Raw genomic sequence first — 54,531 nt, 5'->3', positions numbered from 1 at the left:
ACGAGGTCCCGGCTTTCCTGCAAGTCATCACGGATCGATGCTTTGTTGGCCAGCGCCACCGCCACTGGAAGTCCGATCGCAAGGCAGGAAAGCAGGAACGCCTCGAGCGCGATGACTTCTTCGCGCGCACCGCCCTTGACGAGCGCAATCGGCCCCATGCCGTTCAGGGTCGCCAGGGAAGCGACGAGGGAAAGAATGGCGACAACGACAGCGGTGCCCAGTCGCCCTGTCGTGAATGCGGCAAAAATGACCAGCGGCATGGCAAGGAAGAGGAACGGAAAGGTTGTCTGACCGAATATGAGCGCCGCTGTCGCAAGCGTTGCGGCGATCAGCGCTGCCCAATTTCTTGCAGGAACAGTTTCGTAGGAACTGCGGTCCTCGAGCGAGTTGCGAAGAATAAGCAGGACCGATGCGAAAATCGGGATTTGCAGACTATGGGCAGCGACCCACAGCCCATACGTGGTGAGCCAATCGCCGCCGCCCAGCATGGCCACCGCGCTCGCCGAAACGGCACCCGATACGAAAGGCACGAGGGCGCCGACAACCGCGAGCTTCACGAATTGGCTCAAATTGTCAAAGGTTCGAGAGCGGATTACGAGGCGGTCGAGCGCGAATAACGCGAGAAGGATTTCCAACATATTGGAACCCGACAGGATTACTGCGAGTGCAGTTGATATTCCGACTGCCAGATAGGCTGCAATGTTGGCGAGAAAGCAGAGGCTGACGGCAGCAACCCGGCAACGCATCCCGCGACCAAGCAACATACCCACGACCACCGCATTGCCCATCCAGAACGCGGCAACGCTGTTCGATCCGAGCGTGAGCTCAAGGCTTAGGTAGGCCAGCACACCGTAGATGAAACTGATTACCACCGCACCTGCCAAGCTGCCGCAGACCTCTATCGCCTCCGGTCCAAGCTTCGGAAATGTCGCGCCCTTATCCATCAAACCCCGGATATCCTTTTATGGTAAAGAAGCGGTTAGCATTTAACAGATGTCATTAGGTTACGCTCCATGCCTGCCGAGGCGGTGCACGCAAATTGGCGATTACCTAGCGGCCTCGGCACCTCTCCCTATGGTATTACCTACAGACCGTTCAGCTATCTCGGCCATAAAAGGGTTTCTTACCTATTTCTTGCCTGTCCGCTATCGGCCCCCTTTCGCTTGTAGATCAGTTTCTCGTTCAGTCCTGCCGCTAAGAAGCCGTTTAATAGCCTCGAATTTTATCCGTAGGTCGAGTGGGCTGAGCTTATGTCGGCTTGATCAGTCGGACCTCGTCTGGGTCCACGTCCTTAGCGGCACACACGGTGATCAAGTCCGGCTCGTCAGGGAGAGCACCGAAGGCGTGATCATGATATCGGGTCACAGAACAATAACCATTTTGCGCCGAGACGTGCTCGAAGCTCTCGCGACGTAATTTATCGGTTCATGCTTCCTATGGGCGAAAGACTGAAACCCCCGAAGCCTTTTTAGTGATAAAAGGTCACTTTGAATTGCGCATCGGCCGATAGTCGAACGAAGTGCGATAACGCCGGTTCGATAATCAAGCTTTCTCCGGCTCTGACGGCGGTTGTCGATGAGGCTGGTCCGGTAGTGTGAAACTCGACCAAGCCCTTGCCAACGCAAAGTCGGCCCCAGACGCCTGGCTTTAGTCTGTGTTCGGAGGTCAGTTTGTCCGGAACAGTTTCTGCTGAAAACATCGGACTTTCGGCGTATTTGACCACATTCGGTGGGAGCTCGACTGGCTGTGTCACGCGCCGGGTCCAACCGCTAGGACGATGATCAAAATGCCGATCCCGAACAGAGAGACTGTTGCCGGTACAACGAGAACCTGCGCAAACACCGCCTTGCGATCCATCGGGCCGGTCCAGGTTGGAAGCTTTTCACCGCAATCGAGGGGTGAAGTCTGTTCACGCCCCGCTTGACGCGCACCCAGGCGTGCGACCCCGAAATATATTGCCGTGTACAGGACGGAAATCACGATCGCGAAGCGCGCCGCCGTACTGCCGCCCGTCGCCAAGAATATCGCGAAGAAGAATATGCCGTAGCATGAGAGCATGATCTGCCAGACCCGGGCTGGGAGCTGAAAGCCCGCATTCGCGGGAGCTACTGGTGCAACCGAGAGCGGCTGCAGAATGCCGTCGAGAGCCTCGACTTCGTTTGCCGGATGGACCTCGCGCTCCGCGAGTAAGGTGTGCTGTTCAAACATGGGGGAGGTTCCTTCCTGCAGTTGACCCCGAGATTCCGGACTTTCCGATCGTAATGCCTGTCAGGAGACTGTCAGCAATTGCGCGGGCTCGGTCGGCAACCAGTCTGATCGGCTCTGGCTTGCTCGAGAGCGTGCGGAGCGTTGCGTAAAAGAGGTCCAGCCAGCGGGTGAAATGGTGCTCTTCCAGACCAGTAATCTCGATGTGCTTGCGCATGGGATTGCCTGCGAACTCACCGCTGTTGAACAACACGGAGCGCCAGAAGGACTTCATGCGCTCAAGATGCGTGGGCCACTCCGAAATACGGTCCGCGAAAATAGGGCCAAGCAGGTCGTCCTCGCGAATGTGTCCGTAGAATTCGTCCACCAGTTGCGACACGAACTGCTCGGTGACGCCGAGCGATTCAGCGTGAGCGCGCTTCGCTGCTCGTGCATCGAGCACATCTGCGCGAGAAACTTTGACGTTTGCGGTCATCTCGTAAACCTTAAAACAGGTATATAATATACCTCTTATATCCCGTTTTGCGGGAAAAGCAATATCTGATATACCGCTTTTATGCAGTTGAACCTTCGAACCGACTATGCGCTGCGGATGCTTATGGCGCTTGCCGCCAAAGACGATGTGGTCTCGATCGACTGGATCGCTGAGCACTATGGGATATCGCGCAACCACCTGGCCAAGGTGGCACAGGACCTTGCAGCCGCAGGATTCGTAGAAACCTTGCGGGGCAGGAGCGGTGGCCTGCGGCTCGCCCGGCAGGCTTCGCAAATCAATGTAGGCGAGGTTGTCCGGTCATTGGAAAATACGAACGGTTTTGTCGCCTGTATGGGAGGCAAGGAAGGCTGCGCCATCGATGGCGTATGCGGGCTCAAGCCCGCCTTGGCAGGGGCGCTGGAGGCCTTTCTTTCACACCTCGATCAGTTTCATCTGGGACAGATTACAGGATCAAAGTCGCAAATCATGCAGAGGCTCGCTCCAGTCTAGGTGAGATCGCAGACCATATAGCTACTGGCTCCACCATATCCGACCAGCGCTTTGCCGATGTCCTCGTCGGCTATGATCATAAACTCATGCTTTGCCCAAAAATCCTGAGAGCGATTGACCGCCACCAGTGCAACCCGGTCATAATCGTGCTTGCGGGCAAGCCGCTTCGCGTGATCAACCGCCTCACTTGCAAGCCCTTGACCGCGCATACCCAAGTCTATCGAGATATCATGAATGTAGAGCACATCCGCATTGTCAGGCAGTGCGCCTAGCAGTGTGTCCAGTGGCACCGGGTGGCCGAAAGTAGCGGGGTGACAAATGATGTATCCAACGGTCTCCCCGTCTTGCTCGAGAACACAGCATCCTCCTGCGAAAAGTTCGAGCCGCTCTCGAAACACCGCCTCGTCTTCAGGATGATCGGGATGGCACCTGTCCGCGATGGCAAGCACGCGCGGGAGATCGTCCGCAACCATCTCTCGCCATCTGTGGGCTGTGCTGGCTGTATGCATTTTGGCTTGTTCGCTCTCTATCTCTTGCGATCGCTCTTCGCCCATCGCTCTCATCCGTTTCGCCAGATCAGCATCTAGCCGCTTTGTCGCATCGAATAGGGAACAACGCCCCTTTCGAACAGATCGACTTCGATCTGCTGGTCGCTGGGAGGATATGCGCGTTGGTCGCAGCCTGTTCGAGGGCAGATCCTGCAGGATGCCCCAATCTCGGTGGCTACTCCAGCTGAGATCAGGTCGATATTGTCGGCGTATACGAACTCACTGGCATGCTCGACCTCGCAACCGAGCGCGACAGCATAACGGCGCGGATTCCGATCAAATCCTTCGGACGCCTTGATCAGCCACCGAGGACGCGCTGGCCGCGACTGAAAAATCATCGCCCAAGGTGCGATCGGCGTTGGCAACTACACGTGGCGCAGCCTTGAGAGCCGTCGATCGCCATGCTGAGGCCAAAGCGTTGGGCGAGGAGGCGCACGCACTTGCACCGAACGACTACCGCCCCTGCACACTCCTCGGGGCCGTTCACATGGAGCTGAACGAGATCATTGCAGGGCGTGATTGGTTTATGAAAGCCGAGGAGCGGGGGGCAGCTAGAGCGGCAGTCGACCACGACATCAAGGTGTTACTCGCTCGCATGCCTGATGCAGAGCGCGATCGCATACGGGCATTTCTGCTTGATCAGGACCCTGAGCGTTTTGCGTGGCTACGATCCAAGCGGGGTCCCGCCCATAGGATTGCTCTGGTGCTATAGTCACCGCGCCATAATGCCCACCGCAGCTGCCAATTCCTGTGTGCAGTTCTGCGCTCGACATAAGCGGTGAAGCGTATTTTGGGCCGCTAACTGTTCGTCTGCTTTCGCCCAAATTCCTCAAAGAGCTGCCATTCCGCTTCCGACCCGATTGCGGAACCTGGTCAATAAGACGATAGTCGGGCCATGAGCAACCGAACGAAAACCATCCTGCTAATCGTAGTGGCCGTTTCCATTGGAGCATATCTGGGTTGGTGGTTTAGAGAACAGCGAAGCATTGACGCGTGTCTTGATGCTGGTGGCCGTTGGGAAATGCAGGGAGGATACTGCATCTATGCCGTGTTCCGTTCGCCAGAGTAGTGACGTCAGCTTTCCACCCATAATCGGACATTGACGGTACTCGTTGCCGAAGCAAAGCTGCCGGTCCGCTCTCAGGTATTCTCAGGGAGAGCCTGAACGTCCGTAATGGGGCGCAAAGCTGCCAATGAAAGGCAGCGAGCCGAACCCTCAAGACCGACCTTGGCCACCCTTATGACGCTGCCAATACGCGGCCAAATGCTCGGGCATTTCGGTGTTTCCTTGATTTCGACCAGAGAGAAAAGACTTTGATTTTGGGATGCGCGTTGTCGGTTGGTTGGCTAAGTGCTGATCTTTGGAATGCTCCTTGTTCGGAACCGACAATCGCTTCTTCGGACCAGTTGCTGTGACTGTCTTCTTGACTGTTTGGACAGGCCGCATCGCTGCCAGAACCACGCCTGCTTTTTGACAACCAGCATCGGCACGAGCCGCTATAAACTGGTGCCATGTTGGCATTCGTCTGCGCCTTAGTGGCGATCTCTCGACTCTGTGGCGAGCTTCCAATTCTGCAAGCTCGCGCTTGCGGACTTGTTGCGAAAATCGCGAATAGAATGCTCGACGTTCCGACGGCTTCAACCGTATAGCTTCGTTTTTGCGTTGCTTCATGAGGGCGCGCCGTTTGGCGCGCAACTCACGGGTCTGGCGTATGCGCAAATCCGCTAGCTCGCGACGGCGTTTTTCCTGGTCGAGCTTGTGTTGAGCGACTTCCAGATCATAGTCTTGTTTGAGCTCTGACCGCGCATCTGGAGTTTGAAGAGGCTCAAAAGAGGACGACATCTTTCGTTCGGGCCACCATGTTTTGAAGTCTGGCGTGCCTTTGAGTATGCGTTTGTCCAGTGACCCCAAGCCGAACTTCTGAACGCCCGTGTCCAGTGCAGAGGCTTTCAGCTTGTTACCCGGATCCGAGATATCAGCGATAGTGAGACCGCGAAGCCTCTTCGTTTTTGTGCCAGTGTAGACAGGTTCAAGCTGCAAACCGATGGCTGCGAGTGCATCACTTCTCGATTGCCAAACTCGCTGGTCTAGAGCCTCTCGAATTTCTTCAGATCGTTCCATCAGCGGCACCGAACCCGTGCGCTCGGCACGCTTTCTCTGACCAGGTTCGGCTTCCCTTTCCAACGCTTTCAAACGCTGCGCTTTGGCCTCCTGCGGCGTATTCAGTCGGCGCAGGTCCAGCTCGCGCGCAACGCGGCGACAGACATCTTGTACCCTCGCCAAGGCGCGGAAGTCGAAGCTTCGCAGAGCGCGATAGGCCTCTGGAACGCGCGCAACCTGTTCAGTTGTCAGGGCTTGCGGGCCGATATTTTCAGTCGCGCAGCCCTTCTTAAGGAACCACATTTTGGGTGGTGTCTTCCCAGTTCGCGGTGAAATGGTGGACCAGAAGACATGCACGTGGTCATGCTCAGTGTCTTCATGACGCACAACGACAAATGCATGGCCGTCAAGGCCAAGGGCCTCTTGCTGCTGGCTTACAATATAAAGCCATTTGTCATCAGAAAGCTGGCCATCTTCATGGGCTGCAGAAAGCGAGAGATGGAGAAGCTTGTTCTTTGCGCGGCTGTTCAACGATGCGGCAGCCTCCATTTCCGCAGCGGCATTTTCGACGGACGATACCACTTCAAAATGGAGGACCTGGTGGTCGCGGTTCTCGGTCAAGTAGTCGACAAGGCCCGCAAAGTTCGCGCCCCAGGTGGGGTTGGCAATCATGATCGCGCGACGCTCACGGCTTTCAGAAGCTGCTGATATGCAGCCGTCAGTTCATCAGCAGAGACCGGCTGCTCACTGTTGAGCTTCTTGGCGATCTGATTGACGTTCGTGCCAAGCCTAGTCACTTGGTAAACTAAATCGCGCGAAATGATAATCTGGTGGTTGGCACGGCAGACCAGGCGGCGAAGTAGCTCCGGGACCGAGCATCCGGAGTAATGCGCGAGCTCAGTCAGGTAGGCAAGTTCCTGGTCGCTCCAACGGGTTGTGCGAACGTGGTTGCGATAGCGGGTCTCGGATCCGGGTTTTCCAGGCATTTTCATTCCTTCCTCTTGTTAAGCATTAGTGGTTCAGTGTGGGGGTCTGGGGGCAGGCGAAACTGCCACCAGCAAGGTCAGGCTACGCAGGGTGCGCGACAGAGTTGAACGACAGAGAGTAGCCTCCGCGACGTCGAAGGACGGGCGCGGTAGTCGATAGCCAGCCCTTGCTCATTTCCTCACTATTCCGTTTAAGGAACCCATTGAGGTGGCAGCCGACCGCGAATGCGGTCGCACTACTTCACTCTTCAGTCTTATTGCTGCAGCGCCACGCGCCTTTGATCGTATTCTGCGGCGCAATTGCGCGTAGAAGCGCGCAACGCTTTTGCGGCGTCTCCGGGCCCTTTCCCGGACCGGATCTGCGATGCATGTTGAGCTGCATAGACCACGCAGAAGGCGAATTCGGTCTCGGTCAGAGCCTGCAGACTTTCACTGGCCGTTTCGTATGTCTCTTCGCTCGAGTTCCAGCCCATGTTGTGAAAGACAGCCCCCAGCAACGCAGACCAAAATGTGATCGCGATGAGCGTCCAGAAGACTTTCGTAGAGGCGCTGGGAGGAAGCTGTGCTTCGACACGGCGCCAGACCCGATTGGCAGCATCCATGGCCCACTTCTCGCCGTCGATTTCGACCTTGCGGCGAACCACATTTGCTGCTTCGTTCATCACTTCTTCGAGCTGCCGAATGTGGGCAGCACGCAAGACAAGCTCGGCCTTCATCCCAATATCATTCTTGAGTTCGTCGGGAAGGGTAATCGCCAATTTGTCGATCAATTCGCAGTCACGTTTGTCGGGCGAACGGTCGACCATACGAATGAAGAGTTCTTTGATCGTAACCATCAGCACATCTCCTCGATCAGGCGGATCAGCGAGGCCTGTTCGCGTTCGACTGCTGCCCTGAACGAGAGGAAGGTGAACCAGTCACCACGCAACCAACTCGCGGGGCGTTCCGAGGGAAAGGGCAGCCGTTGGTTGGCAATCATGTCATGCGGGCGTTGCGGCAGCTTCGGCAGAGTCACCTCCAATCCGCCTTCTGCGAGAAATTCAGCGCGTGTCCGGGAGTTCATCCAGATGTCGAAGCGACCAAGACTTTCATCGTTATGCTTGTTCATAACGAACGCTGTTCGTGATGCAGGTGCGATGGCCATGAGGTCGCGGAAAAGGCGAACCGAATCCTCACCTGGGGTTGCCACCCAGACATGTATCGTAGGCATTCCGAGGTCTTCGTTGGCGATAAGCCGCGCCGCTTCTTGGTGCAGCATGCAGCCTGCGCCTGCCGGAAGATCGACCACCACCGCATGATCTGCAGGAACATTGTCTAGGTGGTTGAACATGCTCGTCCAGCCAGCTTCGCTGCGGGCATCGAAGCGGACCGTATTGAGTTGGCTACTGTAGTGGCGTTCGAGGTGAGCGTTGCGCTCGTCTCCATCGCAAAGCGCGAGCGGAACGGTTGGAAATTGGTCAGAAAGTCGATGTTTTACCGGAGTTTCTTCTACAGCAATGAGCACCAAAGAGAAGGGTTGGTGGGGTGCCCCATGCGCGGCTCGCCCTGGACATGGGTAGAAACGCCCATGCCCAAGAACAATCGCATCGACCGCCGAATGTCCGCCGAGCGTCTGGAAAACGATGAAGAGATACCACTATGCCCGCTCGACAGCGGCACCCAACTGCCTTCTGTCGGCAACTACGCGCGTTTGGATCGGTTCATGCGTGTCGAAGAGGTTCTCTATGTGACGGGTATGAGCTGCTCCACCCTATACCGAAAAATCGGGAGGGGCACTTTCCCCCGCCAAGTTAATCTCGGCGTAAACATGGTTGCTTGGCGTGAGTCCCAAATCGCCGATTGGATGCAAAATCCAACTTAGCGAGACTTGGATAGTGGTCGCCTTGGCCCTTCAAGCAACTCGGTGCTGCTCATCTGCTCGTCCATGATCCAGTCGGCCCAGAGCTGCGCGATTTCGCGCCGACGATCCATAAATCCTGCTCTATTATATCGGCGTTCGGTTTCTGACATTCCAGCAGGCGTATGCGCGAGCATCAAGTCGACAATCAGACGCTCAAGTACGAGGCGCTGACCGGCTCCCACGTGTTGGCGCGCAAAATGCTCGTTCATTTTGGTCGAGAATGACGACCTCCAACCATGGCTGACGTGGCGGCCTTTGTAACCAAGGCGATGATACATATAGTTGACCGCATTCTCGCTCAAAGGACTAAACGAGGAGCGATTGCCCGGAAAAACCAGAGGTCCGCGACCAGTCAGTCTAACCGTTTTAAGCACTTCGACGGACTGGCGAGCCAGCGGGACCTTGTGGTCGAAAGCGTCATCACCTTTCAATTCGAGTACCAGCTTCATGCGTCCTGCGGGAATGAGCCAATACGCATTCTCGTCAACTGCCCCAGCATCGGACCATGTTATGTCGTGGAATTCGGACCACGGCGCGGTTCGGATCATTCCCGGTCTCTGAGCCGTCAGGGCCATAAACCTTGACGCCAAGCGGGTGACTGGATTGGCGCCGGCACGGTCGACTGCAGCGATCAAGCCACGTATTTCGTCCAGATCGAGAAGTGCCGGCCACCGCTTGCCTCGGGGCACGGGCCTCAGGAGTTCGCCTATATCGGCAGGATTGTGTGTTACGACCTGCCTAAAGCGAGCAAACTTGAAAACACTCGCAATTCGTTGCCGGAGCCGGTGTGCGGTCTCGATCGCTCCCCTCGCTTCGACTGCCTGGAGAGTCGATAGAACTAGATGCTCATCGATGTCTGGCATGGCCAAGTCGCCCAAAACGGGAAAAAGATCCCGCTCCATACTGCTGATGAATCGTCGGCATGAACTTCCGTCCAGCGATCTTTCTGAACGCTGTGCCATTCGCGCGCCAACGCTTCAAACGTGTGCTCGTGACGCTGCGTATTAGTCAGTTTCGCGAGTTTGGCTTCGTAATTCGGATCCCGACCTTCTCGAAGAAGCCGTTTGGCGTCGTCGCGCATATTGCGCGCTTGGGCTAGTGACACTTCCGGGTATGGTCCGAAGACAAGTCGTCGTTCCTTGCCGCCGAATCTGTATTTGAAGCGCCACGATCGATGACCCGTTTTCGTAACGAAGAGATGCAGCCCACCGGAATCGGCCAGCTTATAATCTTTTTCGCGCGCCTTCGCTTTTCTGACTGCTGCGTCGGTCAGCATGCCCCCACCTCACTGATTTCGTGCCCCCAAACTGCCCCCACATCATCTGGCATTAGGTGACATTGGGTGACAACGCTTAGGACACCGAACACCGCCAAATGCAAGCAATTACAGTCGAATAGATAAGGGGTGGGAACCCTTGAGAAAGGGAAGTGGCGGAGCAGGAGGGATTCGAACCCTCGATACGGGGTTACCGTATACACACTTTCCAGGCGTGCGCCTTCGACCACTCGGCCACTGCTCCGTGTCCCTGTTCGCGCTACCGCTACGCTGCTTGAGCGCGGGTGGCTTGGTCGGACCGCGGGCCTCTAGCGGGAGTCACTCTCTCGCGCAACAGCCATGGCCCGCCCCTCCCGAACCAAAATGCGACGAACCGTTGGAACCGGCGCGCGCGCGTGCGCATTGTCCGGTTACACCCCCCAAGTTGCGGTGCTGCGCGGAATGGCATTCCCTGCGAACATCGCTTCAAAGCCCCTTTGCGCCCATACAACGCGCGCGAAGGGGCTTTTTGTTTGGCCCTAATGCTGCCAAGCTCCCGCACCATGACCAAGCACCTGATTTCGCTCGCTGCAGCGCTCGCACTTAGCTCACCTATCGCAGCGCAGGAGGAAGGCGAGACGCCGCGGCCCAGCCCGAATGAAATCGTTGCCAAGGCCGGTGCGGACGAATGGGCCGTCGTCGCGCCGGAGGACCTGCTCGTCATGACGCTCGCCCCCGATGCCGAAGGCAATCCGCGGGAGGTCTTCATCCAGCTCATGCCAGCCCCCTTCAGCGAGAAGTGGACCGCCAATATCCGCACTTTCGCGCGTTCCGGCTGGTTCGACGACATTACCGTCAACCGCGTGCAGGACAATTACGTGGTCCAGTGGGGCGATGCCAATTACGACAATCCCGAAAGCGACGGGCCGCCAAAGGCGCTTCCGGAGGGGCTCGTCGAAACCAGCGAGGAGGATTACGTCCTCGCCTATACGCCGGACATGTTCGACAAACTCTGGGCCTCAAGGGGACGCCGGGATGCTATCCAGCGACTGATGCCGACTACCAGGGCCGCCCCCGGGTGGACCGGTTTCGACGACCCTTACGCAAACGGCTTTGCTTTTGTCGGGGCCATGCCCGTGGCGATGGATTTCACTGACGGGGAAATAATCGTCGAGCAGGTCAACCAGACCACCGGGGCGATCGTGAAGTACAAGGACCACGCGACCGGGCCTTCCAGCGTCTGGCCCATCCACTGCTACGGCATGGTCGGCGTGGGCCGCAACCTTTCGCCCGATGCCGGCACGGGTGCGGAACTCTACACCGTCATCGGTCACGCACCGCGCCATCTCGACCGCAACATCGCGCTGGTGGGGAGGATTGTCGAAGGCATCGAACACCTCTCCAGCCTGCCGCGCGGCAAGGGCCAGTTGGGCTTTTACGAGGACGAGGGCATGCGGACGCCCATCCTCAGCGTGCGTGTCGCAAGCGACCTTCCCGAAAACGACCGGCCGGAATTCGAATATCTCGATGCAGGCGGCCCGACCTTTGCTGACTACGTCAAGGCCCGGGCGAACCGCCGCGACCCGTTCTTCAACGTGCCTGCAGGTGGGGCCGATGTCTGCAATGTCATGGTCCCCGTGCGCCGCGTGGCCGAGTGAGCGAAACGCTCTCCTGCACCCTGCCCTTGAAGCGCTGGCAGGGTGACCGCGGCACCTATCACCTGGTCACCATCAGCGGCGAAACCGCCGAGGCCATCGCCATGCACGAACGGCTGCACCGGCTCGAATTCGGCGCGCGGCGCGGGTTCGGCTCGGTCAAGGTGATGGCGCGGGTGGGCGGGACGCAGTGGAAGACTTCGGTTTTCCCGCAAAGCAAGAAAACCGAATGGGTCCTGCTCGTTTCGAAGAAAGTGATGCGCGCCGAGGATCTTGCCGAGGGCGACAGCGTGGCGCTCGAACTCAACCTTCTCTAGAGCTTTTCCATCAGTTCGATGCGGTTGCCGAAAGGGTCGGCGATGTCGCCGCGGCGATAGCCTTCCAGCTCCTTGCCTGGCTTGAACGGCACGCCCGAGGCCTCGAGCTTGGCGACCAGCGCGCCGAGGTTCTCGACCAGAAGTGCCGGATGCGCGCGGCGCGCGGGGAGGAAGGCATCTTCCACACCGCAATGGATGGCTATCCCCTCGCCCTCGAACCAGCACCCACCATTGACCGCAAGATGCGACGGCTTGGCGACTTCCTCCAGCCCCATCACGCCGGTCCAGAACTTGCGCGCATGCGGCTCGCCGCCGTGCGGCATGGCGAGCTGGATGTGGTCTATCCCGACAAGGAGGCTCACAGTGCGGACCTAGCGCTGCCGAGGTTTGAGTCAAAAAGGCTCAGGGCGAGAAGCAAGGGCGCAGGCAGATCGGCATCTTCCAAGCTCTTGCGACAAAGCACTGGGCCTTTTTGGCCAAATCTCTCCGGGATGGCGGAATGGCTTCGATCTCGCACAGAACCCCGCTTGACCGTGCGGCGTGCACGCGCTGCGCGAGCTTCCGCACGATATCTTCGCCATTCCGCCGCCTCGGCAGCGCTAGGTCCGCACTGTGAGCCTAAGCTCATGCGCGTTCCGCCTGCGCCACGGCATCGCTGGCGCGCAGGGCGCTCAGGATGCGGGTGAGATGCGCCAGGTCCTGCACTTCGAGGTCGACCTCGTAGGTCGTGAAGGGATGGTCGAGCTGGGTCTGCTCGAGGCTTTTCACATTTACCACGTTCTGCGCGAAAATGCCCGCCATCTCGGCCAGCGTGCCGGGGCGGTCGTAAAGCGTGACGCGCAAGCGGCCCACCGCCCCGCGCGAGCGCTTGCCCCACGACAAGTCTAGCCAGTCATTGTCGATGCCCGTCGCCAGCTGGTGGCAATCGATGGCGTGCACTTCCACGCCCTTGTCCTGCTTGCGCAAGCCCACGATGCGGTCGCCCGGCACGGGGTGGCAGCATTCGGCAAGGTCGTATCCCACGCCGGGAGTCAGCCCGCGGATGGAGAGCGACTTGCCGCTGCGCAGCCATTCGTCGTCCTCGTCGGCCATGCCCTCGGTGCTGCCGGGCATCAGCGCTTCCATCACTGCGCGGTCGGTAATCTTGGCCGCGCCGATGGCGTAGAAGAGGTCTTCCGGCTCTTCCATCTCAAGCCGTTTTAGCGCCTCGCGCAGCGCCTTCTTGCCGATTTTTGCAGGCACACGGGTAACGATTTCGTCGTAAAGCTTCTGGCCGATTTCGGCGACCTCGCCGCGTTCCTTCAGCCGCACCGCGCGGCGGATGGCGGCGCGCGCCTTGCCGGTGATGACGAAGCCAAGCCAGCTCATCTGCGGCTCGGCATTCTTGCCTTTGAGGATTTCGACCACATCGCCATTGTTGAGCTGGGTGCGCAGCGGCATGTGCCGCCCGTTGATTTTCGCGCCCACCGTCTGCGTGCCAAGCTCGGTGTGGACGGCAAAAGCAAAGTCGACCGCGGTCGAGCCCTTGGGCAGCTGGTGCAGCGCGCCCTTGGGAGTGAAGGCGAAGATACGATCCTGGTAGATCGCCATGCGCGTATGCTCGAGCAGTTCCTCGGCATCGTGGCTGGCATCGACGATTTCGATGAGGTCGCGCAGCCATCCTACTTGTCCATCGGGCCGCTCCGACTGCTTGTAGGCCCAATGCGCGGCGAGGCCGAATTCGTTCGTGCGGTGCATGTCGCGGGTGCGGATCTGCACCTCGACGCGCATCGACTTGCCGTAAATCAGCGAAGTGTGGAGGCTGCGATAGCCGTTGGTCTTGGGCGTCGAGATGTAGTCCTTGAACTTGCCCGGCAGGAATTGCCACGTGGTGTGCAGCACCCCCATCGCGCGGTAGCAATCGGCCACGTCGTCGCAGATGACGCGGAAGGCCATGATGTCGGTGACCTGCTCGAATGACACATGCCGCTCGGCCATCTTGCGCCAGATGGAATAAGGATGTTTCTCGCGCCCCGAGACCTCAACCGTCAGCCCCGATTCGGCCAGCGCATGCTTCATGTCGAGCGCGATGGCATCGACCTGCCCGCCATCCTGCTCGCGGATCTGCTGCAGGCGGTTGGTGATGGTGGCGTAGGCTTCGGGCTCGAGCTGCTCGAAGGCGAGGAGCTGCATCTCGCGCATGTATTCGTACATGCCAACGCGCTCGGCCAGCGGGGCGTAGATATCCATGGTCTCGCGCGCGATGCGCTGGCGCTTTTCAGGCTTCTTGATGAAGTTCAATGTGCGCATATTGTGGAGCCGGTCGCCAAGCTTCACCAGCAGCACGCGGATGTCCTCGCTCATCGCGAGCAGGAACTTGCGCAGGTTTTCCGCCGCGCGCTCGTTCTCGGGCATCTGCTCGATTTTCGAAAGCTTGGTCACCCCGTCGACCAGCCGCGCGACCTCGCCGCCGAAGTTCTTCTCGATATCGTCGATGGTCGCGAGCGTGTCCTCGACCGTATCGTGGAGCAGCGCGGTGGCGATAGTTTCCTGGTCGAGCTTCAAATCGGTCATCAGGCCCGCGACCTCGACCGGATGACTGAAATAGGGGTCCCCGCTCGCGCGCGTCTGCGTACCGTGCTTCTGCACCGTATAGACATAGGCGCGGTTGAGCATCGCCTCGTCGGCGTCTGGGTCGTATTCGAGGACCCGCTCTACGAGTTCGTACTGGCGCAGCATGTTGGCCCCACGATGTGGGCAAACGCTGTTGCAATGCAACGAAAAATGCGTGTGGGGCGCGCTAAATCCTGCTTTGCAGCGCTGCGACGAAGGGCGCAGGCTCATCGAGGCGAAACGCGACGCGTGTCACCATGCGCGTCTTGCCGAAGGCTGGCCGGTATTCGAGCGGGCGGGCCAGCTGCAGCACCACATTGGGATGCGAGAGGATGGCCGCGTTTAGGACATGGTCCTGCTTCAGTTCCTCGCCCGAAATGGCCGCCCCCATCGCTTCGATATCGGCTAGCGGCACTCTCAGGTCGATCATCAGGCCGGAACGCACGCGCAGGCTGTGCCTCTCGAGCAGGACGGGATAGAGACGGAAGCCCTGCATCATCGCGATGAAGAACAGCGCGCCCCAGATACCGAGCGCGAGGAGAACCCAAGCGGCCTCGCGGCTCCAGTGGCTGACGAGCAAGTCGACCACCACGATTTCGATCAGTTGAAGCACCAGGAATACGGCAATCATCGGATTGATGACGCAGTGGTAGGCGAAGGCGCGCGCACCTTGCGGCACGTCCGGCTGCAGGCGCCATCCGACCAGCGCGAGGCGAAGCATGTGGAGTTCTTTTGCGGCGAACTTCACGGTCGTGGACGGAAGTATGGCTTCGGCGGCATGGCTGAGCGAGCCGCTGCTGCGATATCGGCCCGCCGCCGCGCGCAGGTTCCAGACAACTGCCAGCGCGACGGTCAGCGCCATGGCGATGGCGACAGATTGCATATCGAACAGCGCCGCGCGCACCGGTGCGGCTGCTCCCACGGTCGCGACCACGCAGCCCGCTGCGATGGCGCCCAGCAAGGCGCGGATCTCGGGACGGTTACGCGGAGCCTTGGCGATGATCGCCAGCGCCAGCGAATCGGCACAGAGCCAGAGGAACAGGAGCGAGGCGGTACGCGGATGGCGCGCGGCAAGCTCGCTATGGGTGGCCAGCCGCCCCGCCGCGATTGCCAGCAGCGGGACCAGCACGAACAGCGCCGAGCGAAGCTTGGGGTTCAGGCGAAGAAGCATGCGGCACCTCCCTTGTGTGCGCATCGCTATCGCGAATGCCTGCTCTCCGCAAACGCAAGTCCTGCACCTTCCGGTGCAAGCCGCGCAATCACTCCGCCGACATCACCCGCTCCACGCCGCCGCGCGTGACCGAGTGGTAGCTGTCGCGTGTTTTGGCATAGATGCGGGTGGCGTGTGCGCGGCCCCACTCACCCTCGTTCCAAAGCACGGCGAAGAGCGGGCGCACGAACTTGGCGCGGCCCACGCGGGCGAGGAAGGCCTCGGCCTGCGGCACGGCGGGCTCGTAGCGGTTCTCCAGTGCCATCTCGAGCCAGAGGAACAGGATTTCATTGTTGCCCGTAGACGAGAGCCCGAGCGCGGCGTCCAATGCAGCCAGCTGCTCGTGGGTGAGTTCGGCGGGAAGGTTGTCGAGGAAGCGGATTTGCTCCGCTGCCGTCCAGCTGCTCCATGCCTCGGGCAGCATGCCGTGGTCGGCATAATGGGCGACTGCGCCGTCGACTGCGGCAAAGGCGGCCGGATCGGGCTTGGCGACATTGCCGGGCAGGCCGGGCTCGAAAATCCATTTGCGCAACATCAGGCGCTCGGCCTCGGCATCCGAGGCGACGAGGTTTTCCATCATGTCGTCGTAGAACAGTTCGCTCGTCGCGGGCTGGAAGGCGTGGTTGTCGAACCACTGCTGGAGCCAAGCATCGAAGCGGTCGCGGCCGACGATACGCTCGACCGTGCGCAGGAAGAACGCGCCCTTGTCATAGGCAATTGCGCTGCCGAGTTCGTAGCCGCCGTCGGTGCTCAGCGCCGTGCCGGGCGCGTCATCGCCCACCTCGCCCAGCGTTTCGAGGATATTGGCATACATGAGCGCGGCTTCCTGCTCGGCGCGCGCCTTGCCATAGACCGCTTCGACGATGCGGTTCTCGAAATAGGTGGTCACGCCTTCGTTGAGCCAGCTGTCGCCCCACACCGCATTGGTGACGAGGTTGCCCGACCAGCTATGCGCGAGTTCATGCGCGACGAGACCGTTGTTCGAGCGGTCGCCCGCGATGAAGGTCGGGGTGAGGAAGGTCATCACCGGGTTTTCCATGCCGCCATAGGGGAAGGCCGGCGGCAGAACTATCATGTCGTAGCGGCCCCAGCGGTATTCGCCGTAAAGCTCTTCGGCGGCGACCACCATTTCCTCGGTATCGGCGACCTCGGCATAAGCGCGCGGGAGGACCGAAGGCTCGGCCCAGACGCCCGTGCGCGGGCCGATGGCGCGGAAGTCGATGTCGCCCGCGGCAATCGCGATGAGATAGGGCGGGACGGGCTTGTCCATCACGAAGCGGAAGGCGCGGCGGCCATTGCCGAGGTCCTCGGGCTCGCCCTGCACCACGCCGCTCATTACCACGTCGAGGGGCTTGGGCGCAGTGATGCGCGCTTCCCAGGTCTGGCGGATGCCGGGGCTGTCCTGCGTCGGGATCCACGTCCGGTTGAGGATGGCCTGACCCTGGCTGAAGAGGAAGGGATGCACACCGCCCGCGGTCTGCTCGGGGCTGAGCCATTGCAGCGCGGTCGCATCCTGCGGGGCGCGGTAGTCGATACGGATGCTGCGCGCGCCATCGAGGATGACCGTGAGCGGCGAACCCTTCTCGCCCGCCTCTTCCAGCTCCTCGAGCGCCCAGTCCAGCTCGCGGCCAGCAGTGTCGGTGATGCGGGTCACTTCGAGACCGTTGGTGTCGAGGACGATGCGGTCGGCGCCCTTCGCAACCAGCAAATCGAGCACCGCGCTGCCGCCCACCCGCTTGGCGTCGAAATCCAGGTCGAGGTCGAGCGCCACATGCGTCACCCGCGCCTTCTGCGGCTCGGCCCAGGTCAGCGTGTCGAGCGCTTCGGGGCCGGTGAGGATGGGCGAGACCATCGGCTCGGGCGCCGTGGTCGAAACCGGCGGCTCACTCATCGCATTGGTGCAGGCGGCAGTGGCAAGCAGGAGCGCGAGGCTGGCGGTGATGCGGCGCATGGATGTCTCTCCGGTCTGGTTGCGGGTTTGCCGGACGAAACCGGCTCCCCGTGAATTGCTGAGCTGCCTATCGACCATAAGGCCGCGCTAATCCAGTATGGCGTGTGAAATCGTACCCAGCGACTCGCTTTTGCGAGCAAAATCAGTCATGGGAACGTTCACAACGTTTAGGAGAGGCCGCCATGTTCCGCACCCCGAGTTTCGCCCTTGCTGTTGCCGCTGCCCTGACGGGCACCAGCCTTGCCGCCCATCCCGAAGATGCGGGCGCGGCGCTGGCCGACGAAATCGCGCCCGACCGCACGCTGCTCTTCGCCGACGAATTCAACGCGAGCGAACTCGACCGCGAGAAATGGCGCGTCATCGGCCCCGATTTCTGGGTCAATAACGAACAGCAGATGTATGTCGACGATCCGGCGGTCATCAATTTCATCGACGGTATCGAGGGCGCCGACGGCGGCGTGCTGATGCTGCGTCCGGTGTTCAAGCCCGGCATCGATCCCAACAAGGACCGCAACGCCCCCTTCGTCTCGGGCCGCATCGAAAGCGCAGGCAAGTTCGACTTCATGCACGGCCGCGCCGAAGCGCGCATCAAGATGCCCGACAATGTCGGCGTGTGGCCCGCCTTCTGGCTGCTCGGCAACGACAAGTGGCCGGGCACGGGCGAAATCGACATCATGGAATATGTCGGCGAGAAGGACTGGGTCGGCGTGGCACTGCACGGCCCCGGCTATTCGGGCGAGACCCCGCTGGTGAACAAGTTCTTCTTCCCCGAAGGCGTCGATGTCACCCAGTGGCACACCTACGGCGTCGAGTGGACCGACCAGCAGATCGATTTCCTCATCGACGGCCACGTCCACTACCGCGTGACCAGGCCGATGGTCGAGAATTACGGCAAGTGGCGCTTCGACAACGACAAGTATCTTATCCTGAATTTCGCCATGGGCGGCGCCTACCCGTTCAAGACGAACCGCATCGAGGAGCCCTATAACGGCATCCCCGCGGAAACCGTCGAAGCGGTGAAGACGGGCAAGGTCGCGATGCTGGTCGACTGGGTGCGGGTCTACGCACCCGAGGAATGAGCGCTACAGTTCGTCTTCGAGGACGAGCCGACCGGCTTCGTCCTCGAACACCCTTGCCAGTTTGAGCGCTGCGCAGCGCGCTTGCGTCTCCGCGCCATCTGCAAGCGAGAAACTGTAGCCGTGCCAGGGACAGGTCACGCGGCCATCCTTCCCTTCGGCCGCCGCAAGCGGGCCAAGCATGTGCGGGCATTCCGCCGGGTGCGCCAGCCAGCGGCCGTCATGTCGGCGCAAGACGATTTCCCGCTCCTCGGCGGTGACGAGGTTTCCCGAGGCAGAATCGAAATCGACCGCCCGCCCCAGGACCGTCCCAGCCGCCAGCCTCGCGCCGCGTGTTTCCCTGCGCCTGTCGACCGCTTCCTGCCGCCCGCTCATCAGCGCTTCGTCCTCGTCATAGAGCGCTGAGTATTGATGCGTCAGCGCGGCGAGCAGCATTTGCTCCTGGGCTTCGCTTTCCGGTGGCTGCGGCAGGTAGAAATTGACCGAGACGACGATGCCATCATCGCCGTTTTCGCTTGCCTGCGTGTGGATCTCCACGCCCTGCCCGAATCCTTCGACCACGGTCGTGGCCCAATAATGGCGTGGCTTGTCGACCAGCAGCTCCACCGCCTGCGTGCCGCCATTGTTCGGCAACGCGACCTTGCAACGCCAGCCCCAGCCGCCCTGCTCGACCAGGGCGATATCGGAGAAAGAGGCAGGGTGGACAAACGGGAGATGCTCCCAATCGTAGGCGTTCTCCATCATCCGCTGCAGGCTGTTGGGCAGTTCGCGGCGGTACTCGCCTAGGTAGTGCAGCTTCTCGCGCCGGTCGTAATCGACCTCGCGCGAACGGCCTTCGAAAGCCGAGCGGTCTGCTGCGGTCAGCTCCACGTCGCCTCGGGCGGCAGGCTCATCAGGATGGCGTCGATATTGCCGCCGGTCTTGAGGCCGAACAAGGTGCCGCGGTCGTAGACGAGGTTGAATTCGGCATAGCGCCCGCGCCATTCGAGTTGCTGCTGCTTGTCTTCCGGCGTGAACTCGCGCTCCATCCGGCGGCGGACCAGCTTGGGGAAGATATCGAGGAAAGCCTCGCCCACGTCCTTGGTGAAGGCGAGGTTGCGCTCGAAAGCGGCCTCGTCCTCGCATTCGAGGTGGTCGTAGAAAATCCCGCCCACCCCGCGGTGCACGCCGCGGTGGGGGATGTAGAAATAGTCGTCCGCCCATTTCTTGAAGCGGTCGTAATAGGTCGGGTTGTGCGCAGCGCAGGCAGCGCGGAAGCGGGCGTGGAAATCTGCCGTGTCTTCCTCGTAGGGGAGTGGCGGGTTCAAATCCGCTCCGCCCCCGAACCATGCGGCCTGTGTGGTCAGGAAGCGCGTGTTCATATGGACCGCAGGCACATGCGGGTTGGCCATATGCGCAACGAGGCTGATGCCGGTGGCGGTAAAGCCGGGGTTCTCGGGCGAAGCGCCGTTGATGGAGGCCGCAAATTCGGGCGCGAAATTGCCGCGCACGGTCGACACATTGACGCCGACCTTCTCGAACACCTTGCCCTTCATCAGCCCGCGCGTGCCGCCGCCCGGGTCTTCGTTGCCCTCTTCCTCGCGCTCCCAGCTGTCGTACTGGAAGGCAGCATCGCTGCCCGCCTCGTGCTCGATGCTCTCGAACTCGGCGCAGATGCGGTCCCTCAGGGTTTCGAACCAGGTGCGGGCGGTGTCGGTTTGGGCTATCCAGTCGGTCATGCATAGGCCCTTGCCATTGCAGCGCGCAGGCGGCAATAGCAGCGCATGGTTCCCCTTTCGTTCGCAGACCAGGAGTTCGTCCTGACAGAGGGCCGCGCGCTCTACTGGCCGCGCGAGAATGCGCTGCTGGTCGCCGACCTGCATCTGGAGAAAGGGAGCTTCTTTGCAGGTCACGGGCAGATGATCCCGCCCTACGACAGCCGCGAGACGCTGGAGCGCGTGGCGCTCGCCATCCGCGAAACCGGCGCGCGGCGGGTCATCACGCTGGGCGACAACTTCCACGATTCGGATGGCTCGACCCGGCTGGAGCCGCACGCCTGCGGCATGCTGGAGGCGCTGACCAAGGCGGTCGACTGGGTCTGGATCACCGGCAACCACGATCCCGACATGGAAGCGCGCTGCGGCGGCACGCCGGTCGAGGAAATCGAGCTCAATGGCACCATCCTGCGCCACCGCGCCAAGCAGGGCGAGACGCGGCCCGAGCTGTCCGGTCACTACCACCCGCGCCTGCAGGTAAAGGTCCGCCAGCGCATGATCCGCCGGCCCTGCGCCGTGGTAAGCGCCAACGAAGGCGCGGACGGCAAGCCCTCGGGCCGCATGATTTTGCCCGCTTTCGGAGCCTACACCGGCGGAATGAACGCGGCCGACCCGGCCATCCTCAAGGCGCTGCAACCGGCCGACCGCATAGACGCGGTCGTACCTGCAAAGGGCCAGTTGGCGCGCTTCAATCTCTGGTCCAAAGCTGCGTAAGGGCCACGCGCGCGCGAAAAACCGCGCGCATTAACCCCTTGCCCCTTCCGAATCTGCGGAACAGCGCCTACATGGGCGCGTTCTTAAGAGGCACCAAAAGGAGATAGCCCCATAGCCCGTCCACCCCGGCGCAGCATGCAAATGCCCGTGAAAAGCGGCCCGCGCTACGATAACATGATCAATGTCCCCAAGGTCCGCGTGATCGATCACGAAGGCGAAAACCTGGGGGTGATGTACACCCGCGAAGCGACCGAGCAGGCCAACGAACTGGGTCTCAACCTCGTCGAAGTGTCCCCCAATGCGGACCCGCCGGTGTGCAAGTTCCTCGATGTCGGCAAATATCGCTACGAGGCGCAGAAGAAGGCGAACCTCGCGCGCAAGACGCAGAAGACCCAGGACATCAAAGAGGTCAAGATGCGCCCGAACATCGACGATCACGATTACGACGTGAAAATGCGTAACGTGAACAAGTTCATCGAGAACGGCGACAAGGTGAAGTGCACGCTGCGCTTCCGTGGCCGCGAAATGGCGCACCAGCAGCTGGGCATGGACCTGCTCAACCGCGTGCGCGACGATGTCGAAGAGATCGCCAAGGTCGAAAGCTTCCCGCGCCTCGAAGGCCGCCAGATGGTGATGGTGCTCGCACCGAAGTAATCTCTTCGAGCCAAGATGAAATGAAAACGGGGCAGCGCCATGGCGCGGGCCCCGTTTTTCTTGTCTGGAGCCCGCAGAGGCATCGACGAACTACTGCCCGTGGTCGGCGGGACACATGGAATGTTCAGCAGCGCGGCTGTATAGGGACGCCACCATTAGCAAGCAGTCTATCGCAGAGGCTCCCACGAAGATGATGCGCCCCCTTCCCCTCCTCGCCATCGCGTCGGCCATCGCCGTGCCGCAGGCCGCGTCCGCGCAAACCGCTGACGACGCGATTGTGCAGCCGGAAAGCGGACCGCTGGCGCAGTTCACACCGCGCCCCTCGGGCGAGCCTGCCAGCATGGACTACAGCTTCTTCGACACGGCGCTGGAATTCATGGTCCTGCGCATGGGCCAGTCGACGCGCGAAGGACTGCCCCGGCCCGAGCCGATGGTGGGTACACGGCAGGTCTACGGTCACGATTCCCGCTATCGCCTCGAAGGCAACCGCATCCTCTATTCCTTCCTCGACAAGGAAGCCATCGAGCCGCTGACCGACTATCTCCACGAGCTGGAGCGTATCGGCACCGAGATCGACATCGCCGCCCTGCCCCGCGACGAACAGCTCGCCTACTGGCTCAACCTGCACAATGTCGCGGTAATCGAGGCGATTGCCCGCAATTACCCGATGAAATCGCCCTCGCGCATGTTGCTGGAGGGCGAGATCGTCTCGCTCGACACACTCAAGCTGGTGACGGTGGCCGGGGTCGAACTGAGCCCGCACGACATCCGCAACCGCATCGTGTTCCCCAACTGGCAGGAGCCCGAAGTCCTCTATGGCTTCACGCGCGGCGAGGTGGGCGGGCCTTCCATTCAACGCCGCGCCTTCACCTCTGCCAATCTCGACGAATTGCTGGCCATTTCGGCGCGCGAATTCGTGAACTCGCTGCGCGGGGTCGAATCCTATGGCAAGGAACTGCAGGTTTCGAAGATCTATGCCGAAGCCGCGAGGTTCTATTTCCCGGCCATGGACGACGATTTGCGCGCTCATCTCACCAAGCACGCCGACGATGACGTGAAGGCGCTCATCGCGAAGAAACCCGAGCTCGTCGTCAACCAGTACGAAGACCGCGTGGCCGACCTTGCCGGGGGCGAGCGCGAGCCGGTCTATTCGCAAATCGAAAGCAACGGCCAGCCGGTCGGTGCAGGGGTGACCCCGTCGATTGCGCGCCTGCTCAACGAGCGGATGCAGAAGATGGACAAGCTGCGCCGCCGCGGCGAATTGCGTGGTCGCGTGATCGTGCTCACGCCGCCCAGCGCCGAAGAACAGCCTGCTGCGGAAGGCTCAACCGAGGAAAGTGAGGAAGGCGAAGGCAACTAAGACCCCGCCCCTCTCCAATCTACCGTCCGATGTGCTCGTCGAGGAAGGCGAGGTAGGCCTCCGAGGCGGTGATGCGGTTTTCCTTGCGGCGGAAGCCGTGCCCTTCATCGGGGAAGAGGACGTATTCGACCGGTACGCCATTGGCGCGCACCGCTTCGACCAGTTCATCGCTCTCGACCTGCAGCACGCGCGGGTCGTTGGCACCCTGCACCACCAGCAGGGGCTTCACGATATTGCCCGCGTGAAACAGCGGCGAAATGGCGCGGTGACGCTCCGCATCGGTGGCCGGATCGCCCATTTCGTCATAAAGCGCGTCGCGGAAGCTGCCCCACCACGGCGGAATGGATTCCAGCGTGCGCACCCAGTTGGTGACGCCGAAGATATTGATGCCCGCATCGAAAACTTGCGGATGGAAGGCCAGCGCAGCAGCGGTCATGTAGCCGCCATAGGAGCCGCCCATCACCGCGATGCGGTCGTCGGCCACCCAGTCGAGGCCTTGCAGGAAGCCCTTCGATGCGACCACGTCCTTCAAATCGACATCGCCGTGGCGCTTGTCGTCCATGTGGAAGAAGGTTTTGCCGTAACCCGAGGATCCGCGATTGTTGATGGCGTAGATGGCATAGCCATTGTTCACCAGGTGCTGGATCATCGGGCTGTAACCGCGCCGGCTCTGGCCGCCGGGACCGCCGTGGACCAGGACCACCATCGGTGCCGGATTGGCCGCGCTCGCGCCCTTGGGCTTGTAGAGGATGCCGGGGATCTCGACCCCGTCGTAGCTCTTGAAACGCGCCACGGTGGCAGTGACGAGGTCGCCCTCGTCGATCGCCGGGTTTAGCGCGCTGGTCAGCCGCGTGGCGTTCCCGCTCTTGAGGTCGGCGAGATAGATATCGGTCGGAGACGTGTCCGACGACAGGGTGAAGGCGATCCGCTTCTCTTCCTCGTCGAAACGGATGCTCCCGAGATTACCCGCTGGAAGTCCCTTGAGCTTCATTTCCTTGTCGGTCAGCGTGTCGAGGATGGTGACCGCGGTCAGCGCGTCTTCGTTGACCCCGCTGATGCGATAGCGGCCGCTGGGCGAATAGCTGACGTAGGAGACGTCCCAGTCTTCCTCCAGCATGACGCGTTTCTTGCCGGTGGCGAGATTGTAGCGCCAGGCCTCGCTGAATTCGCCATGTTCGTCGGTACCGTAGACCAGCGCATCGCTCTCGCGGGTGAAGGTGTAGACGCCGTGGCTCACATTGCCCTCGTGCGCGCTGATGAGTTTGGGCGTCGCATCACCCTGCAGGTCGGCGAGGTAGATGTCGCTATCGGCGCTGGAATTGGCCTTGGTGAGCGCCACCCAGCGCCCGTCGGGCGAGACATCGGCGATGCTGAAGCCGCCTTCATTGGTGAAAATGCGGCTGCGCGCAAAGCTGAGCGTGTCATAGGCGTAAAGGTCGAAGGCGGAACTGTCGCGCTCGTTGGTGGTGGCGAAGAAGACCGTGCCTTCGGCGTTCCATCCGGCGAAGCTCGCCTTCAAGTCCTCGCCCGGGGTCAGATCGACCATCGAGCCGTCCAGCGTGCGAACATACAGATGGTTCAACTCGTTGCCGCCCTCGTCGGCGGTGAACAGCAGGCGGTTGTCGTTCGGGAAGAAGCTGCTGCCGAAGGTCGCATTGTCGGTGGAAGTGGTCAGCGGGATTGCCTCACCGCCGCCGACCGGCATCATGTAGGCGTTGAAAACCCCGCTCTGGTCCGAATTGACGAGAATGTATTCGCCATCGGCGGAGAACGTGTAGCCGCTGGATGAGCCGACGCCATAGGAGGTCGATTCAAAGAACTGCGCGGCAGTATAGGTAGCCATATCCGGCGCGGCTGCGACCGGTGTGCTTTCGATGCCCTGCGAACAGGCCGACAAGGTCATCGCCGCCAGCGAAACGGCGGCGACAAACGTGAATTTCCTGAGCATTCTCATCCTCCCCAATGAGTCGTTTGCGCGGACCCTAAGGGGGTGACGCCAAGGCGGCAAGCGAGGCGATTGTCCTGCCGCCAAAGCGCTGTTAGCAGTTGGCGCCGGAGAGGGAGTTTACAGATCTCGTGACCGCCAAGACTATCGGCCTCGTCCTGGGCGCACTGGCGCTCGCCCTCACCATCGTGCTGCCCGCACCCGAAGGCATGAGCCGCGAGGCGTTCATCGTAGCCGGCCTCGTGGTGCTGATGGCGGCATGGTGGATGACCGAGGCCCTGCCGCTCACCGCCACCGCGCTGATGCCCTTTCTCGTCCTGCCCTTTGCCGGGGTGATGACGGCGAAGGAAACGGCGGGCGCCTATTATTCGCCCATCCTGTTCCTCATCCTCGGCGGAGCCTTCATCGCGCTCGCCATCGAGCGGACAGGGCTGCACCGGCGACTGGCGCTGGCGCTGCTGAAGCTCGTGGGCGGGCGCGGACAGGCGGGCGTGCTGCTCGCCTTCATGGCGACGGCAGCGATATTGTCGATGCTGATATCGAACACCTCGACCGCACTCATCATGATGCCGATGGCGCTGGCTGTGATCGCAGGAGGTGAGAGCCAATCGGCCTCAAGTAGCGGAAGCGAAGCTGGCGCGAAGCGCCTACCGGTAGGCCACCAAGACGGATTGGCGGGCGCACTGCCTATCGGGATTGCCTTTGCCGCCAGCATCGGCGGGCTGGGCACGCTCGTCGGCTCGCCGACCAATGCGATTGCGGTCGGACTGCTCGACCAGATGACCGGCGTACGCATTACCTTCGCCGAGTGGGCGATGTACGGCCTTCCGGTGGTCGTGCTCGGCGTGCCGCTGGCTGCCCTCCTGGTGGCATGGGTCCAGCAGGTGCGCAGCCATCCCTTCGACATTGCCGCCGCGCGCACGGCCATCGACACGCACAGTGCCTGGACCAGCGCGGAAAAGCGGCTCGTGCCGGTCGTCGCCGTCACCTTCGTGCTGTGGATGAGCCAGATGCTCATCGCCCCTTATCTGCCCGCAGGCTCGCTGACCGACGGGACGATCGCGATTGCCATGGGGCTCACCCTGTTCCTCCTGCCCGACGGCACCGGCCGCCCGCTGCTGACATGGGACGAGGCCAATCGCGCGCCATGGGGCGTCATCATGATGTTCGGCGGCGGCCTTGCGCTGGCTGTCGGAATGGGCGCGAGCGGGCTTGCCGACTGGCTGGGCCAAGCGCTGCTGCCGCTCGAAAACTGGCCGCTCGTCTTCGTCGCCATCGCGGTGGTGGCCATGGTGGTGCTCACCACGGAGTTCGCCAGCAATGTAGCGACGGCCAGCGGCATCATCCCGGTGGTCGCCGCGTTGGTCATTGCGCTTGGTGTCGATCCCGTCCTGCTCGCCATGCCCGCTGCGCTGGCGGCAAGCTGGGGCTTCATGCTGCCCGCCGGGACCGGCCCCAACGCCATCGCCTGGGCCACGGGCCGCATCCGCATCGAGCGCATGGTCAAAGCCGGCCTGCTGCTCGACATCGCGGGCATTTTCATGATCGTCTTCGTGGTCTGGGGAAGGGCCTCGCTCACCTGAGCGGCGGGAGTTGATTCCATACCCGCTCCGCAATAATGGCAAGCGCATAAGAGCGGCCGGCGGAGAGGCGTTCCTGCGGAGGTTAGGAACGGGTGCCCCGGACACGCATCACCGGCTCCCGCCTTCCTGGGAGCGGATATGCAGGAAGGATGCTCGCACCCATGAGCGACAACACCATCGACCCCACCAGCCCCCGCATGGCGCCCAAGCGCAAGATCCCCGAAATCAACGGCCAGCCATTGAAGCCCAGCACGCTGATGATGGGCCACGGCTTCGACCCGACACTTTCGGAAGGCAGCCTCAAGGCTCCCATCTTCCTCACCTCGACCTTTGCCTTCCCCAGCGCCGCCGACGGCAAGCGCCACTTCGAAGGCATCACCGGCAAGCGTCCGGGCGGCGCCGACGGCCTCGTCTATTCGCGCTTCAACGCGCCCAACCAGGAAATCCTCGAAGACCGCCTCGCGGTGTGGGACGGCGCGGAAGAAGCGCTTTCCTTCTCCAGCGGCATGACCGCGATTGCCGTGCTGCTGCTGGCGGCCTGCAAGGCGGGCGATGTCATCGTCCACTCGGGCCCGCTCTATGCAGCCAGCGAAGGCTTCATCGCCAAGACCATGGCGAAATACGGCGTCAGCTTCATCGACTTCCCTGCCGGCGCGACGCGCGAGCAACTCGATGAGGTGATGGTGAAGGCCAAGGCGCTAGCCGAGGAAAAGGGCGGCGAAGTGCCGATGATTTACCTCGAAAGCCCGGGCAACCCGACCAACGCGCTGGTCGACATCGAGGCGGTGAAGGAAGCACGCGACGCGCATTTCGACCCCGACAAATGCTCGATCGCGATCGACAACACATTCCTCGGCCCGCTGTGGCAGCGCCCGCTCGACCATGGCGCGGACCTCGTGGTCTATTCGCTGACCAAATATGTCGGCGGCCATTCCGACCTCGTCGCGGGCAGCGTCTCGGGCAAGAAGCGTTTCATCGACGCCATCCGCATGCTGCGCAACACGATGGGCGGCATTTGCGACCCCAATACCGCATGGATGCTGTGCCGCAGCCTCGAGACGGTCGAACTGCGCATGCAGCGCGCGGGCGAGAACGCCGAGAAGGTCTGCGACTTCCTCTCGAAGCATCCCAAGGTCGAAGGCCTCGGCTATCTCGGCATGATCAAGGACGAGCGCCAGCAGGACATCTATAACCGCCACTGCCTCGGTGCCGGTTCCACCTTCTCGCTGCTGCTGAAGGGCGGTGAGGCGGAATGCTTCCGCTTCCTCGACAGCCTCAAGATTGCCAAGCTCGCCGTCAGCCTCGGCGGGACCGAGACGCTGGCGAGCCACCCCGCCTCGATGACCCATCTCTCGGTCGCCGAAGGCCGCCGCGCGGAGCTGGGCATCTCGGACAATCTCGTGCGCATTTCCATCGGCATCGAGGACCCTGACGACCTCATCGCCGACTTCGAACAGGCGCTGGAGGCGGTCTGACCCGCATCGGCTTCCTTGCCTGTGCAGACACCTTGCCGGGGCACGGCCCCCGGCGGGGTGATGCATTCGAGCACGATCTGGAAGTCGCGGCGCTGCGTCCGGCATTCGCCGCAGAGGGGCTGGAACTGGTCGAGATAGACTGGCGCGCTCCGCTTCGCGAATTCGAGGGCCTGGCCCTGGTCCTGCTGGGAACGGCCTGGGATTATCAGGACCATCCGACAGAATTTCTCGTCCGGCTCGAAGCGCTGGCGGGGATGGGCATCGCCGTGTGCAATCCGCCCAGGGTGGTGCGCTGGAACACCGAGAAAACCTACCTGCGCGAACTCGAAGAGCGCGGTGCGAATATCGTTCCGACCGTATGGCTGGAGGACGCCGGACGCGACGATGTCCTCGCCGCGATGGAGATGTTCGGGACCGGCCGGGTCGTGGTGAAGCGACAGGTCGGCGCAGGCGGGCTCGGCCAGCACAGCTTCACGCGCGAAGACCTGCCCGACAGCAACTGGCACATGGGCCGCGCATGCATGGTCCAGCCATTCCTCCCCAGCGTCGTCGACGAAGGCGAATACACTTTCGTCTTCATCGATGGCGCGTTCAGCCATGGCGTGCTGAAACGCGCTGCCGAGGGTGAATACCGTATCCAGTCGCTCTATGGCGGACGCGAAGAAGATTATGTGCCGGAGCCGGCCGACCTCGCGCACGCGCAGGCGGTCGTAGCCGCCCTGCCCTTCACCGACCTGCTCTATTGCCGCGTGGACATGGCGCGGCTGCCGTCGGGGGAGCTGGCCGTCATGGAGGCAGAGGCTATCGAGCCTTACCTCTATCCCGAGCAGGGGCCCGGCTTGGGAATGCGGGTCGCAACCGCGATAAAGCGGCGGCTGGCCTGATCAGAGTTCGAGCGCTGCCCGAACAACCGCGCTCAGCTTGTGCATGAATTTGACGCCGGCTTCGCTGCCGCGGACCCAGACAATCTGCCCGGCAAGCTCGTTGCGATGGTCGATTTCGAAGAAGATCGTCGAGCCCTTGCTGACATAGCCATCGAACAGCTCGATGCGGCAACCGGTCTCGGAAATATCGCACATCAGGGCCTGCGCACGCTGGACCGGCGTGCGGCACTGAAGCACGATATTGCTTCCCTGTCGGTTTGTTGTCCGTGTCTGCATGATTAGCCCTTATACGCGGGCCAGTATTTACGCCGAAAGCGCCAACAAAGGGTTAATGTCGTTTTCATACATGTGGGACAGGCAGGGTCGGAACCCGTTCAGCCCTTCCACTCGCGCCTTTCCTCGGCGGACTTCAGAACTTCATAGGCGAGCTGGTATTTCTGGAACGCGTCCGCGGCTTCCTTGTCCCCCGGCTTCACATCCGGATGGACCGCTTTTGCCTTTACGCGCCACGCTTTCTTCACCGCCGCGAAATCGGCATCGCTCTCGAGTTCGAGCACTTCCAGCGCGCGCATTTCGTCGGCGCTGCGCGAGCCGTCGCCCGAGCCGCCCCAGCCATAGTGCTGCGCCTCGGCGTAGCCTGCGTTCTCGGCCTTCTCGGACTTGGCGCGCGCTTCTTTCTCGGCCTTGTCGAGGCCTTCGAAATAGTCCCACTTGGAATTGTATTCGGCCGCATGGCGCTGGCAAAAGTACCAGCGTTCGGGGCTGTTGGGCGATTTGGGCGCGGGGCAATCACCCTTTTCCTCGCAGCCATGGCGATCGCACAGGCGCACGGTCGCGGCCTCGCGGCTCTCGTCATAGCCACGCCAGCGGGGAAAGCCCCAGTCGTTGGATCGCCGCGCCTTGGGCATCAGCGGGCCGGAAATGTCGTTGGTCGAGCGGGCATGGCGGTCAATCTAGGGATGCTGGCGAAGTTCGCAAGGACGTGGGAACCAGTTGCAATGTGAAATGTTGCATTGCAACGAGACGTTAAGAAACGACCGCCTAAGGGGCCGCATATGAGCAAACAGCTATCCCTCTCCGCCACCATCGCCGTGCTGAGCATGGCTTTCGTCGCGCTCGCCTCGACGCTGGCGAATACCGGTGCTGCATCCGATGCGCATTCCTCGGCTGCAGCAGCTCCGCTCATCGGGTTCGAAGCCTCGCGCTGAGCGCTTCGCCCCCGCCAGAAACAAAAAAGCCCCGGCGTGAACCGGGGCTTTTTGTTTGTCGGTGCACCAATCAGTTGATGGTGACAGTCGCCGCGCGGCGGTTCTGCGCCCATGCGCTTTCATTTGAGCCCAAGGCCACCGGACGTTCCTTGCCGTAGCTCACGGTGCGGATACGACTGGCAGGAATGCCGAGGCTGACGAGGTAGTTCTTCGCCGAATTGGCCCTGCGCTCACCCAGTGCGAGGTTGTATTCGCGCGTCCCGCGTTCGTCGGCATGGCCTTCGATGGTGAAGGTGACGTTCGAATACTGGCTGAAATACTGCGCCTGCCGCTGCAACTTGGCGCTGTCTTCGGCATCGATGTTGTAGCGGTCGGTGTCGAAATAGACGACCGTGTTGGCCTGGCCGACAGCGGCAAGGAAGTGTTCCATCGAACCGACGGCTGGGCCCGCAGGCGTAGGCGTCGGCGTGGCGACAGGCATTTCCTCCGGCATCGGCGGAAGTTCTTCGGGTGCCTTCTTCTGGCAAGCCGCCAGCGCGAGTGCGGAAGAAAGCATCACGGCAGTGGCAATACGGGTATTCATAGTGCTGTCCCCTTTTAAACAGCGGTGGAACTCATTCTTGGCCCCCATCGGATCAACCGTCCCCACGGTAAAACCAATGCACTTACGGTAAAATCGGTCCCCATGCGGGGTCCGACGCATCGACCGGCGTCGGCAGGCTGCGCTCGTTCTCGCCGGTAAGGTCCACCTGCCAGAGCGAAGTCTTGCCGCTGTTACGCTCGGTGCGGAAGAACTGGATGATGCGGCCGTTGGGCGCCCAGGTCGGGGCCTCGTCCTGCCAGCCGCGCGTCAGCGTGCGGACATTGCCGCCCGAGGGCGACATGACCGAGACATTGAAGCTGCTGGCGTTGGTGAAGGCAATCTGGTCGCCGCGCGGGCTCCATTCGGGCGTCGCACAGCGCGAACCGCCGAAGCTGATGCGGCGCTGGTTGCCGCCGTCGGCATCCATGACATAGCACTGCTGCGCGCCCGAACGGTCGCTTTCGAACACGATCTTGCTGCCGTCGGGCGAATAGGACCCGCCGATGTCGATGCCAGGCGTGTCGGTCAGGCGCTCGCTGCGTCCGCCCTGCGCCGAGACGCGGTAGATGTCGGTATTGCCGCCCACGGCCATCGAATAGAGGATCCAGCGCCCGTCGGGGCTCCAGCGCGGGGCGAAGGTCGGGTTCTCGCTCTGCGTCACCAGCGTCTGCTTGCCGGTGCCGATGTCGTAGACATAAATGCGCGGATTGCCGTCGACATAGCTGAGATACGTCAGCTTCTTGTAGTCGGGCGAATAGCGCGGCGTGAGCGCGGTCGAGCGACCGGTTGTGATGAAGCGATGGTTCGCCCCGTCGCTATCCATGATGGCGAGGCGCTTGACGCGGTTATCCTTCGGCCCCGTCTCGGCAATATAGGCGATGCGGCTGTCGAAGAACGGGCTCTCGCCGGTGAGGCGCGAATAGATGAGGTCGGCGCATTTGTGCGCGGCGCGGCGCCAGTCGGCAGGCGACACCACCCAGCCCTCGGCCACGAGGCGGCTCTTCAATTCCATGTCGTAGAGGTAGCAACCCACCGTCAGCCTATCGTCGCTGCGCGCGCGGACATAGCCGTGGACGAGCATTTCCGCACCGCGTACGCCCCATGTCGACCATACGGGCGACTGGATGTCGGCAGCGCTCGGACGCGGAAGCGAGTCCGGCCCCGTCGGCTTGAACAGGCCATTGTTGCGCAGGTCCGAAGTGATGACGCGCGCCAGTTCGAGGCCGAGTGCTTCAGTCCCGTTCGCATTGGCAGGGGTTGCGACATTGCGGTCGGTCGCGAAGGCGGGGATGGCGATGCCGAGGTCGTCGAGATTGCCCTCAAAGCTGACCGAGCCGGAGAGGCCCTCTTCTTCCTCGATGGTCTCGACGTCCTGGCCTTCCGCCATCGGCTCGCCGAGGTCCTGGTTCTGCGCCGCCAGCGGAGCCGCTGCAAAGGCGATTGCGGTGATGATCAGTTTCTTCATTGCGAAAGCTTCCAGTCGAAATCTACCGTGACCACCTTCCACGCCTCGTAATATTCGGGCGGAAGGTCAAAGGGGGCTGCGAGTTGGACGGCGCGAATGGCGTTCTCGCCATGCCGTCCGGCTTGGGCGCGGTTGGCGTCGGTAACGCCGCGCTGACCGCGAAGGACAGGCGAGCCATTGAGGCTGCCGTCCGGATTCAATCGGAACCGCACCTGCGAGACCAGCAGCTCGCGGTCCGCGCCATCGACGGGCCGCCAATGCGGGCGCAGCTGCCGTCCGACCGCCTGGAACAGCGAGGCCTTGGCCTGCGAACCAATTTGCGAAGCGGGTGTGCGCGTTTCACTTGTACGGGTGCTGTCGCCCGAACCGGCGAGGAAATCCTGTCCGATGCGCGAGCCGCCGCCCGTTTCGCTCGACTTGGGCTTCGCGGTTTCGCGGGGGGTTTCGCGGCGCGGCTTCGTTGTTGCGCCCGGTGCGGGGACCGGCGACTGCACGCGCTTGGTCGGCCTTTCGACCACCGGCTCGCTCGGCGCGTCGAGGATTTCCGGCGCAGGCGCGGGCGAATCCGACAGGGTCGGCGCAATCGCGGCACTGCTTTCCTCGACAGGATCGGGCGCGGTTGCTTCCAGCCCGACATCCTCGGCGAGGCTCACGGTCATGCGCTCGGTCTTCGGGATGATCGGTGCGGGCAGCATGGCCTGCACCAACAGCAGGGCCAGCACGGCAAGGTGCAGGACGACGGCGACGATAAGCCCCGTTTTCTCCTCTGCCCTGATGCCGGTTCTCTCCATCCTGGCGGTCCGACTATTCTTCCGAAGGTGAACCATTGTTGACCGGCGGGGCCGATTGCCCGCCATTGGTCACCAGCGAAATACGATTGAGACCGGCGCGGTTCAATTCGCCCATCACCGCCATCACGCGGCCATAGTCGAGGCTGCGGTCGGCACGCAGCGTGATATCGGGCCCTTCGCCGGTGCGCGGCAAGGCTTCGAGCGCGGCGGGAAGACCGCCCACGGGCACCTGGTTGTCGTCGATATAAACATAGCCTTCGCCGTCGATGCTCATCGATATCTGCTGCTGTTCCTGCGGCAGCGCATTGGCGCGGCTGTCGGGCAGCTGGATGGGCACGCCGGCGGTCAGCATGGGCGCGGTGACCATGAAGATGATGAGCAGTACCAGCATCACGTCGACAAAGGGCGTGACGTTGATTTCCGACATGGGCCGCCGCCCGCCGCGCCCCCTGCGTCGGCGCGTGCCATTGCCCGATCCGAGCGCCATCGCCATGTCAGCGCTGCTCCAGCTGGCGGCTGAAGCTGGCGTGCAGCTTGTCGGAGAAACGGTGCAGTCGGCTCTCGAACCGTTCGACCGAGTGGCTGAAGCGGTTGTAGGCAATCACTGCCGGGATGGCGGCGAAGAGGCCGATGGCGGTGGCGAAAAGCGCTTCGGAAATACCCGGCGCGACCACCGCGAGCGAAGAGCTTTCCTGCACGCCAATCTGGAAGAAGCTGTTCATGATGCCCCAAACGGTGCCGAACAGGCCGACGAAAGGCGCGACCGATCCGACCGTGGCGAGGAAGTTCAGGCGCTCGGCAATGTCGTCTGCTTCCTGCGCAATCTGGCTGTCCATGGCCGTCGCAATGCGGCCTCTCAGCGCCTCGCGGTCGCGGATCTCGCCCTTGGTCGAGCGCCGCCATTCGGCAACGCCCGCTTGTGCCACGCGGGCAGAGGGAATGTCGCGCCCGCCGCGTTCGGACATGAAGCTGTCGAAATTGTCGGCCTGCCAGAACTCGCCCTCATAGCGGGTCTGCACATCCTTCAGCTTGCGCATGCGGAGGCTGAAGGAAACGATGATGGCCCATACCCAGACACTGGCGAGGAGAAGGCCTGCCATCACTGCCTGTACGACGATATCGGCATCGAGGAACAGCTGGATGGGGTCGAGCCGCGTGGCGGCGAGAAGCGGAAGAGTGGTCATCAATCCTCGGTCTGGTCGACGAAGCGCGCGAAGGCCGCACGCCATTCTTCGGGCTGGCGGATGGGCCGGCCATTGGGTGAAACGAAACCGACGCGCAAATGTGCCTCGGCAAGGAGTTCTTCGCCGCGAAACGCCTTCTGGTGCATCCGGCAGGACGCGGCCTTCAGTTCGGTGCAGCGCGTGTGGATGGTGATGTCGTCATCTAGCTTAGCGGGGCGCAAATACTTGAGGTTAATCTCGGAAACGGCATAGGCGCCGCCGCCTTCCTCGATCGCTGCGCGCTGGTCGATGTCGAGCCGGCGAAGCAGGTCGCTGCGCGCACGCTCGAACCAGCGCAGGTAATTCGCGTGATAGACGATACCGGACAGGTCGGTGTCTTCGTAATAGGCGCGCACGGCATAGAGATGCGTGTCGCCGTTGATGACACCGTCGGGGGGATTGGGCCTCTCGTCCATAGGAGGCCGCGTCTAGCGTAGCGGGGAGTCCGGGCGCAACGTCAAACGACGAAGCGACTCTGGCGCGCGACTAACGGCGCGCAATCATCGGGCCCAGAGGCTCTCCGCCGAAGATATGGACGTGAAGGTGCGGCACTTCCTGACCGCCGTGCGCGCCGACATTGGCCATCATGCGGTAACCCGGCTCGACGAGGCCCTTGTCGCGCGCAACCTTGCCGACGGCACGAACGAAACCGGCGATTTCCTCTGCCGAAGCCTTCGCGCTGAAATCGTCCCAGCTGACATAGCGCCCCTTGGGGATGACCAGCGTGTGGACCTCGGCCTGCGGGTTGATGTCCTCGAAAGCGAAGGCCCATTCGTCCTCGTAAACCTTCGACGAGGGAATTTCGCCGCGCAGGATTTTGGCGAAGATGTTCTCGTCATCATAGGGCTTGGTCGGGTCGATGGGCATGACTATTCGCTCCTGCTCGCTTTTTCCTCGAGGCCCGAGACGCCTTCGCGCCGGTCCAGTTCGGCCATGACCTGCTCCAGCGAAACACCCTGTTTCTGCAGCAGGACGATGAGGTGCATCAAGAGGTCCGCGCTCTCGGACACCAGTTCCTCGCGCGTGCCGGACATGGCGGCGATGACGGTCTCGACCGCTTCCTCGCCGACCTTCTGCGCAATCTTCGCAAGGCCCTTGGAATTGAGCTTGGCCACGTAGCTTTCCTCCGGCGAAGCGGTGAGGCGCTGGGCGATGGTAGCCTCGAGGCGGGTCAGCGTATCCATGGGTTCGAGTCCTAGGGCGTTCAGCCGCGCGCAGGCAAGCCCGCCGCACGAAGCGCGCGGTGCGCCTCGCCGATGGAGTGCTGGCCGAAGTGGAAGATGGAGGCGGCGAGCACGGCGCTGGCATGGCCCTGCGTCACCCCTTCGACGAGATGGTCGAGCGTACCCACGCCGCCGCTGGCGATGACGGGCACCGAAACGCTGTCGGCAATCGCACGGGTCAGTTCGAGGTCGTAGCCCTGCTTCGTCCCGTCGCCGTCCATCGAGGTGACGAGAAGTTCGCCCGCGCCGAGTTCGGCCAGCTTTTGCGCATGCTCGACCGCGTCGATGCCGGTCGGCTTGCGGCCACCGTGGGTGTAGATTTCCCAGCCGCGAAAGCCCTCGCCCTCGGTCCGCGCGCGCGCATCGACGCTGGCCACGACACACTGGCTGCCGAACTTCTCGGCAATCTCGCGCACCAGCTCGGGCCGCGAAACAGCAGCGGAATTGACTGCAACCTTGTCCGCGCCTGCCAAGAGCAGCGCACGCGCATCCTCGACACTGCGCACCCCGCCCCCGACGGTCAGCGGCATGAAGCACACCGCCGCCGTGCGCCGCACCATGTCGAGCAGCGTCCCGCGCCCTTCGTGGCTGGCGGAGATGTCGAGAAAGCACAGCTCGTCCGCCCCGGCGCGGTCATAGGCTTGCGCCTGCTCGACCGGGTCGCCGGCATCCTTGAGGTCGACGAAATTGACCCCCTTCACCACACGCCCGTCGCGCACGTCGAGGCAGGGAATGACGCGGATACGAACGGTCATCAGTCTGGCTCCACCGTTCCGGTGAGTACTTGTCCGCCAAACTCGAGGCGGACTTCCTCGCCGATGTCGAATTGCGGCTTGCCGTCGTCGACCATACCCTTCGCGGAGAAGGCAATCTTGCCGTGCGCAGCCTCGAAGTCGCCGACATGCGCACCCTTGTAGAACAGGCTCACCGGCCCGCTGTATCGACCCGGAAGCTTGCGCAAATTGAGCGTAAAGCGCTCCTGCCCGTCGCTCCAGCGCGACTGGCTGAGCTTGCCGTGCCATTCTGCGGGCGTGCGGAACTTGCATTCGACATCATGTGTCTTGAGCACACCAGGTCCGGTGACGATGACACTCGAGGAGTTCTTGCCCTTCTTCAGAATCCAGAAGAGCACGAAGATAATGGCGAGGGCGACAATGGCTCCACTCATGCGCGCGCTCCTGCTCCGAGCGCGTCGGCAATGCTGTAGGAGGTTCGGTCAGGGGCGATCATGAAATCTGTCCGATAACGACGTATACGAAAAAACCGATGGCGAGCACCAAAAGCGTTGCTTCGAAAACGAGCGCGCCGAGCCATGCCCGGGGGTTCTCGCTGCGTGAGAACACATCTTCGCTCCGCCAGGCGTATCCGGTCGAAACGATGCGATAGACCGTCCTGCCCTGCCACAAGGTCATCGCCCCGAGGACGATGAGGTAGAAAATCGCGTAAAGGCTCACGCCCGCGCCGCCATCGCGAGAGCGGCGGCAAGGTCCAGCCGCCCGTCGTAAAGCGCGCGGCCCGTAATCACGCCTTCGATGCCGTCCTTCGCGTGGAGCGAGAGGACGTGGATGTCGTCCAGTCCCTTCACCCCGCCGCTGGCGATGACGGGGATGTCGACTTGCCGGGCAAGCTCCACCGTCGCGTCGAGGTTCACGCCCTTGAGCAAGCCGTCGCGTCCGATGTCGGTGAAGAGCAGCGCGGCGACGCCTGCATCCTCGAACCGGCGGGCGAGGTCGACCACGGGGACGTCGGAGACTTCCGCCCAGCCCTCGGTCGCGACCATGCCGTCCTTCGCGTCCACCGCGACGACAATGCCGTTCTCGAATTCGCGCGCCATTTCACGCACGAATTCCGGGTCCTTCAGAGCCGCCGAGCCCATCACGATGCGCGACACGCCTGCGTCGAACCAGCCCTCGACATCCTCGCGTTTGCGGATGCCGCCGCCCAGCTGGACATGGCCCGGGAAGGCCGCGACGATTTGCTCGACCGCCTCGCGGTTCTGCGCCGAGCCTGCGAAACTCCCGTCGAGGTCGACCACGTGGAGATGCCCTGCGCCTGCCTCGGCAAACAGCGTCGCCTGTGCGGCGGGGTTGTCGCCATAAACGGTGGCGCGGTCCATATCGCCCTCGGCTAGGCGCACCACCTGTCCGGCTTTCAAATCGATGGCGGGAAAGACAATCACGGTTTCCACTCCAGAAAGCGGCTTAACAAATTGAGGCCATAGCTCTGGCTCTTTTCGGGATGGAACTGCACGCCCAGAATATTGTCGCGGCCCACGGCAGCCACCAGCCCGCCGCCATGGTCGGTCATGGCGAGCACGTCCTTCCCGCTATTCGCGTGGAAGTGATAGGAATGGAGGAAGTAAGCCTCGCCCGGCTCGATGATATCGTGCCCCTTGGCATGCGGGGTGAGCGCGACATCGTTCCAGCCCATGTGCGGGACCTTCACCGAAATATCGGTCGGCTTGATGAGCCGCACCTCGCCGTCAATCCAGCCCAGCCCCGGCGTCTCGCCATATTCGAGCCCGCGAGTGGCGAGCAATTGCATGCCGACGCAAATACCGAGGAAAGGCGCGCCGCCCACGAAGACCCGCTCGCGCATGGCCTCGATGACGCCCTTTTCCGCGCGCAGGCCCGCCGCGCAGGCTCCGAAGCTGCCGACACCGGGCAGCACGATACGGTCGGCGGCGCGCAGCACATCGGGGTCGGCGGTGACGGTGACCTTCGCCCCCACCCGCTTCAGCGCGTTTTCGACCGAGTGCAGATTGCCCGCGCCGTAGTCTACGAGCGCGATTACCTCAGCCATTCCTTTTTTCCGCACGCCCCTCCGGGCGCGCGACCTCCTCGCTCATGCGATCGAAGATCGCGTCGCTGCGGGCGGCCGGTCGGCCTTGCGGCTGCGGAGCAGCCGTGATTGCGTTTTTATCCACCAAGCTGCCCCTTCGTGCTCGGAATGGCGCCGCCCTTTCGCGGGTCGATTTCGACTGCCGCGCGCAAGGCGCGCGCGAAGCCCTTGTAGATGGCCTCGCAAATGTGGTGGTTGTTGGTGCCGTAAAGCAGCTCGACATGCAGCGTCAGCCCGCAGGTCTGCGCGACCGAGTGGAACCAGTGTTCGATAAGCTCGGTGTCCCATTCGCCCAGCTTTTCCTGGCTGAATCCAGCGCGCCACACGAAATAGGGCCGGCCGGAAATATCGAGCGCGACGCGCGCCAGGGTCTCGTCCATCGGCGAATAGGCGCTGCCGTAGCGCGCGATACCCGCCTTGTCGCCGAGCGCCTGCGAGAGCGCCTGCCCCAGCGCGAGCGCGCTGTCCTCGGTCGTATGATGCTGGTCGACATGCAAATCGCCATCGACCTTCATCGTGATATCGATGAGGCCATGCTTGGCAACCTGCTCCACCATATGGTCGAGGAAACCGATGCCCGTGTGGACATCATATTTCCCTGTCCCGTCGAGATTGACCTCGACCAGGATTTTGGTTTCCGCGGTGTTTCTTTCGATACGGCCTGTACGCATGGGAGGCAGCCTATAGGGGTGCAGGCGCAGCGCGCAAGAAATTGCGGCTTTGGACAGGGTAAAGGGCACCTTAAACCGCTTGACCCGGCGCGCCCGCAGTTCCAATTATAAGGGCATGAGTGAAGCTACGCCTGACAGCCTTATCCCCTACGACACCATCGTGCAGGAAGCCCTGCGCGCCGTGGTCGGCCGGGTGCTGGGCGAAATCGAACAGGGCGGCAGCGAACTGCCCGGCGCGCATCACTTCTACATCACCTTCAAGACGCATGCGCCGGGGGTCTCCATCCCCGTCCACTTGCGCGAGCGCTTCCCCGACGAGATGACCATCGTGCTCCAGAACAAGTTCTGGGATTTGAACGTGCGCGAAGACGGGTTCTCGGTTGGCCTGTCGTTCAACCAGATACCCGCCGAACTCGACATTCCCTACGCCGCCATCACGCAATTCGTGGACCCGGCGGTCGATTTCGGGCTGCAGTTTCAGGCCACCGTCGCCGACATGGCCCCTGCCCCGACCGACGAGGCAGGCAATGACGAGGAACAGGGCGAGCCTGCGCCCGTTGAAGGAGCGGAAGACGGCTCCAACGTCGTCACGGTCGATTTCGGCCGCAAGAATTAAGCGCGGGGCCCACTGCCCCGCCACAGCAATGGGGCAGGCATGGGACTTTCCAAGAAGGTAGGGCTTTCGAACGCGGAAGCGCCCAATCACCTCACCGACACGGTGAGCGACGAAATTGCGGGCATGAAGAAAGATGCGCGCGGCGAAAACGCCATTCCCGGCCCCAGCCCCAACCCGTCCACCAACCTCATCATCCACGACATCATCCTGCGCAGCGCCGGCCGCCTGACCCGCCAGACGCTGGAGAAGGCATTGCTCGGCCGCCAATACGGCAGCAAGTTTGCGAAAGACGTGGTCGAGAACCGCTCGCTGGTGCAAACGCTGGCGGCTTATGGTGTGACCAAGTTCGCCACCAAGTCCGTACCCGGCGCCCTGCTCGTCGGCGGCGGACTGCTCGCCAAGACGATTTTCGACCGCAGCAACTCGCGCCGCAGGGCCCGCCGCACCGGCGAGAAAGCGCTGCGCAAGCAGTCGAAGGGCGAGACAGCGGTCTGAAAAGGCCCCGCGCGGGGTTGATTCCAGACCGCCCGATGCGCCACTAGCGCGCATGGCCGATTCCACCGAGACACAAGACGACGCCCTCGCCCGCCGCGGGTTGATGTTCATCCTTTCCTCGCCCAGCGGGGCGGGCAAGACCACCATCAGCCGCATGCTGCTGGATGCGGACCCGGCGATAAAGCTCTCGGTCAGCGTCACCACCCGCCCACCGCGCCCGGGCGAAAAGGACGGCGTGCATTATTACTTCGTCGACGATGCCGAGTTCGATCGCATGGTCGAGGAGGATGATTTCTACGAATGGGCGCATGTCTTCGGCCACCGCTACGGCACGCCCAAGGGCCGCATCCGTAATGCACTGAAGGAAGGCCAAGATTTCCTCTTCGATATCGACTGGCAGGGCACGCAGCAGCTCTACCAGAAGGACCAGCAGGACGTGGTCCGCGTGTTCATCCTCCCGCCCAGCATCGCCGAGCTGGAAAACCGGCTGCGCGGCCGCGGCACCGACAGCGACGAGGTGATCGCCGCCCGTATGGAGCGCGCCCGCAGCGAGATCAGCCACTGGGACGCCTACGATTATGTCGTCATCAACGAGGACGCGGGCGAATGCTTCGCCAAGGTCCGCGAAATCCTCGACGCCGAGCGCATGAAACGCCAGCGCCAGACGGGGCTCATCCCCTTCGTGCGCCAGCTGATGAGTTAGGCGCACGGGGACTTATTGCCGCCCGGACAGCAGCAAGCTATTCTTGCACGGCGGCATGCGTGTATCTATCCTCCTGCTTTTGCAGGATTTAACGCCACTCACGGTCTGGCGCTCACGTGACCGCCCCGGGCCCTTTTCGGGCTAGCTATCGAGGAAGCGGAAGTTGGAACACATCATCGAACATGGCGACTACATGCCCCACGGCATGTGCCTGCTCTGGGAGCCCTGGCTCCTCATTCTCTGGGCGGGTTCGGACGCGCTCATCTTCCTCGCCTACACCGCCATTCCCTTCGCCCTGTTCACGGTGCTGAGCAAGCGCGAGGACATTCCGCACGCGGGCCTGGTCGCGCTCTTCGGCTCGTTCATCATGCTGTGCGGGCTTACGCACCTCTTCGGAATCGTGACACTGTGGTATCCCATTTATCCCATCGTCGGCTGGCTCAAGCTGGCAACCGGACTGGTCTCGGTCGCCACTGCGCTCGTACTGCTCAAGCTTGCCCCCGCGCTCATCAAGTTCCCGTCACCGGCCTCGATGGAAAAGGTCAACTCGCGCCTGCGTGATGAGATTGCCGCGCACGAAGAGACGCTTGCTTCCCTCGAACGGCAGATCGAGGAACGCACGGCCGAACTCAAGGCTGCGAACACCACGCTGGCCATCCAGACGCGCGAGGCCGTCCATCGCAGCGGCAATTTGCTGTCCGTGGTCACTTCGCTGGCGACCCAGACCGCGCGCGGCATGGACAGCCTCGGCGACTTCATGCAGATTTTCCTTGGCCGCGTGCGGGCGCTGGCCAACGCCACCAAGTCGATCGAGCGCGAGAACGAAAGCTCGATCGATCTCGGCCGCGTTATCGACGCGGGCCTAAAACCGCTGGAAGAGATTTACGGCGATCGTTTTTCCTATGCCGGCCCCGAACTGACCGTGAACCCCGAAGCGGCACAGCAGATCAGTCTCGCCTTGCACGAACTGGCGACCAACGCCCAGAAATACAGCCTGTCGGCCAGCGACCAGACCTTCGTCGAGGTCAACTGGACCACGAGTGAGGACCAGTTCGAGCTGGTCTGGCGCGAATATGGCGACGACAGGGTATTCCCCGAGAGCGAACCGCCTTCCGAAGGGTTCGGCACCAAGCTGCTCACGCGGGTGATCCCGACCATGCTGCGGGGCCAGGCGGTCCGCGAATTTACGGAGCGGAATATGACCTACCGGCTCCACGCCCCGCTTGAGGCGATTGTCGCAGGTGAGCAGGGCGGCGATTCCGATCGCATGGCCGCACGCATCCTCGACCAGTCCTTCGGCCTCAATCCAGACTGAGACGGCCCGCGCGGGACGGTGCTATCGCCCTGCGAGCCTCGCCGAACTGCGCCAGCGCCCCGAAAGCCACGCGCAGGATCCGGCGGATGTGATCGACAGCCGCATGGAACGCGTTCGCGGCAAAATCAGCCACTGGGCGGAGAGCGGCTATGTGGTCATCAACGACGACGTGCATGCGTGTTTTGCGAAAGTGCGCGAGGTGCTTGATGCGGACGGGACTGATAGCGTTTGTGCGGGAGTTGATGGCTTAGAGTGGGATGACTGCTAACGACCCGATACTGGTCATCAGGCGCGCCGCATCCGGCCGGTAACTTACTGTTCACAAAAAGCGGTGACATTGTAGGCTTTTAAGGTATTCGACGGGGCGCCATGGGGTCGCAAATACTTTCCAGCTTTATGCTGCGCCTCGCAGCGCTGTGCCTTGCAGGGCTGACCGCTGGCTGCGGGGTGTTCGGTGACGACTGGCTGGACAATGCGGTAGAGGCGGCGTCCGGTCCCAAGGCGATGTGGTACCGCGTCCAGTTCCAGGCTGATTATGGCACGCAGCGGGTGGTGGTCGATCAGATGGTGACCTGTACCACAGTGCTCATTTCCGGCGGCTTCCTCGGGCAATCGCCAAATTCCGCTGTAACCGAGGCCTATCCCAAGACCGCCGGTGTCGATCTTGCAGATGGTAGCCGAGTGGTGGTGCGTTTGCCTGACATGTGCCGGCGCAACCGGGCCTTCGTCACAGTCAATGGCAACTCAAAGGAGACGCGTGGTTGGGATGAAATCGGATCATTCGATGTCATGCCGCTGGTCATCTGGTCGGAGCGTTCGCGTGATCCGGAGCGCATGGAATCCTACATTTCGCGTGACTATTACCAGCATCCCCAGGCTCGGTTCAGAAATGCCAAGGGCACGCTTACGCTGTGGAAGGTTGGGCGCATTCCAAAGAACGTGCGCGAAATCTTGTCTGCGCCGCCTTTCGAACCGTTCTCGCCCAACCCGTGGGTGGACCCAGAGAGGGCTGAGAGGGTTTCTATGGAAGAGCGCTTCAGAGGGTATCATCGCGACGGGAAGTATCACGGTAAAGGCCCCCGCTATGCCGCCTACACGATCACGGAGATCGACAGTGTCGAGGAGTGGAGGGCGAAACACCTCGAGTATGCGATGCGCACAGAGTATCTATTCGCGGACGATCGGAACAAGCCTGAGCCGGACCCGGACTTTGATACCGAAGAAATATCAATCTGGCCAACAGCTTACCTTATTATGGGGCGATGGGTTGGCGATCCTGACTTCGTTTATGCAGACTGCCCCCATCGATATATCAATGATCTGATGGTTGGCGTTCCGCGGATGAGCGATCTGCCATTCAATTCGCAGGACGGCGGAGCGATCAATTCGGGCGTTACGATCTCCGAGGATGGCCCCTACGTGCCAGACTACAAGAGACCGGATTACAGGTTGAGGGCAATGCAATGGCGAGCCTGCGCCGAGCGCGCGGCGCAAACCCGTACGCTCGATATCATAGAAGGACACTTGGATGGGTCGAAGTCCATTCCCGGCGTACTTGTCTATCGCAAATGGGGATTTCTCTATCGTAGTGGTAGCGGAACTCCGCCGGTGCTCCGGGACGCAGGAGTGGCCGTTTCTGAACGCCCGTGGGGAATGAGGCACCGGATCTTGGGAATACCAGCACAAACGAACAGTTACGATGGCCGAGACACAGTTGTGAAAATGAAAAGAAGTGAAAGATGGTTTGTCCTTGGGCATCAACATTACATTTATACCGGCCGAGCGGAGAATTCCCATTTTTAGCCCTCATTGGCAGGGCGCATCCCAGCCGAGAGCGGCGGAAAACCCGCCAGTCCGCTTCCCACCCAATGTCGGACATTTCGCTTTCCTACTCCGGAATCGACCCATAACCTTCGCCCGCTCTTTCAAATCGTAGCTCAAGCAGTCCATGCAAAAAGCCCCGCCATCCAGCGGGGCTTTCGCGTTTCTAGGGCAACCTCTTTGGCGAGGCGCCGACGTATGTACATCGTCAACTTGCAGCAGGCGCAAGCGTAGGAAATTATCTTCCGCCGGCGGGGTCCGCGAAGTGGGTCGGCAAATGCGCGTTCACGATGCCGCCGTCGACCGCGATGGTCTCGCCCACCGTGTAGTCGCCTGCGCGGCTGGCGAGGTAGACGCAGCTTCCGCCCATGTCGAACTTGTCGCCCACGCGCTTGTTGGGAATGCCCGCCGCGCTCGCCTCGGCATGATCGCGGGCGACCTTGTTCATGTTCGACGGGAAGGCGCCCGGTGCGATGCCGGTGACATAGACGTGGTCCTTCACCAGCCGCGCGGCCATGCGGCGCGTCAAATGGATGAGCGCAGCCTTGGAGGCCTGGTAGGAATAGGTCTCCCAAGGGTTGATGCGCAGGCCGTCGATGCTGGCGATGTTGATGACCTTGCCGGGCTTGTCCTGGCTGGCATTGGCGGTCAGCAGCGCGTGCAGTTTCTGGGTCAGGAAGAAGGGCGTCTTGACGTTGAGGTCCATGACCTTGTCCCAGCCCTCTTCGGGGAAGTCGAGATAGTCCGCCCCCCATGCCGCGCCCGCGTTGTTGACGAGGATGTCGAGCCGGTCCTCCTTGGCGGAAATCTCGACCACCAGTTCGTCGATGCCCTCCATGGTCGAGATGTCGCCCTGGATCGGGACGACCTTCTCGCCCAGTTCCCCGGCGGTCTCGTGCAGTTCGCCGCCCTTGCGCGCGGTGATGTAGACCCGCTCTGCGCCGGCAGCGAGAAAGCCCTCCACGATCATGCGGCCGATGCCGCGGCTGCCGCCAGTGACGAGAGCGATGCGCCCATTGAGGCTGAACATGTCTTCGAGGTTCATTTCATCTCTCCCGTTTAGTAACCGCTCATCTCGGCGACGCGGCCCGCGTGGTAATACTGGTCGCCGAGGAATTCCTGCAGCGCGCGGTCGCGTTTCATGTAGAGGCCGATGTCGTATTCATCGGTCATGCCGATGCCGCCGTGCATCTGCACGCCTTCCTTGACCGCGAGGCCCGCCGCCTTGGCGACCTTGGCCTTGGCGACCGAGGCCATGAGGTCGGCCTTCTCGCTGCCGCCGTCGAGCAGCTGGGCCGCCTTGATGGTGACCGCCCGGGCAATCTCGACTTCGGAATAGAGGTGCGCGGCGCGGTGCTGCAGCGCCTGGAATTCGCCGATGAGCTTGCCGAACTGTTTCCTCTGCTTGAGGTAGTCGATGGTCATGTCCATCGCGCCCTGCGCAACGCCGACACCCTCGGCAGCAGCACCCACGCGGCCCGCCATCAGCATGGCGTTGAGCACCTCGCGGCCGCCGTCGACCTCGCCGATGACGGCATCGCCGTCGAGTTCGACACCGTCGAATGTGACATGGCTCGCCATCGAACTGTCGACGAGGCGCACGCTGTCGTGGCTCATGCCGTCGGCATCCTGCGGCACGGCGAAGAGGGTGATGCCGTCGCTGTCGCTATCGTCACCCGAAGTGCGGGCGGCGACGACAATCATCTCGGACGAGGCGCCGTAGACCACATAGTCCTTCTTGCCCGACAGCTTGAAGCCATTACCCGACTTCTCCGCCTTGCAGGCGATGGTTTCGGGGCGGTGCTTAGCGCCTTCGTCGATGGCGACGGTGTAGACCTTCTCGCCCTCGATAAGGCCCGGCAGCCAGCGCCCGCGCACATCGTCGCTGCCGTGTTTCAATGCAGTCGCGGCAAGCACGGAGGAGGACAGGAAAGGCGACGGGGTCAAATTGCGCCCGATATTCTCGAGCACGATCCCTGCCTCGACATTACCCATGCCGAGCCCGCCATCATCTTCGCCCACCAGCATGCCGGTGAAGCCCATCTCGGCAAACTGCTTCCAGAGGCCATGGCCGAAGCCGTCCTTGCAATCGCGGTCGCGCCAGTGGCGCAGCTGTTTCGCAATTGCGCCTTCCTCGGCCATGAATTGCTGTGCTGTCTCGGCGAGCATCGCCTGGTCGTCGTCGTAATAAAGGGGCATCGATCAGGCTCCCGGCAGGTCGAGGATACGCTTCGAGATGACGTTGAGCATGACTTCGCTCGTGCCGCCCTCGATGGAGTTGGCCTTGGTGCGCAGCCAATTTCGCGCACCCTTGCCGCCGCCGGTTTCCTCGCTCTCCCATTCGAGGGCGCGGCTTCCGCCCGCGGCCATCATCAGCTCGTGGCGACGCTTGTTCAGTTCGGTCCCGGCGTATTTCATCATGTTCGGCTGCGCGGGATGCGCCTTGCCGACCTTGAGTTCGTCGAGGAATTTCTCGCCCATCGCCGAATAGGCCAGCGCGTCGACATCGAATTGCGCGAGTTCAGCGCGCAGCACAGGGTCGAGTTCGCCCGCATTGCGCTTCATCGCCGCGCCGATAGCTGCCGTGCGGTCGCCGCCGCCAGCGCCCGAAATCATCTCGCGTTCGTGGCCGAGCAAGTACTTGGCAACGTCCCAGCCGCGGTTGATTTCGCCGACATAGCCGGGGCAATCCTCGCCATAGGACTTGGGCACCTTCACATCGTCGAAGAAGGTTTCGCAGAACGGGCTGTTGCCCGAAATCAGCTTGATGGGCTTGGTCGAGACACCGCTGCCCGCCATGTCGAACAGCATGAAGGTGATGCCCTGGTACTTGTTCTGCTTGTCGGTGCGGACGAGGCAGAAAATCCAGTCGGCTTCATCGGCGTAGGAGGTCCAGATTTTCTGGCCGTTGACCACCCAGTGGTCCCCCTTGTCTTCGCCGAAGGTCTGCATCGAAACGAGGTCCGAACCCGAACCCGGCTCCGAATAGCCCTGGCACCAGCGGATTTCGCCCGCTGCAATCTCGCTAAGGAAGCGTTTCTTCTGCCCTTCGGTCCCGAAGTGCAGCAGCGCCGGGCCGAGCATCCAGATGCCGAAGCTGGAAAGCGGCGGGCGCGCGCCGATGCGAGCCATTTCCTGGCGCAGCACCTTGCCCTCGGCGGGCGAGAGGCCGGCACCGCCATATTCCTTGGGCCATTCGGGTACCGTAAAGCCCTTGTCGCGGGCTGCTTCGAACCACGCCTTCTGCGCGTCGTTCTTGAACGTCGCGTTGCGGCCGCCCCAGTAGACATCGGCCTCGTCACGGACGGGCTTGCGCATTTCGGGGGGGCAATTGGCTTCGAGCCATTCGCGCGTTTCGGCGCGGAAGCTTTCCAGATCGGACATGACCGACTCCTCTCAGGTCTCCTCGGTTGACGTTTACGTTAGGGTGATTCGCGAGGCCTTCGCAAGGGCGATGACGGCGAAGCGCCATGCCGTAGCGTCAGGCGGTTTGCATTGACGAAGCACCCAGTGCGCCTAAGCTTGAAAGCGAGGATTTCCGGGAGAGAGACCGATGCGATTTGACGGCAAGACCGTGGTGATAACCGGCGCGGCATCGGGCATCGGCGCCGAGGCAACGCGGCTGTTCGCCAGCGAGGGCGCCATCGTCTTCGCCTCCGATATCGACGATGAGGGCGGCAAGGCGCTGGAGCAGGAAACGGACGGAGACGTCCGCTACCGCCACTGCGACGTGAGTTCGACCGAGGACATCCGCAAGCTGATGGACGGCGCGGCGCAAGAGACCGGCGGCATCGATGTCGTCTTCAACAATGCCGGCGCTGGCGGCGCGCGTCCAGGGATCGACGAAATCGAGCCCGACGAGTGGGACCGTACGATGGACCTGCTGCTGCGCTCGGTCGCTTTCGGCATCCGCTATGCCGTGCCGCACATGAAGGGTCGCAAGGGCGCGAATATCGTCAATGTGTCGAGCGTGGCGGCGGTGGGGCCGGGCTATTCGCCGACCGCCTATGCAGTGGCGAAGGCGGGTGTCCTCCACCTCACCAAATGCGCAGCGACCGACCTTGCGCAGCACGGCATCAGGGTGAACGCGGTCCAGCCCGGTTTCATCAACACCAATATCTTCACCTCCTCGATGGGGATGGAAGACGACATGGCGAGGACGGCGAAAGCGGTCATTGCGCAGATGTCGTCCAACGCCCAGCCGGTGATGCGCGGCGGCCAGCCGCGCGACATCGCCGAAGCAGTGGCCTTCCTCGCCAGCGATGCGGCCAGCTTCATGACCGGCACCTCGATGCTGGTCGACGGCGGGCTCACCATCGGGCCGCGCCATTCGTGGGACCCCGAGGCCCCAGGGATTTTCGACGCCCTTGAAGCGATGCAAAATCAAGGGCAAAGCCCCGCCTGATGGCATATATCGAAGGCCCCCTGCCCCAGCGGCTGAAAGTTGTTCACGGGTTCGGGGCGGTGGCGTTCGGGGTGAAGGACCTCGGCTTCAGTTTCTTCCTGCTGATTTTCTACAACCAGGTGCTCGGCATGGACGCGCGGCTGGTCAGCCTCGCGCTGCTGATTGCCCTGCTGGTCGATGCGGTCGTGGACCCGATTATCGGCAATTTGTCCGACCGGACATACACGCGATGGGGCCGCCGCCTGCCATGGCTCTATCTCGCGCCGATACCGCTGGCGATCATGTGGGTACTCCTGTGGCATCCGCCGGGCGGGGAGGCTCCCGGTTTCTGGGGCCTCGTGGCCATTGCGGTCGGCGTGCGTGTGTTGCTCTCGGCCTGCGAGGTCCCCTCGATCAGCCTCGTGCCGGAAATCACGCAGGATTACGACGACCGCACCACGCTGTTCCGCTATCGTTTCCTGTCCGGATGGCTCGGCGGCATCGTGATGATGGTGCTCGCCTACACGGTCTTCATGTCCGGCCCCGACGGCCTGCTCGAGCAGGAGGGATATCTGGGCTTCGGCATTTTCGGTGCGGTTCTGATGGTCCTCTCGGTGGCCGGATCGGCACTTGGGCAGCACCGGCTTGTGGCGCAATGGCCTGAAAAACGCCCGGAGCCGTTCAGCCTCAGAGGCGCGTTCGACGAGATCTTCGACGCCTTTTCCGAACGCAGCTTCCTCTTCTTCGCGGCCGGTGCGCTGGCCGCCTACGTCAACCAGGGGATGGCCTTTTCCATCTCCAACTACCTCAACGTCTTCGTGTGGCAGCTCGACCAGCCGCTTATCGATGGCGGGCCGGTATGGTTCACCGGATTGCTGGGTTACGCGCTCACCCTGTTCCTGTCCGTCGTGCTGATGTTCTTCGTCGTCGGGCAGATGCACCGCGCGTATGGCAAGGCAAGGAGCGCGGCCATCGGCGCCTATTGCAGCGTCATCCTCGGCCTCACGCCCTACGTGCTCCTCCTCACCGGCCTCTGGCCGGAGGCTGGCTCGAGCGCATCGACCTTCGCCTTTCTCGCCACCTTGCTCTTAGCCAACATGTTCGGCGTGGTGATGATGATTTCGGCCACCTCGATGATCGCCGAAATCGTCGAGGCCTTCGAAGAGCGCACCCACCGCCGTGCCGAGGGCGCCTTCTATTCGGGCAACTGGCTGATCCAGAAATGCGCGACGGGTGTCGGCATCTTCCTGACCGGGCAGATCGTGGGTGCCGCCCGGCTTCCCGATGGAGCGCGAGCCGGAGCGGTGGAGCAGGCCGTGCTCTCCGACATGATCCTCTACTACGCCATTGCCGCGATCGTCCTCGCCGTGCTCGCAGCCTTCTGGCTCGGACGTTTCCCGATCAGCCGCGAAGAGCACGAGGCGCGGCTGGTTACGCTGACGAAAAGAAGGCGAGATGCGATTGACGCTGCGGCACGGGGGGATGTCGACGCGGGCACCATCGTGCCCTGACCACCGCTCGCCAGAAATCGCTTGGCGCGGGCCGTTAACCTATGCCAGTTTCAAGCCGAAACGGATATTTGAGAGAGGAAATACACGATGGATTTCGAACCCACCGAACGGCAAGCCTACTGGCGCGACCGGGTCAAGAACTTCATCGAGGACCATATCCGTCCCGCCGTTCCGACCTACAAGGCGCAGGACGCGGAAGGCGATCGCTGGAAGGTCATCCAGGTGGTCGAGGACCTCAAGGCCAAGGCCAAGGCCGAAGGCATCTGGAACCTCTTCATGCCGCCGCGCAATGACGGCCACCACCATGTCGACGAGACCTATGACTTCGAAGGCCCGGGCCTGACCAATCTCGAATATGCGCTCTGCGCCGAGGAAATGGGCCGCATCGGTTTCGCCTCGGAAGTCTTCAACTGCTCCGCGCCCGATACCGGCAATATGGAGGTCTTCCATCGCTACGGCACGCGCGAACAGAAGGAAAAGTGGCTCACCCCGCTGATGAACGGCGAAATCCGTTCCGCCTTCCTCATGACCGAGCCCTTCACTGCGAGCTCGGACGCGACCAATATCGAGACGCGCATCGAGCGCGACGGCGACGAATATGTCATCAATGGCCGTAAGTGGTGGTCGTCGGGCGTGGGTGACCCGCGCTGCAAGGTCGCCATCGTCATGGGCAAGACCGATTTCTCGGCCGGCCGCCATGCGCAGCAGTCGATGATTTTGATGCCGATGGATGCGCCGGGTGTGAACGTGCTGCGTCACCTCCCCGTCTTCGGATATGACGATGCGCCGCACGGGCATATGGAAGTCGAGCTCAAGGACGTACGCGTCCCCGTCACCAATATGCTGCTTGGCGAAGGCCGCGGGTTCGAGATTGCGCAGGGCCGCCTCGGCCCGGGCCGCATCCACCACTGCATGCGCACCATCGGCGTTGCCGAAGAGGCGCTCCACAAGATGTGCAAGCGACTGCAGGAGCGCGAAGCCTTCGGCAAGCCCATCTACAAGCATTCGGTCTGGGAAGAGCGCGTGGCGCGCGCCCGTATCGACATCGACATGACCCGCCTGCTCTGCCTCAAGGCCGCCGACATGATGGACAAGGTCGGCAACAAGGCCGCCAAGCAGGAAATCGCCATGATCAAGGTGCAGGCGCCCAACATGGCGCTCAAGATCATCGACGATGCCATCCAGGCGCATGGCGGTGGCGGCGTGTCGGATGATTACGGCCTCGCAAATGCCTACGCGCACCAGCGAACCTTGCGCCTTGCCGACGGCCCCGACGAGGTCCACGCCCGCTCGATCGCGCGCATGGAATTCGCCAAGCACATGCCCGAGGAAGGGCCCACCGCCAACGCGCTGCGCGACGGCAAGGCACCGACCGACGGCAGCTCGAACCTCAGCTCGGGCGACATGGGGGCGACGCGCTGATGGCGAAGGCAGCAATCCTTGAGCAGGTCGGCGGGCTGACCATCGGCGAGGTCGAACTTGCCGAACCCGGCCCGCACGAGGTCCTGATCGACACCAAGGCGTGCGGGTTGTGCCATTCGGACCTGCACTTTATCGACGGTGCTTATCCGCACCCCCTCCCCGCCATTCCCGGCCATGAGGCGGCGGGCGTGGTCCGCGCGGTCGGCAGCGAAGTGAAAACGGTGAAGCCGGGCGACCACGTGGTCTCCTGCCTCTCGGCTTTCTGCGGCCACTGCGAGTTCTGCGTCACCGGCCGCATGGCCTTGTGCATGGGGGCGGACACCCGCCGCGACCAGACCGCCGCGCCGCGCATCATGCGCGCCGACGGCAGCGCGCCGGTCGCGCAAATGCTCAACCTGTCGGCCTTCTGCGAACAAATGCTCATCCACGAGCATGCCTGCGTCGCCATCGACAAGGACATGCCGCTCGACCGGGCCGCCGTGATCGGCTGTGCGGTGACGACGGGTGCGGGTGCGATATTCAACGCCTGTTCGGTCGTGCCGGGCGAGGCTGTGGCCGTGGTCGGTTGCGGCGGGGTCGGTCTTGCCGCCATCAATGCGGCGAAAATTACCGGCGCGGGCAAAGTCATCGCCATCGACCCCATCCCCGAAAAGCGCGCGCTCGCCGAGACGCTCGGCGCGACTCACACGGTCGATGCCATGGCCGACGATGCGGTCGAGCAAGTGATCAAAATCAGCGGCGGCGGTGTGCACCATGCGATCGAGGCGGTCGGCCGTCAGGCCAGCGCCGACCTCGCGGTAAAAATCCTGCGCCGCGGCGGCACGGCGACCATTCTCGGCATGATGCCGCTGGACTGCAAGGTCGGCCTCGGCGCGATGGACCTGCTTTCGGGCAAGAAACTGCAGGGCGCCATCATGGGCATGAACCACTTCCCGGTCGACCTTCCCCGCCTCGTCGACTTCTACATGCGCGGCCTCTTGGACCTCGACACGATCATCGCCGAGCGCATCCCGCTGGAAAAAATCAACGAGGGCTTCGAGAAGATGAAACAGGGCACGTCCGCCCGCAGCGTGGTGGTGTTCGACTGATGACAGAGACCGGCATGCCCGAGATCGATTTCGACAAGGAAATGGTCGGCACCATCGAAGTGCCCGAGCGCGACCAGATGGACCTGGGTGCGCTGACCACATGGTTCGAGGCCAATGTCGACGGCTTCGAAGGCCCGATTTCCTATTCGAAGTTCAAGGGCGGCCAGTCGAACCCGACTTACCGGATCGATACGCCGGGTCGCTCTTACGTACTGCGCCGCCAGCCCTTCGGCAAGCTGCTGCCGAGCGCCCATGCTGTCGACCGCGAATACAAGGCCATGCACGCGCTGGGGCCGACCGGTTTCCCGGTGCCGAAAACCTATGGCCTCTGCGAGGACCCGGAAGTCATCGGCAGCAAGTTCTTCGTCATGGGCCTCGCCGACGGACGCAGCCTGTGGAACGGCGCGCTGCCCAACAACACGCCTGAAGAGCGCCGCGAAATCTACAACGCCATGATCGACACCATGGCCGACCTCCACCTGCGCAAGCCCGACGAAATCGGCCTTGGCGATTATGGCAAACCGACCGACTATTGCGCGCGCCAGATCGCCCGCTGGTCGAAGCAGTACAAGCTCTCCGAAACCGAGCATATGGAGAAGATGGAGCGGCTCATCGAATGGCTGCCGCAAACCATCCCGCCGCAGCACGAGAGCAGCGTGGTGCACGGCGATTACCGGCTCGACAATCTCATCTTCGAGCAAAACGAGAATAAGGTCCTCGCCGTGCTCGACTGGGAACTGTCGACGCTGGGCGACCCGATTGCCGACTTCAGCTACCTCATGCTCAACTGGCACAACCCGGCCGACGGACGTGCAGGCGTGCTCGGCCTCGATCTGGAAGCGCTTGGCATTCCGTCGCAGCAGGAAGCGGTGGACCGCTATGTCGCGCGCACCGGTTATCCCGTGCCGCCGATGGACTGGTACTTCGCCTACAACCTCTTCCGGCTCGCGGGCATCATGCAGGGCATCAAGAAGCGCGTCATCGACGGCACCGCATCCAGCGCCCACGCCAAGGCGATGAGCGAGCGGGTCGGGCCGCTGGTGGACCGGGCCTATGAATTCGCGCTCGCCGCAGGGATGGACTAGCGCGCCCACGCTGCTAACGCGCTCTTCCGCACACCAACGGAGATTTAGCATGAGCGCCGACCTCGAAAACCGCATCGAAGCCGCGTGGGAAGACCGCGCAAACGTCACGCCGCAATCGAGCGACGTGCGCGAGGCGGTGAATGCGGCACTGGGAATGCTCGACAGCGGCACGGGCCGTGTGGCCGAGCCCGACGGCAAGGGTGGCTGGACCGTCAACCAGTGGCTCAAGAAGGCCGTACTGCTCTCCTTCCGCCTCAACGACAACCGCGTGATGGAAGGCGGCAGCGCAGGCCACCCCGCCTTCGACAAGGTGCCGAGCAAGTTTGCCGGATGGGACGATGCGCGCTTCCGCGAGGCTGGCTTCCGCGTCGTTCCCGGAGCAATTGCCCGCGAAGGTGCCTATATCGCACCCGGCTGCGTTCTCATGCCAAGCTTCGTCAACATCGGCGCCTATGTGGGCAAGGGCACCATGGTCGACACCTGGGCCAGCATCGGCTCCTGCGCGCAGATTGGCGAGAACTGCCATATCTCGGCAGGTGCAGGCATCGGCGGCGTGCTCGAACCCATGCAGGCCAACCCGACCATCATCGGCGACAATTGCTTCATCGGCGCGCGCTCGGAAATTGTCGAAGGCGTCATCGTCGGCGAAGGCTGCGTCGTTTCGATGGGCGTCTTCATCACCCAGTCGACCAAGATCGTCTATCGCGACACGGGCGAAGTCATCCGCGGCCACCTCCCGCCCTTCTCGGTGGTCGTGCCCGGCACGCTGCCCGGCAAGGATGGCGGCCCCGGCCTCGCCTGCGCAGTCATCGTGAAGACGGTCGATGCGCAGACCCGCGAGAAGACCGGGATCAACGACCTGCTCCGCGACTAGCGCCGCGCCCCTGAACCGGGGGAACATTCGCCACGCCTGACCGTAGAACTGCCTGAAACCCG

General features: G+C 62.4%; 62 protein-coding genes and 1 tRNA gene (1 of these 63 cut by a window edge). 24 read left to right on the top strand and 39 right to left on the bottom strand.

All coding sequences use genetic code 11. The annotated features are described in order from the left end of the window. The 4 genes from K3152_RS13010 to K3152_RS12995 all read right to left on the bottom strand — a co-directional run. Positions 1-944, bottom strand: the 5' portion of a protein-coding gene (locus tag K3152_RS13010; RefSeq protein WP_247713446.1) for a PAS domain S-box protein. Its footprint begins 2,971 nt before the window's first position; the window shows 944 of its 3,915 coding nt (coding positions 1-944); the start codon lies at positions 942-944; its stop codon lies beyond the left edge, outside the window. A gap of 524 nt (positions 945-1,468) precedes the next feature. After that, the gene (locus K3152_RS14390; protein ID WP_425438818.1) at positions 1,469-1,699 is read right to left on the bottom strand and encodes a TehB-like domain-containing protein; all 231 of its coding nucleotides are present in this window, start codon (positions 1,697-1,699) and stop codon (positions 1,469-1,471) included. Between the two features lie 50 nt (positions 1,700-1,749). Further along, the gene (locus K3152_RS13000) at positions 1,750-2,208 is read right to left on the bottom strand and encodes a hypothetical protein (protein WP_221574562.1); all 459 of its coding nucleotides are present in this window, start codon (positions 2,206-2,208) and stop codon (positions 1,750-1,752) included. Beyond that, the gene (locus tag K3152_RS12995; protein ID WP_221574561.1) at positions 2,201-2,680 is read right to left on the bottom strand and encodes a group III truncated hemoglobin; all 480 of its coding nucleotides are present in this window, start codon (positions 2,678-2,680) and stop codon (positions 2,201-2,203) included. The genes K3152_RS13000 and K3152_RS12995 overlap by 8 nt, the downstream gene beginning before the upstream one ends. Positions 2,681-2,761: 81 nt before the next feature. On the opposite strand from K3152_RS12995, the gene K3152_RS12990 reads away from it, so the two are divergent. Beyond that, the gene (locus K3152_RS12990) at positions 2,762-3,190 is read left to right on the top strand and encodes an RrF2 family transcriptional regulator (RefSeq protein ID WP_100259103.1); all 429 of its coding nucleotides are present in this window, start codon (positions 2,762-2,764) and stop codon (positions 3,188-3,190) included. Here the strand turns inward: K3152_RS12990 and K3152_RS12985 are convergent. The 6 genes from K3152_RS12985 to K3152_RS12960 form a co-directional block, all read right to left on the bottom strand. Then, complete coding sequence (locus K3152_RS12985) at positions 3,187-3,744, bottom strand: GNAT family N-acetyltransferase (RefSeq protein ID WP_221574560.1); 558 nt, start codon at positions 3,742-3,744, stop codon at positions 3,187-3,189. The two genes, K3152_RS12990 and K3152_RS12985, sit on opposite strands and share 4 nt — an antisense overlap. 29 nt (positions 3,745-3,773) lie before the next feature. Continuing rightward, a complete protein-coding gene (locus K3152_RS12980; protein ID WP_221574618.1) occupies positions 3,774-4,076 on the bottom strand; it encodes a short-chain fatty acyl-CoA regulator family protein in 303 nt (100 codons plus the stop codon). Between the two features lie 878 nt (positions 4,077-4,954). After that, positions 4,955-6,511, bottom strand: coding sequence for a relaxase/mobilization nuclease domain-containing protein (locus K3152_RS12975; RefSeq protein ID WP_221574559.1), 1,557 nt, complete (start codon positions 6,509-6,511; stop codon positions 4,955-4,957). Beyond that, positions 6,508-6,831 (bottom strand): plasmid mobilization protein, encoded by a 324-nt coding sequence (locus K3152_RS12970; RefSeq protein ID WP_221574558.1) that lies wholly within the window; start codon positions 6,829-6,831, stop codon positions 6,508-6,510. The genes K3152_RS12975 and K3152_RS12970 overlap by 4 nt, the downstream gene beginning before the upstream one ends. A gap of 248 nt (positions 6,832-7,079) precedes the next feature. Further along, complete coding sequence (locus K3152_RS12965; protein ID WP_221574557.1) at positions 7,080-7,661, bottom strand: hypothetical protein; 582 nt, start codon at positions 7,659-7,661, stop codon at positions 7,080-7,082. Next, entirely contained in the window at positions 7,661-8,155 is a 495-nt protein-coding gene (locus K3152_RS12960) for a hypothetical protein (RefSeq protein ID WP_221574556.1), read from the bottom strand. Before K3152_RS12960 ends, K3152_RS12965 begins: the two co-directional genes overlap by 1 nt. Here K3152_RS12960 and K3152_RS14360 point away from each other — a divergent pair. Next, positions 8,144-8,686, top strand: coding sequence for a helix-turn-helix transcriptional regulator (locus tag K3152_RS14360; protein ID WP_345719812.1), 543 nt, complete (start codon positions 8,144-8,146; stop codon positions 8,684-8,686). The genes K3152_RS12960 and K3152_RS14360 overlap by 12 nt on opposite strands. Here the strand turns inward: K3152_RS14360 and K3152_RS14355 are convergent. The 3 genes from K3152_RS14355 to K3152_RS12945 form a co-directional block, all read right to left on the bottom strand. Then, complete coding sequence (locus K3152_RS14355) at positions 8,683-9,627, bottom strand: tyrosine-type recombinase/integrase (RefSeq protein WP_425594681.1); 945 nt, start codon at positions 9,625-9,627, stop codon at positions 8,683-8,685. The genes K3152_RS14360 and K3152_RS14355 overlap by 4 nt on opposite strands. Continuing rightward, entirely contained in the window at positions 9,564-10,001 is a 438-nt protein-coding gene (locus tag K3152_RS14180) for an Arm DNA-binding domain-containing protein (protein ID WP_247713432.1), read from the bottom strand. Before K3152_RS14180 ends, K3152_RS14355 begins: the two co-directional genes overlap by 64 nt. 153 nt (positions 10,002-10,154) lie before the next feature. Then, positions 10,155-10,245: transfer RNA gene (locus K3152_RS12945), tRNA-Ser, on the bottom strand. Between the two features lie 298 nt (positions 10,246-10,543). Between K3152_RS12945 and K3152_RS12940 the strand changes: the two genes are divergently transcribed. Continuing rightward, a complete protein-coding gene (locus tag K3152_RS12940) occupies positions 10,544-11,638 on the top strand; it encodes a peptidylprolyl isomerase (RefSeq protein ID WP_221574555.1) in 1,095 nt (364 codons plus the stop codon). After that, a complete protein-coding gene (locus K3152_RS12935) occupies positions 11,635-11,952 on the top strand; it encodes a DUF1905 domain-containing protein (protein WP_221574554.1) in 318 nt (105 codons plus the stop codon). Before K3152_RS12940 ends, K3152_RS12935 begins: the two co-directional genes overlap by 4 nt. Here K3152_RS12935 and K3152_RS12930 read toward each other — a convergent pair. From K3152_RS12930 to K3152_RS12915, 4 genes are all read right to left on the bottom strand, one after another. Then, complete coding sequence (locus K3152_RS12930; protein WP_221574553.1) at positions 11,949-12,314, bottom strand: VOC family protein; 366 nt, start codon at positions 12,312-12,314, stop codon at positions 11,949-11,951. The genes K3152_RS12935 and K3152_RS12930 overlap by 4 nt on opposite strands. 262 nt (positions 12,315-12,576) lie before the next feature. Then, positions 12,577-14,670, bottom strand: coding sequence for a RelA/SpoT family protein (locus K3152_RS12925; protein WP_221574552.1), 2,094 nt, complete (start codon positions 14,668-14,670; stop codon positions 12,577-12,579). A 61-nt stretch (positions 14,671-14,731) separates the two neighbouring features. After that, positions 14,732-15,715 carry a hypothetical protein gene (locus K3152_RS12920; RefSeq protein WP_221574551.1) on the bottom strand — a complete coding sequence of 328 codons (984 nt, stop codon included), beginning with the start codon at positions 15,713-15,715 and terminating at the stop codon, positions 14,732-14,734. A gap of 88 nt (positions 15,716-15,803) precedes the next feature. Next, positions 15,804-17,705, bottom strand: coding sequence for a M1 family metallopeptidase (locus tag K3152_RS12915; protein ID WP_221574550.1), 1,902 nt, complete (start codon positions 17,703-17,705; stop codon positions 15,804-15,806). Positions 17,706-17,887: 182 nt separating this feature from the next. On the opposite strand from K3152_RS12915, the gene K3152_RS12910 reads away from it, so the two are divergent. Further along, entirely contained in the window at positions 17,888-18,784 is an 897-nt protein-coding gene (locus K3152_RS12910) for a glycoside hydrolase family 16 protein (RefSeq protein ID WP_221574549.1), read from the top strand. 3 nt (positions 18,785-18,787) lie between these two features. On the opposite strand, the gene K3152_RS12905 is transcribed toward K3152_RS12910, so the two are convergent. Further along, a complete protein-coding gene (locus tag K3152_RS12905; protein ID WP_221574548.1) occupies positions 18,788-19,651 on the bottom strand; it encodes a Rieske (2Fe-2S) protein in 864 nt (287 codons plus the stop codon). Continuing rightward, entirely contained in the window at positions 19,642-20,499 is an 858-nt protein-coding gene (gene hemF, locus K3152_RS12900; protein WP_221574547.1) for an oxygen-dependent coproporphyrinogen oxidase, read from the bottom strand. Before hemF ends, K3152_RS12905 begins: the two co-directional genes overlap by 10 nt. A 45-nt stretch (positions 20,500-20,544) precedes the next feature. Here hemF and pdeM point away from each other — a divergent pair, with 45 nt between their 5' ends. The 3 genes from pdeM (at position 20,545) to K3152_RS12885 (ending at position 23,263) form a co-directional block, all read left to right on the top strand. After that, positions 20,545-21,249 (top strand): ligase-associated DNA damage response endonuclease PdeM, encoded by a 705-nt coding sequence (pdeM, locus tag K3152_RS12895; protein ID WP_221574546.1) that lies wholly within the window; start codon positions 20,545-20,547, stop codon positions 21,247-21,249. Positions 21,250-21,384: 135 nt separating this feature from the next. Beyond that, positions 21,385-21,903 (top strand): translation initiation factor IF-3, encoded by a 519-nt coding sequence (gene infC / locus K3152_RS12890; protein WP_083800395.1) that lies wholly within the window; start codon positions 21,385-21,387, stop codon positions 21,901-21,903. Positions 21,904-22,093: 190 nt separating this feature from the next. After that, positions 22,094-23,263, top strand: coding sequence for a DUF547 domain-containing protein (locus K3152_RS12885; protein WP_221574545.1), 1,170 nt, complete (start codon positions 22,094-22,096; stop codon positions 23,261-23,263). A 19-nt stretch (positions 23,264-23,282) separates the two neighbouring features. On the opposite strand, the gene K3152_RS12880 is transcribed toward K3152_RS12885, so the two are convergent. Continuing rightward, a complete protein-coding gene (locus tag K3152_RS12880; protein ID WP_221574544.1) occupies positions 23,283-25,211 on the bottom strand; it encodes a S9 family peptidase in 1,929 nt (642 codons plus the stop codon). Between the two features lie 128 nt (positions 25,212-25,339). Between K3152_RS12880 and K3152_RS12875 the strand changes: the two genes are divergently transcribed. The 3 genes from K3152_RS12875 (at position 25,340) to K3152_RS12865 (ending at position 29,150) form a co-directional block, all read left to right on the top strand. Further along, a complete protein-coding gene (locus K3152_RS12875; RefSeq protein ID WP_221574543.1) occupies positions 25,340-26,791 on the top strand; it encodes an SLC13 family permease in 1,452 nt (483 codons plus the stop codon). Between the two features lie 161 nt (positions 26,792-26,952). Further along, the gene (locus K3152_RS12870) at positions 26,953-28,266 is read left to right on the top strand and encodes a cystathionine gamma-synthase family protein (protein WP_221574542.1); all 1,314 of its coding nucleotides are present in this window, start codon (positions 26,953-26,955) and stop codon (positions 28,264-28,266) included. 32 nt (positions 28,267-28,298) lie between these two features. Next, positions 28,299-29,150, top strand: a complete 852-nt coding sequence (locus K3152_RS12865; protein ID WP_247713430.1) for an ATP-grasp domain-containing protein — start codon at positions 28,299-28,301, stop codon at positions 29,148-29,150. Here K3152_RS12865 and K3152_RS12860 read toward each other — a convergent pair whose 3' ends face one another. Continuing rightward, complete coding sequence (locus tag K3152_RS12860; RefSeq protein WP_247713429.1) at positions 29,151-29,426, bottom strand: PilZ domain-containing protein; 276 nt, start codon at positions 29,424-29,426, stop codon at positions 29,151-29,153. It abuts the gene before it with no gap. Between the two features lie 98 nt (positions 29,427-29,524). Continuing rightward, positions 29,525-30,058, bottom strand: a complete 534-nt coding sequence (locus tag K3152_RS12855; RefSeq protein WP_221574540.1) for a J domain-containing protein — start codon at positions 30,056-30,058, stop codon at positions 29,525-29,527. Positions 30,059-30,205: 147 nt separating this feature from the next. Between K3152_RS12855 and K3152_RS12850 the strand changes: the two genes are divergently transcribed. Further along, a complete protein-coding gene (locus K3152_RS12850; RefSeq protein ID WP_221574539.1) occupies positions 30,206-30,358 on the top strand; it encodes a hypothetical protein in 153 nt (50 codons plus the stop codon). 70 nt (positions 30,359-30,428) lie between these two features. Here the strand turns inward: K3152_RS12850 and pal are convergent, their stop codons facing one another. The 14 genes from pal to hisB all read right to left on the bottom strand — a co-directional run bounded on the left by pal (position 30,429) and on the right by hisB (position 39,155). Next, a complete protein-coding gene (gene pal / locus K3152_RS12845; protein WP_221574538.1) occupies positions 30,429-30,941 on the bottom strand; it encodes a peptidoglycan-associated lipoprotein Pal in 513 nt (170 codons plus the stop codon). Positions 30,942-31,023: 82 nt separating this feature from the next. Continuing rightward, positions 31,024-32,406: a Tol-Pal system beta propeller repeat protein TolB gene (gene tolB, locus K3152_RS12840; protein ID WP_221574537.1), complete on the bottom strand. Its 1,383-nt coding sequence runs from the start codon at positions 32,404-32,406 to the stop codon at positions 31,024-31,026. Then, complete coding sequence (locus K3152_RS12835; protein WP_221574536.1) at positions 32,403-33,197, bottom strand: energy transducer TonB; 795 nt, start codon at positions 33,195-33,197, stop codon at positions 32,403-32,405. Before K3152_RS12835 ends, tolB begins: the two co-directional genes overlap by 4 nt. A gap of 13 nt (positions 33,198-33,210) precedes the next feature. After that, entirely contained in the window at positions 33,211-33,690 is a 480-nt protein-coding gene (locus K3152_RS12830) for an ExbD/TolR family protein (protein ID WP_221574535.1), read from the bottom strand. Between the two features lies 1 nt (position 33,691). Next, the gene (gene tolQ, locus K3152_RS12825) at positions 33,692-34,381 is read right to left on the bottom strand and encodes a protein TolQ (protein ID WP_221574534.1); all 690 of its coding nucleotides are present in this window, start codon (positions 34,379-34,381) and stop codon (positions 33,692-33,694) included. Further along, entirely contained in the window at positions 34,381-34,836 is a 456-nt protein-coding gene (locus K3152_RS12820; protein ID WP_221574533.1) for a YbgC/FadM family acyl-CoA thioesterase, read from the bottom strand. The genes tolQ and K3152_RS12820 overlap by 1 nt, the downstream gene beginning before the upstream one ends. A gap of 70 nt (positions 34,837-34,906) precedes the next feature. Then, the gene (locus tag K3152_RS12815; protein ID WP_221574532.1) at positions 34,907-35,287 is read right to left on the bottom strand and encodes a histidine triad nucleotide-binding protein; all 381 of its coding nucleotides are present in this window, start codon (positions 35,285-35,287) and stop codon (positions 34,907-34,909) included. A gap of 2 nt (positions 35,288-35,289) precedes the next feature. Further along, entirely contained in the window at positions 35,290-35,604 is a 315-nt protein-coding gene (locus K3152_RS12810; protein WP_221574531.1) for a phosphoribosyl-ATP diphosphatase, read from the bottom strand. Between the two features lie 20 nt (positions 35,605-35,624). Beyond that, positions 35,625-36,398, bottom strand: coding sequence for an imidazole glycerol phosphate synthase subunit HisF (hisF, locus tag K3152_RS12805; RefSeq protein WP_221574530.1), 774 nt, complete (start codon positions 36,396-36,398; stop codon positions 35,625-35,627). Continuing rightward, positions 36,398-36,811: a hypothetical protein gene (locus K3152_RS12800; RefSeq protein ID WP_221574529.1), complete on the bottom strand. Its 414-nt coding sequence runs from the start codon at positions 36,809-36,811 to the stop codon at positions 36,398-36,400. Before K3152_RS12800 ends, hisF begins: the two co-directional genes overlap by 1 nt. A 58-nt stretch (positions 36,812-36,869) precedes the next feature. Next, entirely contained in the window at positions 36,870-37,097 is a 228-nt protein-coding gene (locus K3152_RS12795) for a hypothetical protein (protein ID WP_221574528.1), read from the bottom strand. Next, on the bottom strand, positions 37,094-37,822 hold the full coding sequence (gene hisA, locus K3152_RS12790) for a 1-(5-phosphoribosyl)-5-[(5-phosphoribosylamino)methylideneamino]imidazole-4-carboxamide isomerase (protein WP_221574527.1): 729 nt from the start codon (positions 37,820-37,822) through the stop codon (positions 37,094-37,096). Before hisA ends, K3152_RS12795 begins: the two co-directional genes overlap by 4 nt. Continuing rightward, positions 37,819-38,445, bottom strand: a complete 627-nt coding sequence (hisH, locus tag K3152_RS12785) for an imidazole glycerol phosphate synthase subunit HisH (RefSeq protein WP_221574526.1) — start codon at positions 38,443-38,445, stop codon at positions 37,819-37,821. The genes hisA and hisH overlap by 4 nt, the downstream gene beginning before the upstream one ends. A 116-nt stretch (positions 38,446-38,561) precedes the next feature. Beyond that, positions 38,562-39,155: an imidazoleglycerol-phosphate dehydratase HisB gene (gene hisB, locus K3152_RS12780; RefSeq protein ID WP_221574525.1), complete on the bottom strand. Its 594-nt coding sequence runs from the start codon at positions 39,153-39,155 to the stop codon at positions 38,562-38,564. A 115-nt stretch (positions 39,156-39,270) separates the two neighbouring features. Between hisB and K3152_RS12775 the strand changes: the two genes are divergently transcribed. The 6 genes from K3152_RS12775 (at position 39,271) to K3152_RS12750 (ending at position 44,087) form a co-directional block, all read left to right on the top strand. Beyond that, positions 39,271-39,771: an SspB family protein gene (locus K3152_RS12775; RefSeq protein ID WP_221574524.1), complete on the top strand. Its 501-nt coding sequence runs from the start codon at positions 39,271-39,273 to the stop codon at positions 39,769-39,771. A gap of 39 nt (positions 39,772-39,810) precedes the next feature. Next, the gene (locus K3152_RS12770) at positions 39,811-40,266 is read left to right on the top strand and encodes a hypothetical protein (protein WP_221574523.1); all 456 of its coding nucleotides are present in this window, start codon (positions 39,811-39,813) and stop codon (positions 40,264-40,266) included. Between the two features lie 52 nt (positions 40,267-40,318). Further along, positions 40,319-40,969: a guanylate kinase gene (gene gmk, locus K3152_RS12765; RefSeq protein ID WP_221574522.1), complete on the top strand. Its 651-nt coding sequence runs from the start codon at positions 40,319-40,321 to the stop codon at positions 40,967-40,969. A 163-nt stretch (positions 40,970-41,132) separates the two neighbouring features. Next, a complete protein-coding gene (locus tag K3152_RS12760) occupies positions 41,133-42,284 on the top strand; it encodes a sensor histidine kinase (protein ID WP_221574521.1) in 1,152 nt (383 codons plus the stop codon). An 88-nt stretch (positions 42,285-42,372) separates the two neighbouring features. Further along, complete coding sequence (locus tag K3152_RS12755; protein ID WP_221574520.1) at positions 42,373-42,552, top strand: hypothetical protein; 180 nt, start codon at positions 42,373-42,375, stop codon at positions 42,550-42,552. 101 nt (positions 42,553-42,653) lie between these two features. Beyond that, positions 42,654-44,087 carry a hypothetical protein gene (locus K3152_RS12750; protein WP_221574519.1) on the top strand — a complete coding sequence of 478 codons (1,434 nt, stop codon included), beginning with the start codon at positions 42,654-42,656 and terminating at the stop codon, positions 44,085-44,087. Between the two features lie 256 nt (positions 44,088-44,343). On the opposite strand, the gene K3152_RS12745 is transcribed toward K3152_RS12750, so the two are convergent. From K3152_RS12745 to K3152_RS12735, 3 genes are read right to left on the bottom strand one after another with little or no spacing between them, the layout of a single operon-like run. Continuing rightward, positions 44,344-45,150, bottom strand: a complete 807-nt coding sequence (locus K3152_RS12745) for an SDR family oxidoreductase (RefSeq protein ID WP_221574518.1) — start codon at positions 45,148-45,150, stop codon at positions 44,344-44,346. Positions 45,151-45,164: 14 nt separating this feature from the next. Further along, complete coding sequence (locus K3152_RS12740) at positions 45,165-46,304, bottom strand: acyl-CoA dehydrogenase family protein (protein ID WP_221574517.1); 1,140 nt, start codon at positions 46,302-46,304, stop codon at positions 45,165-45,167. A 3-nt stretch (positions 46,305-46,307) separates the two neighbouring features. After that, on the bottom strand, positions 46,308-47,489 hold the full coding sequence (locus tag K3152_RS12735; RefSeq protein WP_221574516.1) for an acyl-CoA dehydrogenase family protein: 1,182 nt from the start codon (positions 47,487-47,489) through the stop codon (positions 46,308-46,310). A gap of 169 nt (positions 47,490-47,658) precedes the next feature. Between K3152_RS12735 and K3152_RS12730 the strand changes: the two genes are divergently transcribed. The 6 genes from K3152_RS12730 (at position 47,659) to dapD (ending at position 54,469) form a co-directional block, all read left to right on the top strand. Next, positions 47,659-48,510, top strand: coding sequence for an SDR family NAD(P)-dependent oxidoreductase (locus K3152_RS12730; RefSeq protein ID WP_221574515.1), 852 nt, complete (start codon positions 47,659-47,661; stop codon positions 48,508-48,510). After that, entirely contained in the window at positions 48,510-50,000 is a 1,491-nt protein-coding gene (locus K3152_RS12725) for an MFS transporter (protein WP_221574514.1), read from the top strand. Before K3152_RS12730 ends, K3152_RS12725 begins: the two co-directional genes overlap by 1 nt. A gap of 87 nt (positions 50,001-50,087) precedes the next feature. Continuing rightward, positions 50,088-51,422 (top strand): acyl-CoA dehydrogenase family protein, encoded by a 1,335-nt coding sequence (locus K3152_RS12720; protein WP_221574513.1) that lies wholly within the window; start codon positions 50,088-50,090, stop codon positions 51,420-51,422. Beyond that, complete coding sequence (locus K3152_RS12715; protein ID WP_221574512.1) at positions 51,422-52,510, top strand: Zn-dependent alcohol dehydrogenase; 1,089 nt, start codon at positions 51,422-51,424, stop codon at positions 52,508-52,510. The genes K3152_RS12720 and K3152_RS12715 overlap by 1 nt, the downstream gene beginning before the upstream one ends. Continuing rightward, on the top strand, positions 52,510-53,595 hold the full coding sequence (locus K3152_RS12710) for a phosphotransferase family protein (RefSeq protein WP_247713428.1): 1,086 nt from the start codon (positions 52,510-52,512) through the stop codon (positions 53,593-53,595). The genes K3152_RS12715 and K3152_RS12710 overlap by 1 nt, the downstream gene beginning before the upstream one ends. Positions 53,596-53,644: 49 nt before the next feature. Then, positions 53,645-54,469: a 2,3,4,5-tetrahydropyridine-2,6-dicarboxylate N-succinyltransferase gene (gene dapD / locus K3152_RS12705; protein ID WP_221574511.1), complete on the top strand. Its 825-nt coding sequence runs from the start codon at positions 53,645-53,647 to the stop codon at positions 54,467-54,469. The last annotated feature ends 62 nt before the right edge of the window (positions 54,470-54,531 follow it).

The organism is Qipengyuania polymorpha (genome assembly GCF_019711435.1).
Taxonomy (GTDB): domain Bacteria; phylum Pseudomonadota; class Alphaproteobacteria; order Sphingomonadales; family Sphingomonadaceae; genus Qipengyuania; species Qipengyuania polymorpha.
This window is presented reverse-complemented; position numbering and strand designations above follow the sequence as displayed.

What these genes read in the sequence shown, in the direction of transcription:
- K3152_RS14390 (WP_425438818.1), bottom strand. Translation starts at nt 1,699, where the DNA reads ATGTTTTCAGCAGAAACTGTTCCGGACAAACTGACCTCCGAACACAGA.
- K3152_RS13000 (WP_221574562.1), bottom strand. Translation starts at nt 2,208, where the DNA reads ATGTTTGAACAGCACACCTTACTCGCGGAGCGCGAGGTCCATCCGGCA.
- K3152_RS12995 (WP_221574561.1), bottom strand. Translation starts at nt 2,680, where the DNA reads ATGACCGCAAACGTCAAAGTTTCTCGCGCAGATGTGCTCGATGCACGA.
- K3152_RS12990 (WP_100259103.1), top strand. Translation starts at nt 2,762, where the DNA reads ATGCAGTTGAACCTTCGAACCGACTATGCGCTGCGGATGCTTATGGCG.
- K3152_RS12985 (WP_221574560.1), bottom strand. Translation starts at nt 3,744, where the DNA reads ATGGGCGAAGAGCGATCGCAAGAGATAGAGAGCGAACAAGCCAAAATG.
- K3152_RS12980 (WP_221574618.1), bottom strand. Translation starts at nt 4,076, where the DNA reads ATGATTTTTCAGTCGCGGCCAGCGCGTCCTCGGTGGCTGATCAAGGCG.
- K3152_RS12975 (WP_221574559.1), bottom strand. Translation starts at nt 6,511, where the DNA reads ATGATTGCCAACCCCACCTGGGGCGCGAACTTTGCGGGCCTTGTCGAC.
- K3152_RS12970 (WP_221574558.1), bottom strand. Translation starts at nt 6,831, where the DNA reads ATGAAAATGCCTGGAAAACCCGGATCCGAGACCCGCTATCGCAACCAC.
- K3152_RS12965 (WP_221574557.1), bottom strand. Translation starts at nt 7,661, where the DNA reads ATGGTTACGATCAAAGAACTCTTCATTCGTATGGTCGACCGTTCGCCC.
- K3152_RS12960 (WP_221574556.1), bottom strand. Translation starts at nt 8,155, where the DNA reads ATGTTCAACCACCTAGACAATGTTCCTGCAGATCATGCGGTGGTGGTC.
- K3152_RS14355 (WP_425594681.1), bottom strand. Translation starts at nt 9,627, where the DNA reads ATGGAGCGGGATCTTTTTCCCGTTTTGGGCGACTTGGCCATGCCAGAC.
- K3152_RS14180 (WP_247713432.1), bottom strand. Translation starts at nt 10,001, where the DNA reads ATGCTGACCGACGCAGCAGTCAGAAAAGCGAAGGCGCGCGAAAAAGAT.
- K3152_RS12940 (WP_221574555.1), top strand. Translation starts at nt 10,544, where the DNA reads ATGACCAAGCACCTGATTTCGCTCGCTGCAGCGCTCGCACTTAGCTCA.
- K3152_RS12925 (WP_221574552.1), bottom strand. Translation starts at nt 14,670, where the DNA reads ATGCTGCGCCAGTACGAACTCGTAGAGCGGGTCCTCGAATACGACCCA.
- K3152_RS12920 (WP_221574551.1), bottom strand. Translation starts at nt 15,715, where the DNA reads ATGCTTCTTCGCCTGAACCCCAAGCTTCGCTCGGCGCTGTTCGTGCTG.
- K3152_RS12915 (WP_221574550.1), bottom strand. Translation starts at nt 17,705, where the DNA reads ATGCGCCGCATCACCGCCAGCCTCGCGCTCCTGCTTGCCACTGCCGCC.
- K3152_RS12910 (WP_221574549.1), top strand. Translation starts at nt 17,888, where the DNA reads ATGTTCCGCACCCCGAGTTTCGCCCTTGCTGTTGCCGCTGCCCTGACG.
- hemF (WP_221574547.1), bottom strand. Translation starts at nt 20,499, where the DNA reads ATGACCGACTGGATAGCCCAAACCGACACCGCCCGCACCTGGTTCGAA.
- pdeM (WP_221574546.1), top strand. Translation starts at nt 20,545, where the DNA reads ATGGTTCCCCTTTCGTTCGCAGACCAGGAGTTCGTCCTGACAGAGGGC.
- infC (WP_083800395.1), top strand. Translation starts at nt 21,385, where the DNA reads ATGCAAATGCCCGTGAAAAGCGGCCCGCGCTACGATAACATGATCAAT.
- K3152_RS12885 (WP_221574545.1), top strand. Translation starts at nt 22,094, where the DNA reads ATGATGCGCCCCCTTCCCCTCCTCGCCATCGCGTCGGCCATCGCCGTG.
- K3152_RS12880 (WP_221574544.1), bottom strand. Translation starts at nt 25,211, where the DNA reads ATGCTCAGGAAATTCACGTTTGTCGCCGCCGTTTCGCTGGCGGCGATG.
- K3152_RS12870 (WP_221574542.1), top strand. Translation starts at nt 26,953, where the DNA reads ATGAGCGACAACACCATCGACCCCACCAGCCCCCGCATGGCGCCCAAG.
- K3152_RS12860 (WP_247713429.1), bottom strand. Translation starts at nt 29,426, where the DNA reads ATGCAGACACGGACAACAAACCGACAGGGAAGCAATATCGTGCTTCAG.
- K3152_RS12855 (WP_221574540.1), bottom strand. Translation starts at nt 30,058, where the DNA reads ATGCCCAAGGCGCGGCGATCCAACGACTGGGGCTTTCCCCGCTGGCGT.
- K3152_RS12850 (WP_221574539.1), top strand. Translation starts at nt 30,206, where the DNA reads ATGAGCAAACAGCTATCCCTCTCCGCCACCATCGCCGTGCTGAGCATG.
- pal (WP_221574538.1), bottom strand. Translation starts at nt 30,941, where the DNA reads ATGAATACCCGTATTGCCACTGCCGTGATGCTTTCTTCCGCACTCGCG.
- tolB (WP_221574537.1), bottom strand. Translation starts at nt 32,406, where the DNA reads ATGAAGAAACTGATCATCACCGCAATCGCCTTTGCAGCGGCTCCGCTG.
- K3152_RS12835 (WP_221574536.1), bottom strand. Translation starts at nt 33,197, where the DNA reads ATGGAGAGAACCGGCATCAGGGCAGAGGAGAAAACGGGGCTTATCGTC.
- K3152_RS12830 (WP_221574535.1), bottom strand. Translation starts at nt 33,690, where the DNA reads ATGGCGATGGCGCTCGGATCGGGCAATGGCACGCGCCGACGCAGGGGG.
- tolQ (WP_221574534.1), bottom strand. Translation starts at nt 34,381, where the DNA reads ATGACCACTCTTCCGCTTCTCGCCGCCACGCGGCTCGACCCCATCCAG.
- K3152_RS12820 (WP_221574533.1), bottom strand. Translation starts at nt 34,836, where the DNA reads ATGGACGAGAGGCCCAATCCCCCCGACGGTGTCATCAACGGCGACACG.
- K3152_RS12815 (WP_221574532.1), bottom strand. Translation starts at nt 35,287, where the DNA reads ATGCCCATCGACCCGACCAAGCCCTATGATGACGAGAACATCTTCGCC.
- K3152_RS12810 (WP_221574531.1), bottom strand. Translation starts at nt 35,604, where the DNA reads ATGGATACGCTGACCCGCCTCGAGGCTACCATCGCCCAGCGCCTCACC.
- hisF (WP_221574530.1), bottom strand. Translation starts at nt 36,398, where the DNA reads ATGACCGTTCGTATCCGCGTCATTCCCTGCCTCGACGTGCGCGACGGG.
- K3152_RS12800 (WP_221574529.1), bottom strand. Translation starts at nt 36,811, where the DNA reads ATGAGTGGAGCCATTGTCGCCCTCGCCATTATCTTCGTGCTCTTCTGG.
- hisH (WP_221574526.1), bottom strand. Translation starts at nt 38,445, where the DNA reads ATGGCTGAGGTAATCGCGCTCGTAGACTACGGCGCGGGCAATCTGCAC.
- hisB (WP_221574525.1), bottom strand. Translation starts at nt 39,155, where the DNA reads ATGCGTACAGGCCGTATCGAAAGAAACACCGCGGAAACCAAAATCCTG.
- K3152_RS12775 (WP_221574524.1), top strand. Translation starts at nt 39,271, where the DNA reads ATGAGTGAAGCTACGCCTGACAGCCTTATCCCCTACGACACCATCGTG.
- K3152_RS12770 (WP_221574523.1), top strand. Translation starts at nt 39,811, where the DNA reads ATGGGACTTTCCAAGAAGGTAGGGCTTTCGAACGCGGAAGCGCCCAAT.
- gmk (WP_221574522.1), top strand. Translation starts at nt 40,319, where the DNA reads ATGGCCGATTCCACCGAGACACAAGACGACGCCCTCGCCCGCCGCGGG.
- K3152_RS12750 (WP_221574519.1), top strand. Translation starts at nt 42,654, where the DNA reads ATGGGGTCGCAAATACTTTCCAGCTTTATGCTGCGCCTCGCAGCGCTG.
- K3152_RS12745 (WP_221574518.1), bottom strand. Translation starts at nt 45,150, where the DNA reads ATGAACCTCGAAGACATGTTCAGCCTCAATGGGCGCATCGCTCTCGTC.
- K3152_RS12740 (WP_221574517.1), bottom strand. Translation starts at nt 46,304, where the DNA reads ATGCCCCTTTATTACGACGACGACCAGGCGATGCTCGCCGAGACAGCA.
- K3152_RS12735 (WP_221574516.1), bottom strand. Translation starts at nt 47,489, where the DNA reads ATGTCCGATCTGGAAAGCTTCCGCGCCGAAACGCGCGAATGGCTCGAA.
- K3152_RS12730 (WP_221574515.1), top strand. Translation starts at nt 47,659, where the DNA reads ATGCGATTTGACGGCAAGACCGTGGTGATAACCGGCGCGGCATCGGGC.
- K3152_RS12725 (WP_221574514.1), top strand. Translation starts at nt 48,510, where the DNA reads ATGGCATATATCGAAGGCCCCCTGCCCCAGCGGCTGAAAGTTGTTCAC.
- K3152_RS12720 (WP_221574513.1), top strand. Translation starts at nt 50,088, where the DNA reads ATGGATTTCGAACCCACCGAACGGCAAGCCTACTGGCGCGACCGGGTC.
- K3152_RS12715 (WP_221574512.1), top strand. Translation starts at nt 51,422, where the DNA reads ATGGCGAAGGCAGCAATCCTTGAGCAGGTCGGCGGGCTGACCATCGGC.
- K3152_RS12710 (WP_247713428.1), top strand. Translation starts at nt 52,510, where the DNA reads ATGACAGAGACCGGCATGCCCGAGATCGATTTCGACAAGGAAATGGTC.
- dapD (WP_221574511.1), top strand. Translation starts at nt 53,645, where the DNA reads ATGAGCGCCGACCTCGAAAACCGCATCGAAGCCGCGTGGGAAGACCGC.